Annotated in this window: 47 protein-coding genes and 7 pseudogenes (2 of these 54 cut by a window edge); 21 read left to right on the forward strand and 33 right to left on the reverse strand. The window is 72.1% G+C overall.

The features are described from left to right. Together HDC93_RS29265 and HDC93_RS29270 are read left to right on the forward strand one after the other, a co-directional pair. A protein-coding gene (locus HDC93_RS29265; RefSeq protein WP_185013851.1) for an acyl-CoA synthetase crosses the window boundary here: on the forward strand, positions 1-883 show its 3' portion. It extends 737 nt beyond the left edge of the window; only the last 883 of its 1620 coding nucleotides appear in the window; its start codon lies off the left edge, out of view; its stop codon occupies positions 881-883. A 115-nt stretch (positions 884-998) separates the two neighbouring features. Then, on the forward strand, positions 999-2849 hold the full coding sequence (locus HDC93_RS29270) for a sulfatase (protein ID WP_185013852.1): 1851 nt from the start codon (positions 999-1001) through the stop codon (positions 2847-2849). Here HDC93_RS29270 and HDC93_RS39430 read toward each other — a convergent pair. The 4 genes from HDC93_RS39430 to HDC93_RS29285 form a co-directional block, all read right to left on the reverse strand. Further along, entirely contained in the window at positions 2821-3087 is a 267-nt protein-coding gene (locus HDC93_RS39430) for an alpha/beta hydrolase (protein ID WP_311774645.1), read from the reverse strand. The genes HDC93_RS29270 and HDC93_RS39430 overlap by 29 nt on opposite strands. Continuing rightward, complete coding sequence (locus tag HDC93_RS39435) at positions 3084-3416, reverse strand: alpha/beta fold hydrolase (RefSeq protein WP_311774646.1); 333 nt, start codon at positions 3414-3416, stop codon at positions 3084-3086. The genes HDC93_RS39430 and HDC93_RS39435 overlap by 4 nt, the downstream gene beginning before the upstream one ends. A 193-nt stretch (positions 3417-3609) precedes the next feature. Beyond that, positions 3610-4443, reverse strand: a complete 834-nt coding sequence (locus HDC93_RS29280) for an alpha/beta fold hydrolase (protein WP_185013853.1) — start codon at positions 4441-4443, stop codon at positions 3610-3612. A 60-nt stretch (positions 4444-4503) separates the two neighbouring features. Beyond that, on the reverse strand, positions 4504-6006 hold the full coding sequence (locus tag HDC93_RS29285) for an acyl-CoA synthetase (protein WP_185013854.1): 1503 nt from the start codon (positions 6004-6006) through the stop codon (positions 4504-4506). A 189-nt stretch (positions 6007-6195) separates the two neighbouring features. Here HDC93_RS29285 and HDC93_RS29290 point away from each other — a divergent pair, with 189 nt between their 5' ends. Then, a complete protein-coding gene (locus HDC93_RS29290; RefSeq protein WP_185013898.1) occupies positions 6196-6387 on the forward strand; it encodes a hypothetical protein in 192 nt (63 codons plus the stop codon). Beyond that, a pseudogene (locus tag HDC93_RS29295) lies at positions 6354-7523 on the forward strand (penicillin acylase family protein); the annotation flags it as partial. The gene HDC93_RS29290 and the pseudogene HDC93_RS29295, both read left to right, overlap by 34 nt. Positions 7524-7690: 167 nt before the next feature. On the opposite strand, the gene HDC93_RS29300 reads toward HDC93_RS29295, so the two are convergent. After that, the gene (locus HDC93_RS29300) at positions 7691-9241 is read right to left on the reverse strand and encodes an acyl-CoA synthetase (protein ID WP_185013855.1); all 1551 of its coding nucleotides are present in this window, start codon (positions 9239-9241) and stop codon (positions 7691-7693) included. Next, complete coding sequence (locus tag HDC93_RS29305) at positions 9238-10350, reverse strand: nitronate monooxygenase family protein (protein ID WP_185013856.1); 1113 nt, start codon at positions 10348-10350, stop codon at positions 9238-9240. The genes HDC93_RS29300 and HDC93_RS29305 overlap by 4 nt, the downstream gene beginning before the upstream one ends. 159 nt (positions 10351-10509) lie before the next feature. Here HDC93_RS29305 and HDC93_RS29310 point away from each other — a divergent pair, with 159 nt between their 5' ends. Next, a complete protein-coding gene (locus HDC93_RS29310) occupies positions 10510-12282 on the forward strand; it encodes a serine hydrolase (RefSeq protein WP_311774647.1) in 1773 nt (590 codons plus the stop codon). A gap of 4 nt (positions 12283-12286) precedes the next feature. Here the strand turns inward: HDC93_RS29310 and HDC93_RS29315 are convergent, their stop codons facing one another. The 3 genes and pseudogenes from HDC93_RS29315 to HDC93_RS29325 form a co-directional block, all read right to left on the reverse strand. Beyond that, on the reverse strand, positions 12287-13864 hold the full coding sequence (locus HDC93_RS29315) for an NAD(P)/FAD-dependent oxidoreductase (protein ID WP_185013858.1): 1578 nt from the start codon (positions 13862-13864) through the stop codon (positions 12287-12289). A 62-nt stretch (positions 13865-13926) separates the two neighbouring features. Beyond that, positions 13927-16158, reverse strand: a complete 2232-nt coding sequence (locus HDC93_RS29320) for a serine/threonine-protein kinase (RefSeq protein ID WP_185013859.1) — start codon at positions 16156-16158, stop codon at positions 13927-13929. A 61-nt stretch (positions 16159-16219) separates the two neighbouring features. Then, positions 16220-17126 (reverse strand): annotated as a pseudogene (locus tag HDC93_RS29325) (oxygenase MpaB family protein). A 172-nt stretch (positions 17127-17298) separates the two neighbouring features. Between HDC93_RS29325 and HDC93_RS29330 the strand changes: the two are divergent. Together HDC93_RS29330 and HDC93_RS29335 are read left to right on the forward strand one after the other, a co-directional pair. Beyond that, entirely contained in the window at positions 17299-18810 is a 1512-nt protein-coding gene (locus tag HDC93_RS29330; protein WP_185013861.1) for an ABC transporter substrate-binding protein, read from the forward strand. 5 nt (positions 18811-18815) lie between these two features. After that, a complete protein-coding gene (locus HDC93_RS29335) occupies positions 18816-20591 on the forward strand; it encodes an ABC transporter permease subunit (RefSeq protein ID WP_185013862.1) in 1776 nt (591 codons plus the stop codon). 34 nt (positions 20592-20625) lie between these two features. Here HDC93_RS29335 and HDC93_RS29340 read toward each other — a convergent pair whose 3' ends face one another. From HDC93_RS29340 to solA, 9 genes are all read right to left on the reverse strand, one after another. Continuing rightward, positions 20626-21606 (reverse strand): D-2-hydroxyacid dehydrogenase, encoded by a 981-nt coding sequence (locus HDC93_RS29340; protein ID WP_185013863.1) that lies wholly within the window; start codon positions 21604-21606, stop codon positions 20626-20628. 1 nt (position 21607) lies between these two features. Continuing rightward, positions 21608-23059, reverse strand: coding sequence for an NAD-dependent succinate-semialdehyde dehydrogenase (locus HDC93_RS29345; RefSeq protein WP_185013864.1), 1452 nt, complete (start codon positions 23057-23059; stop codon positions 21608-21610). 41 nt (positions 23060-23100) lie between these two features. Next, positions 23101-24381, reverse strand: coding sequence for an FAD-binding oxidoreductase (locus tag HDC93_RS29350; RefSeq protein ID WP_185013865.1), 1281 nt, complete (start codon positions 24379-24381; stop codon positions 23101-23103). Between the two features lie 109 nt (positions 24382-24490). After that, positions 24491-25330, reverse strand: a complete 840-nt coding sequence (locus HDC93_RS29355) for an ABC transporter permease (protein WP_260419820.1) — start codon at positions 25328-25330, stop codon at positions 24491-24493. Next, positions 25327-26232, reverse strand: coding sequence for an ABC transporter permease (locus HDC93_RS29360; RefSeq protein WP_311774648.1), 906 nt, complete (start codon positions 26230-26232; stop codon positions 25327-25329). The genes HDC93_RS29355 and HDC93_RS29360 overlap by 4 nt, the downstream gene beginning before the upstream one ends. A 4-nt stretch (positions 26233-26236) precedes the next feature. Beyond that, positions 26237-27403, reverse strand: a complete 1167-nt coding sequence (locus tag HDC93_RS29365; RefSeq protein WP_260419821.1) for an ABC transporter ATP-binding protein — start codon at positions 27401-27403, stop codon at positions 26237-26239. After that, positions 27396-28400, reverse strand: coding sequence for an extracellular solute-binding protein (locus HDC93_RS29370; protein ID WP_398986874.1), 1005 nt, complete (start codon positions 28398-28400; stop codon positions 27396-27398). Before HDC93_RS29370 ends, HDC93_RS29365 begins: the two co-directional genes overlap by 8 nt. Positions 28401-28551: 151 nt before the next feature. Further along, positions 28552-29226, reverse strand: coding sequence for a haloacid dehalogenase type II (locus tag HDC93_RS29375; RefSeq protein ID WP_185013867.1), 675 nt, complete (start codon positions 29224-29226; stop codon positions 28552-28554). A 106-nt stretch (positions 29227-29332) separates the two neighbouring features. Next, positions 29333-30466, reverse strand: coding sequence for an N-methyl-L-tryptophan oxidase (gene solA / locus HDC93_RS29380; RefSeq protein WP_185013868.1), 1134 nt, complete (start codon positions 30464-30466; stop codon positions 29333-29335). Between the two features lie 282 nt (positions 30467-30748). Between solA and HDC93_RS29385 the strand changes: the two genes are divergently transcribed. Beyond that, entirely contained in the window at positions 30749-32371 is a 1623-nt protein-coding gene (locus tag HDC93_RS29385) for a PucR family transcriptional regulator ligand-binding domain-containing protein (RefSeq protein ID WP_185013869.1), read from the forward strand. A 60-nt stretch (positions 32372-32431) separates the two neighbouring features. After that, positions 32432-33034 carry a 3'-5' exonuclease gene (locus HDC93_RS29390; protein ID WP_185013870.1) on the forward strand — a complete coding sequence of 201 codons (603 nt, stop codon included), beginning with the start codon at positions 32432-32434 and terminating at the stop codon, positions 33032-33034. A 13-nt stretch (positions 33035-33047) separates the two neighbouring features. On the opposite strand, the gene HDC93_RS29395 is transcribed toward HDC93_RS29390, so the two are convergent. Continuing rightward, positions 33048-35429 (reverse strand): glycoside hydrolase family 65 protein, encoded by a 2382-nt coding sequence (locus HDC93_RS29395; protein ID WP_185013871.1) that lies wholly within the window; start codon positions 35427-35429, stop codon positions 33048-33050. After that, positions 35426-36301: a universal stress protein gene (locus tag HDC93_RS29400; RefSeq protein ID WP_185013897.1), complete on the reverse strand. Its 876-nt coding sequence runs from the start codon at positions 36299-36301 to the stop codon at positions 35426-35428. Before HDC93_RS29400 ends, HDC93_RS29395 begins: the two co-directional genes overlap by 4 nt. A 241-nt stretch (positions 36302-36542) precedes the next feature. On the opposite strand from HDC93_RS29400, the gene HDC93_RS29405 reads away from it, so the two are divergent. After that, positions 36543-37001, forward strand: coding sequence for a cyclic nucleotide-binding domain-containing protein (locus HDC93_RS29405; protein ID WP_185013872.1), 459 nt, complete (start codon positions 36543-36545; stop codon positions 36999-37001). A gap of 105 nt (positions 37002-37106) precedes the next feature. On the opposite strand, the gene HDC93_RS29410 is transcribed toward HDC93_RS29405, so the two are convergent. Next, positions 37107-37784 carry a pyridoxamine 5'-phosphate oxidase family protein gene (locus tag HDC93_RS29410; RefSeq protein WP_185013873.1) on the reverse strand — a complete coding sequence of 226 codons (678 nt, stop codon included), beginning with the start codon at positions 37782-37784 and terminating at the stop codon, positions 37107-37109. 22 nt (positions 37785-37806) lie between these two features. Beyond that, entirely contained in the window at positions 37807-38880 is a 1074-nt protein-coding gene (locus tag HDC93_RS29415) for a zinc-dependent alcohol dehydrogenase family protein (protein WP_185013874.1), read from the reverse strand. Positions 38881-39155: 275 nt separating this feature from the next. On the opposite strand from HDC93_RS29415, the gene HDC93_RS29420 reads away from it, so the two are divergent. Further along, positions 39156-39539, forward strand: a complete 384-nt coding sequence (locus HDC93_RS29420; protein WP_185013875.1) for an STAS domain-containing protein — start codon at positions 39156-39158, stop codon at positions 39537-39539. A 5-nt stretch (positions 39540-39544) separates the two neighbouring features. Here HDC93_RS29420 and HDC93_RS29425 read toward each other — a convergent pair whose 3' ends face one another. Next, positions 39545-40042, reverse strand: a complete 498-nt coding sequence (locus HDC93_RS29425) for a flavodoxin domain-containing protein (protein ID WP_185013876.1) — start codon at positions 40040-40042, stop codon at positions 39545-39547. Positions 40043-40058: 16 nt separating this feature from the next. Next, positions 40059-40187: a hypothetical protein gene (locus HDC93_RS39440; RefSeq protein ID WP_311774649.1), complete on the reverse strand. Its 129-nt coding sequence runs from the start codon at positions 40185-40187 to the stop codon at positions 40059-40061. A gap of 434 nt (positions 40188-40621) precedes the next feature. On the opposite strand from HDC93_RS39440, the gene HDC93_RS29430 reads away from it, so the two are divergent. Continuing rightward, positions 40622-41323, forward strand: coding sequence for a response regulator transcription factor (locus HDC93_RS29430; RefSeq protein WP_185013877.1), 702 nt, complete (start codon positions 40622-40624; stop codon positions 41321-41323). A 22-nt stretch (positions 41324-41345) separates the two neighbouring features. Here the strand turns inward: HDC93_RS29430 and HDC93_RS29435 are convergent, their stop codons facing one another. From HDC93_RS29435 to HDC93_RS29445, 3 genes are all read right to left on the reverse strand, one after another. Then, positions 41346-43076 carry a GAF domain-containing protein gene (locus tag HDC93_RS29435; protein WP_185013878.1) on the reverse strand — a complete coding sequence of 577 codons (1731 nt, stop codon included), beginning with the start codon at positions 43074-43076 and terminating at the stop codon, positions 41346-41348. Positions 43077-43211: 135 nt separating this feature from the next. Continuing rightward, a complete protein-coding gene (locus tag HDC93_RS29440) occupies positions 43212-44390 on the reverse strand; it encodes an acyl-CoA dehydrogenase family protein (protein ID WP_185013879.1) in 1179 nt (392 codons plus the stop codon). 77 nt (positions 44391-44467) lie between these two features. After that, entirely contained in the window at positions 44468-44842 is a 375-nt protein-coding gene (locus tag HDC93_RS29445) for a ferredoxin (protein WP_031103717.1), read from the reverse strand. 208 nt (positions 44843-45050) lie between these two features. Here HDC93_RS29445 and HDC93_RS29450 point away from each other — a divergent pair, with 208 nt between their 5' ends. From HDC93_RS29450 to HDC93_RS29475, 6 genes and pseudogenes are all read left to right on the forward strand, one after another. After that, positions 45051-45416 carry a DUF6479 family protein gene (locus HDC93_RS29450; RefSeq protein WP_185013880.1) on the forward strand — a complete coding sequence of 122 codons (366 nt, stop codon included), beginning with the start codon at positions 45051-45053 and terminating at the stop codon, positions 45414-45416. Positions 45417-45718: 302 nt separating this feature from the next. Next, a pseudogene (locus HDC93_RS29455) lies at positions 45719-46472 on the forward strand (hypothetical protein); the annotation flags it as partial. A 131-nt stretch (positions 46473-46603) separates the two neighbouring features. Further along, on the forward strand, positions 46604-48268 hold the full coding sequence (locus tag HDC93_RS29460; protein ID WP_185013881.1) for a cytosine permease: 1665 nt from the start codon (positions 46604-46606) through the stop codon (positions 48266-48268). Positions 48269-48437: 169 nt separating this feature from the next. After that, entirely contained in the window at positions 48438-48893 is a 456-nt protein-coding gene (locus HDC93_RS29465) for a hypothetical protein (RefSeq protein ID WP_185013882.1), read from the forward strand. Positions 48894-48955: 62 nt separating this feature from the next. Next, entirely contained in the window at positions 48956-49162 is a 207-nt protein-coding gene (locus HDC93_RS29470) for a hypothetical protein (protein ID WP_185013899.1), read from the forward strand. Between the two features lie 164 nt (positions 49163-49326). Next, complete coding sequence (locus HDC93_RS29475) at positions 49327-49986, forward strand: MSMEG_1061 family FMN-dependent PPOX-type flavoprotein (protein ID WP_185013883.1); 660 nt, start codon at positions 49327-49329, stop codon at positions 49984-49986. A gap of 82 nt (positions 49987-50068) precedes the next feature. Here the strand turns inward: HDC93_RS29475 and HDC93_RS29480 are convergent, their stop codons facing one another. The 3 genes and pseudogenes from HDC93_RS29480 to HDC93_RS29490 form a co-directional block, all read right to left on the reverse strand. Continuing rightward, a complete protein-coding gene (locus HDC93_RS29480) occupies positions 50069-50632 on the reverse strand; it encodes a hypothetical protein (protein ID WP_185013884.1) in 564 nt (187 codons plus the stop codon). A 130-nt stretch (positions 50633-50762) separates the two neighbouring features. Continuing rightward, a pseudogene (locus tag HDC93_RS29485) lies at positions 50763-51215 on the reverse strand (DNA glycosylase AlkZ-like family protein); the annotation flags it as partial. Positions 51216-51275: 60 nt separating this feature from the next. Next, positions 51276-51833, reverse strand: a pseudogene (locus HDC93_RS29490) (LLM class flavin-dependent oxidoreductase); the annotation flags it as partial. Between HDC93_RS29490 and HDC93_RS29495 the strand changes: the two are divergent. The 3 genes and pseudogenes from HDC93_RS29495 to HDC93_RS38835 all read left to right on the forward strand — a co-directional run. Further along, positions 51824-52123, forward strand: a pseudogene (locus HDC93_RS29495) (acyl-CoA dehydrogenase); the annotation flags it as partial. The pseudogenes HDC93_RS29490 and HDC93_RS29495 overlap by 10 nt on opposite strands. Next, positions 52123-52335: pseudogene (locus HDC93_RS29500) on the forward strand (DNA alkylation repair protein); the annotation flags it as partial. The pseudogenes HDC93_RS29495 and HDC93_RS29500, both read left to right, overlap by 1 nt. Positions 52336-52513: 178 nt before the next feature. Then, positions 52514-52690 (forward strand): hypothetical protein, encoded by a 177-nt coding sequence (locus HDC93_RS38835; RefSeq protein WP_260419822.1) that lies wholly within the window; start codon positions 52514-52516, stop codon positions 52688-52690. Between the two features lie 17 nt (positions 52691-52707). On the opposite strand, the gene HDC93_RS29510 is transcribed toward HDC93_RS38835, so the two are convergent. The 3 genes from HDC93_RS29510 to HDC93_RS29525 all read right to left on the reverse strand — a co-directional run. Continuing rightward, positions 52708-53802 carry a glutamate--cysteine ligase gene (locus tag HDC93_RS29510; protein WP_185013885.1) on the reverse strand — a complete coding sequence of 365 codons (1095 nt, stop codon included), beginning with the start codon at positions 53800-53802 and terminating at the stop codon, positions 52708-52710. Between the two features lie 225 nt (positions 53803-54027). Then, positions 54028-55107 (reverse strand): hypothetical protein, encoded by a 1080-nt coding sequence (locus HDC93_RS38840; protein ID WP_260419823.1) that lies wholly within the window; start codon positions 55105-55107, stop codon positions 54028-54030. Positions 55108-55203: 96 nt separating this feature from the next. Continuing rightward, positions 55204-56643, reverse strand: partial view of a glycosyl hydrolase family 95 catalytic domain-containing protein gene (locus HDC93_RS29525; protein WP_185013887.1) — the 3' end only. The gene runs 1770 nt beyond the window's last position; the window shows 1440 of its 3210 coding nt (coding positions 1771-3210); its start codon lies off the right edge, out of view; it ends in the stop codon at positions 55204-55206.

The following is a 56643-nucleotide window of genomic DNA, read 5'->3' on the forward strand; positions in this document are numbered from 1 at the left end:
CGGCTTCAACTTCGGGCAGCGAGTGGTGATCCACCGCAAGTTCGTGCCCGAGGAGGTGCTGCGGACCGTGGAGAAGGAGAGGGTCAGCAGCATCTCGCTGGTGGGCGACGCGATGCTGCGGCCGCTGATCGACGCGCTGAGCGGACCGCTGCGGCACATCGACCGCTCGTCGCTGTTCAGCGTGTCCTCGTCCGGCGCGATCATGTCGGACACGGTGCGCAGGCAGTTCCAGGAGCTGGTGCCGAACGCCATGCTGCTGAACAACTTCGGCTCCTCGGAGTCGGGCTTCAACGGGACGGCGACCGAGGACTCCGGCCCGGAGCGGGGCTTCCGGGTGCGGGTCAACGCCCGCACCCAGGTGGTCGACCCGGCCACCCGGGAGCCGGTGGCGGCCGGCGAGGTGGGCCGCGTCGCCCAGTGCGGACACGTGCCGCTCGGCTACTACAACGACCCGGCCAAGACCGCCGCGACGTTCTTCGAGAAGGACGGCCGGCGCTGGGTGCTGCTCGGCGACATGGCCAGCGTCGACGAGGAGGGCGTGGTCACCGTCCTCGGCCGTGGCTCGCAGTGCATCAACACCGGCGGCGAGAAAGTGTACCCGGAGGAGGTCGAACAGGCCCTCAAGTCCCACCCGGATGTGTACGACGCGCTGGTGGCCGGGGTGCCGGACGCCCAGTGGGGCCACCGTGTGGCGGCCGTGGTGCAACTGCGCGCGGGCGCGGCGCCGCCCTCGCTCCAGGACGTGCAGACCCACTGCCGCGACCGGCTCGCCGGATACAAGATCCCTCGCCAGCTGGTGATCACCGAGTCGATCCAGCGGTCGCCGAGCGGCAAGGCCGACTACCGGTGGGCGCGCGAGGTGGCGGCGACGGCGGACGGGTGAATCTCCGGCCGGACCGTTGAACTTGAGGTGACGTGCGGACGTACTGGTGGTGGCGGGCTCGCTCACCCGAGCTCCGTTCGCCATGCCAGCAAGACCGCACGGAAGGAACCACCGGGTGTCGCTCTTCACTCGCTCCCGTCAGCTTTCGGACACGACCGAGAGCGGGGCGGAACCGGATGACGACACCGGTACGGCGGAACCGGAGGGCGGCGGAACCGGAACGGAGGAACCGCAGGACGGCACCGCCACGGATGCCCCGGAGAGCGCCACTCGGGCACAGCGGACCTCGTCCGTGCCGTCGCCGCCGGCGACCAAGCCCGGCTGGTTCGGCCGGCGCCGCCGCCACCCCCGTACGGCGCGCGGCGTCTCCGTCGGAACGACCGTGCTGGCCGGTGCCCTGGTGCTGTTCGCGCTGCTCGTGCCGAACCGGATCGAGCGCATCGAGTTCGCGTCGTTCGTCCGCATCCCCGCCGAGGGCGTGCTGCTCGCCGGGCTGCTGCTCGCGCTGCCGCCGAAGCCCCGGCGCATCACGGCGGTCGTCACGGGCCTGTTCCTGGGCCTGCTCACGGTGCTGAAGTTCGTCGACATGGGCTTCTACCAGATCCTGGCCCGGCCCTTCGACCTGGTCCTCGACTGGATCCTGATCGAGAACGGCACGGACTTCCTGAGGGAGACGTTCGGCCGTACCGGCCAGGTGCTGGCGGTGACCGGCGTGATCGTCCTGTTCGTCGCGCTGCTCGTCCTCACGACGCTCGCGGTGGTACGGCTGACGAACCTGATGGTCCGGCACCGGCCCGTCGCCGGCCGCACGGTCCTGATCCTCGGCACGGCGTGGATCACCTGCATGACCCTGGGCGTGCGGATCGGTACCGTTCCGGTCGCCACCAAGGGCAACGCCGAGTTCCTGGGCAACCGGGTGGACCAGGTGCGTGCGGGGCTCGCGGACGCCCGGGTCTTCGAGAAGCAGGCCTCGGCGGACGCCTTCGCGAAGACCCCGCCCGACCAGCTGCTCACGGGGCTGCGCGGCAAGGACGTCCTGTTCACCTTCATCGAGAGCTACGGCAGGGTCGCGATCGACGACCCGGCGATGGCGCAGCAGACGGACGCCGTGCTCAAGGAGGGCACCGGCAGGCTGAAGGCGGCCGGGTTCGAGTCGCGCAGCGGCTGGCTGCAGTCGCCGGTGACGGGCGCGGGCAGCTGGCTGGCCCACTCGACGTTCCTGTCCGGGCTGTGGATCAAGAACCAGCAGCGGTACCGCAGTCTGACCACGAGCGATCGCATGACGCTGACGAAGTACTTCGGCAAGACGGGGGCCTGGCGGACCGTCGGCGTCGTGCCGGGTGTGCGGCGGGCCTGGCCGGAGGGCACGTACTTCGGCCTCGACCACATCTACGACTCCGAGCACCTCGGCTACCACGGCCCGTACTTCAGCTGGACGCCCGTGCCCGACCAGTTCAGCATGGAGGCCTTCGAGCGGCTGGAGCACGGCAAGAAGGACCGCGAGCCGATCATGGCGGAGATCATCCTGGCCTCCAGCCACAACCCCTGGTCCCCGATCGCCCACATGATCGACTGGAACGACCTCGGCGACGGCTCGGTGTTCCACCGGATCAAGAAGGAGGGCACCAACCCCACGGAGGTCTGGAAGGACCCGGAGAAGGTGCGCGCCGAGTACCGCAAGGCCATCGAGTACTCGATCCGCAGCCTCACCGAGTGGGTCGAGCGCTACGGCGACGACGACACGGTGCTGGTCTTCCTCGGTGACCACCAGCCGGTGCCGACCGTCACCGCCGGGGACACCGGCAAGGACGTGCCGGTGACGATCGTCGCCCACGACAAGGAGGTCCTGGACCGGGTCGCCGACTGGGGCTGGACGGACGGCCTCAAGCCGGCCGAGAACGCCCCCCGGTGGGGCATGGACAAGTTCCGCGACCGCTTCATGACGGCCTACGGGCCGCAGGGCTGAGGAACTCCGCCACGGCCGCGAGGAACTCCTTCGGCCGGGTCTCGTGCACGAGATGCCCCGCGCCGAGGGTGATGTGCCGTGCGTCGGGGAGCAGTTCGGCGAACGCGGCGATCTGCTCCTGCGGGATCGGGCTGCTCGGCCCGCCACCGATCAGCAGCGTGGGCATGGTGATCCGGCTTATGTGGTCCCACCACATGGGATGCGGTGCGTTGCGCTGTCCGTCGGTGTCGAGGATCATCGCCCAGTCGTACGGGGTCTCACGCCGGGCCGTTCGGCGGGTGGGCGCGGCGGGTCCAGCGGGAAGGGCGCGGGCACGTCCTCCAGGACGAGCCGTCGCACGAGCCCGGGACTGCGCTGGGCGAGCAGGTAGGCGACGGCGCCGCCGAGCGAGTGGCCCACGACGTCGGCGCGGTCGATGCCGAGCACGCCGAGGAGGACGTGGATGTCGTCGCGCAGGGTCTCGTACGCGTATCCGCCGGGCCGGTCGCTCCGGCCGTGTCCGCGCAGATCGGGCGCGCACACACGGCGGGGTCCGGCGGGCCCGGCGGCCAGGGCCGGGGCGATCAACGCCCAGTCGGCGCCGTCGGCCCCGCGGGCGGGCAGCAGGACGAGAGGCTCCGCGTCCTGCGGTCCCCAGACGCGGTAGGCCTGCGTGATGCCGTTCGCCTGCGCGGTGCTGTGTCCATGCCGGGTACGGTAGGCGAAGCGTGCCCGGGAGCCGGGTGCGCTCTGCCGACAGCAGAGGCGCGGGTGTCCCTGGTCAGGAGAAGAAGGGGGCCACCCGCCGCGTGAACCCTTGCGGGTCGTCGAGCCACGGGTAGTGTCCCGCTCCCGGCTGCACCGCGAACTCGACCGCAGGGAAGGCGTCTGCGGCCTGCCGGGCGAGAGCTGGACTCGGACCGCCGTCGACCTCACCGGCCAGGACGAGCACGGGAGTTCTCACCCGGGCCAGCGCACTGCGCGTCGCGGCAGGGTCGTAGGCGCCGTTGCCACCGTAGACTTCCGCCGCGTCGTCGTTGGTCTCGGTCTCCTCGCGGTCGGCGTGGGCCCGGGCGGTGTCGTCCCAGCGCCCGTGGAAGAACGGGAGGAACACCGGATCGAAGTCACCGGTGCCGTCCAGCCAGGCCTCGAACGCGCAGAACGCCTCCGGGAACCAGGGTTCCGACGCCCGCAGTCGTGCCGCCGCCAGCCGGTCCGCGGCCGTGGCCGGCAGCCCCAGTGCCCACGGGGTGGCGGTGACCAGAGCCAGCCGTCCCAGTCGCTCCGGATGGCGGGCCGCGTACAGCATGGCCAGACTGCCGCCCGCCGAGTGCGCGAGCACGTCCATCCGCTCCAGGCCCAAATGGCGCCGCAGCGCCTCGACGTCGTCCACGAGCCGGTCGCAGCGGTACGTCTTGGGATCCGCCGGTTTCTCGGACTCCCCCGTGCCGCGCAGGTCGAGGAGTACCAACTGCCGGTGGGCATCCAGTCCGCCCAGGTCTCCCAGGTAGGCGGAGGCCCGCATGGGCCCGCCGGGCAGCACGACGACCGGCTCGCCCTCACCGCGCAGGTGGAAGGCCAGCCGGGTCCCGTCCGGGGCACCGAAGATCGGCATGCCGTCGATCCTGGCGTCCAGGGCCGGTCCGGCACAACCCGGTTCTCCGGCCCGTGCGCGCTACCCGTTGGCGAGGTCGTTCCTCAGTTCCCGCTTGAGGACCTTCCCGCTGGCGTTGCGCGGGAGTTCGTCCACGAACACCACGCGCTTCGGCGCCTTGAAGGGGGCGAGTCGTTCGCGGACGTGGTCGATCAGTTCCGTCTCCGAGACCTCGCCCCGCGGGACGACCACGGCTGTCACCGCCTCGATCCAGCGCTCGTCCGGCAGACCCACCACCGCGGCCTCGGCGACGCCGGGGTGAGTGTACAGGGCGTCCTCGACCTGGCGTGAGGCGATGACGACACCGCCGGAGTTGATGACGTCCTTGACCCGGTCGACGATCGTGAAGTAGCCGTGCGCGTCGCGTACGGCGAGGTCGCCGGAGCGGAACCAGCCGTCGCGGAAGGCCTCGGCGGTCTCCTCGGGGTTGTCCCAGTAGCCCTCGCACAGTTGGGGGGAGCGGTAGACGATCTCGCCGGGAGTGCCGTCGGGGACGTCCTTGCCGTCCTCGTCGACCACACGGGCGTCGACGAACAGGACGGGCCGGCCGCAGGAGTCCAGGCGGCCCTTGTGTTCGCCGGGTGCGAGAACCGTGGCCAGCGGGCCGATCTCGCTCTGCCCGAAGCAGTTGTAGAAGGCCAGGTCGGGCAGGCGTTCCCGCAGTCGTTCGAGTACCGGGACCGGCATGATCGACGCGCCGTAGTAGGCCTTGCGCAGGCCGCTCAGGTCGCGGGTGGCGAAATCGGGGCGGTTGGACAGGGCGATCCAGACGGTGGGCGGTGCGAAGAGGCTGTCCACGCGGCCCGCCTCGATCAGGTCGAAGAGCCGGTCGCCGTCGGGTGCGTCGAGAATGATGTTCGTCGCGCCGACGGCGAGGTAGGGCAGCAGGAAGACGTGCATCTGCGCCGAGTGGTACAGCGGCAGGGAGTGCGCGGGGCGGTCGCCCGCACTGAGGTCGAGGGCGGTGATGGCGCTCAGGTACTCGTGCACCAGGGCCCGGTGCGTCATCATCGCACCCTTGGGCAGGGCGGTCGTCCCGGACGTGTACAGCAGTTGCACCAGGTCCTCGGTACGCGGCTCGGGGCCGTCGTACGCGGGCGCCTGCGGCAGCCGTGCGAGCAGCGAGTCGTCGGCGTCACGCAGCGCCGGCGTCCGCACGTCGTCCGGAAGTCGCGCGGCCAGGTCCGGGTCGGTGAGGACCAGGGCGCAGCCGGACTGGCCGACGATGTAGGCGAGGTCGTCGCCGGTCAGGTTCTGGTTGACGGGTACGTGCACCAGACCCGCGCGGGCGCAGGCGAGGAAGGCGATCAGGTAGGCGTCGGAGTTGTGGCCGAAGGCACCGACCCGGTCCCCGCGCCTCAGCCCCTGGTCGAGGAGGACGCTCGCCGCGCGGGAGACGGCGGTGTCGAGTTCGTCGTACGTCCAGGTCCGTTCGGCGTACTCCACCGCGACGCGCGCCGGTGTGCGCCGGGCGCTGCGCCGCAGGACTCCGTCGACCGTGCTGCCGTGTCCGGGCGTCGTCATGACACATGATCCTCGTTTCACCGCCCGATGAGGTCAAGGACCTCGGGCAGGGCGGGAGCCGGGGCCGGGTGAAGGAGCCCGGAGCAACCCTGCCGCCGTCGACGGCGTCCGTCGTCATGAAACCGACGGACGTTCGAACCAGGTTCGTACACGCGACACTCCTTTCCCTCGACGATGTTGGAGGGCACGATGCGCAGTCGTCTGAGACGACTTGTCCTCGGGGCCACGGCCCTGTTCACCGCCGCGTCCGCGTTACCCGCGGCGGCCGCCACGACCGAGCAGCGAGCAGAGCAGCACCCTTCCCGCAACGGCATGTCCGCCGTCATCCGCTACACCGAGTACGGCACTCCCTCGACCGGCACCAGGGCATCCCCTGGGTGAACACGATCGCCGCCGACCGCGCGGGGCACTCCCTCTACACCCAGTCCCAGGTACTCCCCCGCGTCACCGACGAGTTGGCCGGGCGCTGCTCGACGGAACTCGGCAGGACCACGTACCCGGCGTCCGGGATCGCGATCCTCGACGGCTCACGCGGCGACTGCGCGCTCGGCAGCGACCCCGGCGCCGTCGTACCGGGAATCTTCGGTCCGGCGAGGATGCCGACGCTGAAGGATGCCCCCTACGCGGAGAACTCCAACGGCACCGCGTGGATGACCAACGCCGACCGGCCGCTCACCGGATACGAGCGGATCTACGGCACGGTGGGCACACAGCTCGGCCTGCGCACCCGCGGCGCGATCGAGGACGTGGCGGCGATGGCGGACCGCGGCGGCCTGACCGTACGGGACCTGCAACGGCAGCAGTTCGCCAACCGGGTGCCTGCCGGTGATCTCGCCGCCGGGGACGTGGCACGGGCGTGCGCCGCACTGCCCGGCGGTACGGCGACGGGCAGCGACGGCAAGGCCGTCGATGTGTCCGGCGCCTGCGGCGTGCTGAAGGCGTGGGACCGCACCATGGACACCGGCAGCCGGGGAGCCCTGCTCTTCGACCGGTTCTGGCGCAGGCTCGAACAGGTCGTGCCGGCCGACCGGTTGTGGAAGGTGCCGTTCTCGGCGACGGACCCGGTCCGCACCCCGAACACCCTGAAAACGGACGCTCCCGGCTTCCCCACCGCTCTCGCCGACACGGTCGCCGAGTTGCGGGGCGCGGGCATCGCGCTCGACGCGCCGCTCGGCGCGCGCCAGTTCGTCGTCCGCGACGGGCAGCGCCTGCCGGTGCCGGGCGGCGCGGGCCGGCTCGGTGTGTGGAACGTGATCGAGCCGACGTGGGACGCGGCCGCCGGCGGTTACACGGAGGTGCTTTTCCGCAGCAGCCATCTGCAGGCGGTCGGCTGGGACGGCAGCCGCTGCCCGGTGGCGCGCACGCTGCTGACGTACTCGCAGTCGTCGAACCCGAAGTCGCCGCACTTCGCCGATCAGACGCGGCTGTTCTCCGGTGAGAAGTGGGTGGCGTCGCGCTTCTGTGAGAGGGACATCCTGTGCTCGCCGAAGCTGAAGGTCGTGCGGGTGCGCCGCTGACGCTGGGCGCGGGGTGCCGCCCCGTACGGCGGCACCCCCGGTCGGGCCCGGCGGGAGCCGTACATCAGCCGCCGCAGCCCCCTTCTGCCGGGCCCCGGAGGCCGGCCCGTTCAGCGACCGAGGGATGACGCCCACCCCACTCCTGCGCGACCAGAGCCGACGCCGCCTCACACCGGTCGCGTCCGGCCCTCCCAGTACGGCTCCCGCAGCCGCCGCTTGTACAGCTTGCCGTTGGGGTCACGGGGCATCTCGGCGATGAAGTCGACCGACCTGGGCCGCTTGTATCCGGCGAGCCGGTGGGCGCAGTGGTCGAGGAGGTCGGCCGTGAGGGCGGGTCCGGGCCGGTGTCCGGGGGCCGGTTCCACGACCGCCTTGACCTCCTCGCCCCAGTCGTCGTGCGGGATGCCGAAGACGGCGGCGTCCGCGACGGCCGGGTGGGCGAGCAGGGCCGACTCGATCTCGGCCGGGTAGATGTTGACCCCGCCGGAGATGATCAGGTCGATCTTGCGGTCGCGCAGGAAGAGGTAGCCGTCCTCGTCGAGGTGTCCGAGGTCGCCGACGGTGAAGAAGTCGCCGATGCGGTTCTTGCGGGTCTTGGCCTCGTCCTTGTGGTACGAGAAGCCGCCGGTGTTCATCTTCATGTAGACGGTGCCGAGTTCACCGGGCGGCAGCCGGTTGCCGTCGTCGTCGAAGATCGCGAGCTCGCTGATGGGCCAGGCCTTGCCGACGGTGCCGGGCTTCTTCAGCCAGTCCTCGGCGGTGGCGAAGGCGCCGCCGCCCTCGCTGGCCGCGTAGTACTCCTCCACACAGGGCCCCCACCAGTCGAGCATGGCCCGCTTGACGTGGTCGGGGCAGGGCGCGGCCCCGTGGATGGCGTGCCGCATGGAGGAGACGTCGTAGCGGTCCTTCACCTCGCCGGGCAGGGCCAGCAGGCGGTGGAACTGGGTGGGGACCATATGGGTGTGGGTGCAGCCGTGGGCGTCGATGAGGCGGAGCATCTCCTCGGGCGTCCACTTGTCCATGAGGACCAGCCGGTGGCCGATGTGCAGGGACGCTCCGGCGAACTGCAGGACGGCCGTGTGGTAGAGCGGCGAGCAGACCAGGTGCACGTTGTCGTCGAACGGCCGGATGCCGAAGATGCCGAGGAACCCGCCGAGGTACGCCTCCTCCGGCGGTTTGCCGGGCAGCGGGCGGCGGATGCCACGGGGGCGTCCGGTGGTGCCCGAGGTGTAGTTCATGACCCAGCCGAGGGTGCGGTCCGCGGGCGCCGACTCGGGTCGGCCGTCGAGGAGTTCGGCGTACGGGCGGAATCCCTCGACCGTGCCCACGGCGTACCGGTGGGTGCCCGGGAGGCCGGCCTCGTCGGCGGCGGCGCGGGCCGCGTCGGCGAAGCGCTCGTGGGCGAGGAGCACCTTGGCGCCGGAGTCGGAGACGATCCAGGCGATCTCCGGTCCGACCAGGTGGTGGTTGACGGGGACGAGGTAGAACCCGGCCTGGCTGGCGGCGAGATAGGCGACGAGGAACTCGACGCCGTTGGGCAGGACCACGGCGAAGGTCTCGCCGCGTCGCAGCCCGGCATCGCGCAGGCCGTGCACGAGCCGGTTGGCGGCGGCGTGCAGGCGTCCGGCGGTCCACTCCTGGCCGTCGGGTGCGACGAGCACCTTCCGGTCGGGGTGCTGTGCGGCCTGGGCCCAGAAGCCCACGGGGGGTGTGCTCACGGCTGTCCGCTCCTTCCGGCGATGCGGTTGACGCGGTCCACGGCCCGCTCGAAGCCGCGGGTGAGGTCGTCGAAGACGGCCTGGACGCTTGGTTCGCTGTTCATCCGGCCGACGATCTGGCCGACCGGGGTGCCGAGCAGCGGGTCGACCTCGTGCTTCTGGATGCGCGAGACGGCTTCGGCGACCAGCAGCCCTTGCAGGGGCATGGGCAGGGTGCCGGGCCCGGCCGGGTCGTCCCAGGCGTCGGTCCACTCGGTGCGCAACTGGCGAGCCGGCTTGCCGGTCAGGGCGCGGGAGCGGACGGTGTCGCCGGAGCCGGCCGCGAGGAGTTTGCGGGTCAGGGCGGGCGAGTGGAGGTCCGCTTCCGTGGTGGTCAGCCATATGGAGCCGAGCCACACGCCTTGGGCGCCGAGGGTGAGTGCGGCGGCCACCTGCTGTCCGCTGCCGATGCCGCCGGCGGCCAGGACGGGCATCGGGGCGACGGCGTCGACGACTTCGGGGGTGAGCACCATGGAGGCGATCTCGCCGGTGTGCCCGCCCGCCTCGTAGCCCTGCGCCACGACGATGTCGATCCCGGCGTCCCGGTGCTTGCGGGCGTGCCGGGCGCTGCCCGCGAGTGCGGCGACGAGGACGTCCCGGTCGTGGGCGCGGGCGATGACGTCGGCGGGCGGGGAGCCGAGGGCGTTGGCGAGGAGCCGGATCGGGTAGTCGAAGGCGACGTCGAGCTGGCTGCGGGCGACCTGCTCCATCCAGCCGGTGATGCGCCAGCCGGCCGCCTCGCCCTCCGCGAGTTCGGGCACGCCGTGCTTGGCGAGGGTGTCCCGGACGAACTGCCGGTGCCCTTCGGGGATCATCGCCTCGACGTCGGCTTCCGTCACGCCTTCGACCTTCTTCGCCGGCATCACGACGTCCAGGCCGTACGGCATGCCGTCGACGTGTGCCTCGATCCAGTCCAGGTCGCGTGTGAGCTCGTCGGGGTCGGTGTAGCGGACCGCGCCGAGCACGCCGAAGCCGCCGGCCCGGCTGATGGCCGCGGCGACGGCGGGGAACGGCGTGAAGCCGAAGACGGCGTGCTCGATTCCCAGTGTCTGGCTCAGCTCCGTCTGCATGGGCGCAGGATGCCGGAGTCCCCCGCAGGACGGAAGGGGTTTTCTGATGCTCCGTCAGATTCAGGACTCGATTGGTTCCCGCGTGCGGTCTATGGGCGGAGGCGGACGGCGGACATACTTCATGGGACATGCGAGTCGGCAGAGGCGAAGGGGTACGCGGTGACCGACAGAGCGGCGAGCAGCGAACTGACCCGGCGTCAACTGGGCGCAGCGGGCCTGGCCCTGGGCGGTGCGCTGGCACTCGCCCCGTTGCCCGCCGGGGCGGCCCCGGCGACGAGCGGCCACCGCCCCACCCTGCGGCACGGGTCCGCCGCACGCGCCGGGCTGCTCTCCTCCCACCTGCGCCGGCTCGTCACCGACGCGGAGGCGTTCCTCGCCCCCTCCCCCAAGCACCCCTGGTACGCGGGCGCCGTCCTGCTCGCCGGACGCGGCGGCACGGTCGCCCTGCACCGGCCCCTCGGCATGGCGGTGCGCTACCGGGCCTACGACGAGAAGACCGACACCGGCGTCGAGTTCCCGCCCGGCGAGCAGATCCCGATGGCCGGGGACACCGTGTTCGACCTGGCGTCGGTGTCGAAGCTGTTCACCTCGATCCTCGCCGTGCAGCAGATCGAGCGGGGCGCGCTGGAGCTGGAGGCGGAGGTCGCCTCGTACCTGCCGGGCTTCTCACGCGCGGGCAAGCAGGACATCACGATCCGCCAGCTCCTCACCCACACCTCGGGCTTGCGCGCCTGGATCCCGCTGTACAGCGCGCCCACCCACGAGGAGAAGCTCGAGCTCATCTGGAACGAGCAGCCGGTCAGCGCGCCCGGCACGGCGTACCTGTACTCGGACCTGAACCTCATCTCGCTCCAGCTCGTGCTGGAACGGATCACGGGCCGCGCCCTGGACGTCCTGCTCCGGGACGAGATCACCGCGCCGCTCGGCCTGCGCCGCACCCGCTACAACCCGCCCGCGTCCTGGCGGCCGAAGATCGCGGCCACGGAGGACGCGCGGGCCCCGTGGTCCGGCCTGGACCGGGGCCTGGTGTGGGGCGAGGTGCACGACGAGAACGCCTTCGGCCTGGGCGGCGTCGCGGGCCACGCGGGCGTGTTCTCCGACGCGTGGGACCTGGCGGTCCTCGGCCGGACGCTGCTCAACGGCGGTGTGTACGGGCGGTCCAGGATTCTGACGCCGGAGTCGGTGGAGCTGATGTTCACCGACTTCAACACCGCTTTCCCCGGGGACGAGCACGGCCTCGGCTTCGAGCTCTACCAGCACTGGTACATGGGCGCGATGGCCACGCCGCGCACCGCCGGGCACACCGGTTTCACGGGCACCTCGCTGGTGCTCGACCCGACGACGGACTCGTTCCTGGTCGTCCTCGGCAACTCGGTCCATCCGGTACGGAGTTGGCGGTCCGGGTCGGCGCCCAGGGTGGCCGCGGCGAACACCATGGCACGGGCCGTGCCGGTCCGGCCGGCGCGGGGCCGCACGGCCTGGTTCTCCGGGATGGCGGTCTCCAGCACGGTGACCCTTTCGCTCCCCGCGCTCGACACGTCCGCCGGCCGGGCCCGGCTGCGCTGCGCCCTGTGGTGGGACACCGAGCCCAAGGCCGACGCCCTGGTCCTGGAGGCCACGACCGACGGCGGCACGACCTGGCAGCCGGTGCCCTTCACGACGTCCCGCCGCGGTCAGGACCGCGAGCAGCACCCGTCGGGCTCCGTCACCGGCTGGTCCGGCCGGGTCTGGCACCGGCTCACCGCCGGCCTCCCGGCCGCGCGGGAGCTCGCCCTGCGCTGGCGCTACGCGACGGACCGGCTGTACGTCGGGCGCGGTTGCTACGTGGACGGGCTGCGCGTGGAGGCGGCCGGGGGCGTCCTGTTCGACGAGGCGCGCCCGTCGGACGCGGCGCGTCTGAAGGCGGTGGGGTGGACGCGGGAGGCCGACTGAGGGGTCACCCGGGGGTGTTCTCCAGCACCGCCATGGCCGCGTTGTGTCCCGGGACCCCGCTGACCCCGCCCCCGCGTACCGCGCCCGCCCCGCACAGCAGCACGTTGGCGTGCCCGGTCTCCACGCCCCAGCGTCCGGTGCCCTCGTGCGCGTAGGGCCAGCTCAGCTCGCGGTGGAAGATGTTGCCGCCGGGCAGGCCGAGGTCCCGCTCCAGGTCGAGCGGCGTTCTGGCCTCGATGCAGGGGCGCCCCTCGGCGTCGGTGGCCAGGCAGTCGGCGAGGGGTTCGGCCAGGTGGGCGTCGAGCTGGGCGAGGGTGGCCTTCAGCAGGTCCTCGCGCACGGCGTCGTTGTCCCGCTCGAACAGGCGGGCCGGGGTGTGCAGGCCGAAGAGGGTGAGCGTCTGGTAGCCCTGCTCGGCCAGGTCGGGTCCGAGGATGGTGGGGTCGGTGAGCGAGTGGCAGTAGATCTCGGAGGGCGGCGCGGCCGGCAGGTGCCCGGCGGCGGCCTGGGCGTAGGCGGTGGCCAGTTGCTCGTAGCCCTCGGCGATGTGGAAGGTGCCGGCGAAGGCCTCACGCGGGTCGACGGAGCTGTCGCGCAGCCGGGGCAGCCGCTTCAGCAGCATGTTGACCTTGAGCTGGGCGCCCTCGGCGGGTGCCGGGGCCGGGTCGCCGGTCAGGTCTGCCAGGGCCTGGGGTGAGGCGTTCACCAGGACGTGCCGGGCGGCGACGGTGTCTTCACCCTCGGCCGTGGAGAAGGTGACCTCGGCGGTTCGGCCGTCCGTGACGATGCGCAGCGCCTCGTGTCCGGTGGCGAGGACGGCGCCCGCCGCGCGGGCCGTGTCGGCGAGCGCGTCGGTGAGGGCTCCCATGCCGCCGACGGGCACGTCCCAGTCGCCGGTGCCGCCGCCGATCACGTGGTAGAGGAAGCAGCGGTTCTGTTTCAGGGAGGGGTCGTGTGCGTCGGCGAAGGTGCCGATGAGGGCGTCGGTGAGGACGACGCCGCGCACCAGGTCGTCCTCGAAGCGCTCCTCGACGGCGACGCCGATCGGTTCCTCGAACAGCACCCGCCAGGCTTCCTCGTCGTCGAGGCGTCGGCGCAGCTCCTCGCGGGTGGGCAGCGGCTCGGTGAGGGTCGGGAAGATCCGCTCGCCGGCGCGGCCGGTCATGCCGTAGAGCTCCTGCCAGGCCCGGAACTCGCGGTCGGCGCCGGTGAGCCGGGCGAACGCCTCCCGCGTGCGCCGTTCGCCGCCGCCTACGAGAAGTCCGGTGGGCCGGCCGTCGCGCTCGGCGGGTGTGTAGGAGGAAACGGTCCGGGTGCGCACCCGGAAGTCCAGGTCGAGGTCCCGGACGATCTTCTTGGGCAGCAGGCTGACCAGGTACGAGTAGCGGGACAGCCGGGCGTCGGCTCCGGCGAAGGGCCGCGTGGACACCGCCGCGCCTCCCGTGTGGTCCAGCCGCTCCAGAACGAGCACGGAACGCCCGGCCCGGGCCAGATAGGCCGCGGCGACCAGGCCGTTGTGGCCGCCGCCCACGATGACGGCGTCGTAGGTCCGGTGTGCGCGGGGTCCCTCGGGTGCGGTCATGGTTCTTGGTAACACGGGGTGATCCGGGTCGGCCAGACGGCGCCTTGCCGCTCGCCCTGGGGTCAGCGTCCCGCCGCGGCCCGCTGCTCGCGCAGGGCCGCGACTCTTCGGTACAGGGCCACGGCCTCGGCGCTGCGGCCGAGCTGTTCCAGGCAATGGGCCTCGTCGTTGCGGCTGGCGAGGGTGTCGGGGTGGTCGGCGCCGAGGACGCGTTCGCGGGCGGCGGCCACGCGCCGGTACTCGGTGAGCGCGTCGGCCCAGCGGCCCAGCCAGCCGAGACCGACGGCGACCTCGCGACAGCTGACGAGGGTGTCCGGGTGCTCGGGGCCGAGGACCCGTTCGCGCAGGGCGGCCACGTCACGGGATTCCGCGAGGGCCTCCTCCCAGCGGCCGAGCCGCCCGAGGTTGACGCAGCGGCCGTGACGGGCGCGCAGGGTCTCGGGGTGGGTGGGGCCCTGGCTGCGGGTGCGGTCCGCGGCCAGGACGCGGTAGAGGTCCAGGGCCTCCGCGCTGCGGCCGAGGCGGCCCAGGCTGATGCCGATCTCGTGCCGGGCGGCGAGGGTGTCGGGGTGGTCCGGGCCGAGGGCGCGGGCACGGGCCTCGGCGACCTCGTGGTAGGTCTCCAGGGCTTCGGCCCACCGGCCCAGCTGACCCAGGGCGTAGGCCACTTCGTAACGGGTGACGAGGGTGTCGGGGTGGTCCGGGCCGAGCACGCGGGCGCGGGCCCGGGCCACCTCGCGGGCCATGCGGAACGAGTCCTCCAGGCGGCCGAGGCGGCTGAGGTTGAAGGCGAGGTTGTGGCGGCAGCGCAGGGTGTCGGGGTGGTCGGGGCCCATGAGGTGTTCGCGGGCGGTGAGCACCGACGTGTAGACGCGGTGGGCGTCGAAGGCGCGGCCCAGCTGGCCGAGCACGTAGGCCATCTCCTGGCGGGCGGCCAGGGTGTCGGGGTGATCGGCGCCGAGGGTGCGGATCCTGGCCTCGGTGACGTGCTTGTACTCGCGCAGGGCGTCCGCGGCGCGGCCGGTGCGGCTGAGGGTGAAGGCGACCTCGTAGCGGCTGGCGAGGGTGTCGGGGTGGTCGGGGCCGAGGAGGTGCTCGCGTTCGGCGGCGACCCCCCGGTGCACCTCGCCCGCCTCCGTCCAGCGGCCGAGCCGGCCGAGGCTCAGGCCCGCGTTGTGCCGGCCGGCCAGGGCGGTAAGGACCTCCGTGGGCGGGGCGGGCCGCTCCGCGGGGGCGGGCTCCGCGACGACCGGACCGGTGGCGGGACGTGCGATCCACTCGCCGGACAGCCCGGCCGCCGGGTCCGGGGGTGTGGTGCGCAGCGCGGTGCCGGTCGCCTTGTGGCCGGCGGTCATGCCGCGGGTCCAGGACGGCAGCCGGGCCGCGCCGCCCGGCCCGCCGGAAACCGGGCGGGCCGCCGCGACGGCGGTCACGTACGCCGGCGCGCCCCGGTGGGCGCTGATGCGGCGGGCCAGCTCGCGGGCGTCGTCGGGGCGTTGCCCGGGTTCCTTGGCGAGCAGGTCGAGGACGACGCGCTCCAGGAACTCGGGCAGTTCGGCGCGGTGCTCGCGCGGCGGGCGGGGCGGGGTGTCGCGGTGGCCGACGAGGATCGCCCAGGCGTCGTCGAGGTCGAACGGCGGTACGCCGGTGGCGATCTCGTACAGCACGCACCCGAACGAGTAGAGGTCGCTGCGCTGGTCGACCTCGGTGCCGCTGATCTGCTCCGGGGACATGTAGTGCGGGGTGCCCATGGCGATGCCGGTGCCGGTCAGCCGGGAGGTGAAGCCGATGTCGTGCCCGAGACGGGCTATGCCGAAGTCGCAGATCTTCACGGTGCCGTCGCCGAGCCGCACGATGTTCGCGGGCTTGAGGTCCCGGTGCACGATGCCCTGTTCATGGCAGTAGGCGAGGGCGGCGGCGACCTGCTCGGCGATCTCCACGACGTCCGCGACCGGCAGCGGGTGCTGCTTGTTGTCCTCCAGGAGCTGGCTGAGGTTGCGGCCGTCCAGCAGCTCCATGACGAGGTAGAGCACGCCGTCGGACTCGCCGAAGTCGTGCACGACGGTGATGCCCCGGTGCTGCAGCGCGGCGGCCACCCGGGCCTCGCGGCGGAACCGCTCCCGCAGCACCCGGGTGAAGGCGTGGTCGTGGTTCGGGCCCAGCGGTTTGAGGCACTTGACGGCGACGTGCCGGCCCAGGGACTCGTCCCGGGCCCGCCACACCTCGCCCATGCCGCCGCGCCCGATCAGATCGAGCAGCCGGTACCGGCCCTGGATGAGCCTGCTGTCCCCCATGTCGCGCGACGCTCCCCCCGGTAGCTGTCCGCCCGCCCCCTGGCACACCCAGTATGGCGGCCTATCGTCCGAGTTTGTACGGTGCCGGGCGCGCGTCGGGGCCGAGCCTCGCCATGGCCCGCAGAACGTGTTTGGGCGGGAGTTGCCGGCGCACACGTGCGGGGATGCGGCGCAGCAGGAGGCCCGCGAGGCGCAGTTGGCGGGTGACAGTGGCGGGGGCGGGGGCCGGTCTGCCGTACAACTCGTGGGCGTACGGCGGCAGGGAGGCGTACGCCAGATGTGCCACGCGCCGCCACAGCACCTCGCGCGCCGGTACGAGGAGCGGGTGCGTCGGCGGGCGGAGCAGGAAGTCGTCCACCTCGCGCGCCGGTACGAGGAGCGGGTGCGTCGGCGGGCGGAGCAGGAAGTCGTCCACCTCGCGTGCCTCGGGTCCGGCGGAGAGGTCCGGGCGCACCTTCTCGAAGCACTCGGCCATCTCGGCCCGGTCGCCCGGTGCGGCGTCGGGGTCGAGGCCCACGAGCCGTGCGCTCTGCCGGTGTTCGGCGACGTAGCGGTCGGCCTCGGCGCCGGTGAGCCGGAGCCCGGACCTGCGGGCCACGTGCAGATACGAGTCGATCTCGGCGCAGTGCACCCACATCAGCAGGGCGGGTTCGTCGACACCGTATCGCTCGCCCGTGTCCGGATCGGTCGCGGTCAGCATGCGGTGGATCCTGCGGACCCGGGCCCCGGCGCGCTCGGCGTCCTCGGTGGTGCCGTACGTCGTCGTCCCGACGAAGCTCGCGGTGCGCATCAGCCGGCCCCAGGCGTCGCGCCGGACGTCGGAGTTCTGCATGACGCCGCGGACCGCGCGCGGATGCAGGGCCTGGAGGTACAAGCGCCCAGACGCCCGCGATCCACATCATGGGGTCGCTGTGCACCTGCCAGGTCACCGATTCCGGACCGAACAGTCCCGGGTCCGCGCCGGTCATGCGCCTCACCTCCGCCCGGCGCACACGATGGCACAGGTCGAACGGATGGTCGAGAGGCCCTCACTCGAACTACGACCGTCCAGTCGTTGAGATTTCACCTACCCGGCTGGGAGGTTGGTAAGGCTGCCCTTATATGCTGACGCCGCCGATCTCCCGCACGACAGGAACCGACATGCGCACCACCTCCCGCGGCCTCATAGCGGCGCTGGCTCTCACCCCTCTGCTGGCCGGCTGCTTCGCGCCGGGCGACAGCGACGCCGGCGCGGGATCGGGCGGGCGGCTACGGGTCGCGCTGGCCGTGCCGCCGGTGCAGGCGCTGTCCCCGTACAGCAACGACGCCACCGTGCTGAGCAAACTGTCCGTCGCCGAGGGCCTCACCGCCCTCGACAAGAACGGCACGGCCAAGCCCGCTCTGGCGAAGTCCTGGAAACAGGACGGCGACACCACCTGGACCTTCGAGCTGCGCAAGGCCGAGTTCCAGGACGGCACCGAGCTGACCGCCCAGGCCGTCGTCAACGCGCTCGACCACGCCGGCACCGCCAAGCCCAAGCCCCGCGTCCTGAGCGACGTGTCACTGACCGCCGAGGCCGACGACGCCGACACCGTCACCCTCACCACCACGTCGCCCGACCCGGTGCTGCCGCTGCGGCTGGCCAGTCCCGCGCTGGCGATCCTGTCGGCGAAGGCGTACGGGAAGGACGGCGCCGTGACCCCTGTGGGCACCGGCACCGGTCCGTTCGAGATCACCCGGCTGAACGGCAAGACCAAAGCCACGCTCGACCGCTTCGACGGCTACTGGGGCGGCAAGGCCAAGGCGCCCGGCATCGACGTCGGCTGGATCGCGGACGGGACGGCCCGCGCCAACGCCCTGCGCGGCGGCGAGGCCGACATCGCCGAGTGGATCCCGACCGCCCAGGCGAAGCTGCTCGACGGCAAGACCCGGCACGAGGTCCCCTCGGTGCGCACCGACAGCCTGATCCTGAACACCGGCAGCGGTCTGTTCACCGACGCCGGTCTGCGCGCCGCCGCGCGTGCGGCCGTCGACGGCTCCGCGCTGGTCGACTCCGTCTTCGGCGGCTACGCCGACCCCGCGCAGGGCCTGTTCGGGCCCGCCGTCCCCTGGGCCGCGGACAAACGTGTCGAGGTGTCGGGCCGTGCCGAGGCCGCGACCGACGCCGAGGTGAAGACCGCCGCCAAGGGCAGGACGCTGCGGCTGGCCACGTACACCAACCGGGCCGAGCTGCCCGAGGCGGCGACCGTGCTCCAGCAGCAGCTGGAGAGGGCCGGGTTCACCGTCAAGCAGGACGTGCGCGAGTACACGCAGATGGAGAGCGACCTCCTCGCCGGGAGGTACGACGCCCTCGTCTTCTCGCGGGTGACGCTCCTCGACACCGGCGACGCGGTCGACTACCTCGCCAGTGACTTCACGAGCGAGGGCGTGTACAACATCGCCGGGCTGAAGAACACCGCGGTGGACAAGGCCATCCGGGCCGCCGCCGCGGAGCGGGACACCGACAGCCGCCAGAAGAAGATCATGCGGGCGGAGGCGGAGATCCTGCGCACCGACGCCGTGGTGCCGCTGGTGCACGAGCAGGCCGTGCAGGGCATCGCGGCCGATGTCGAGGGCGTGATCCTCGACCCGCGCGAGCGGTCCCTGATCGACGTCGACACGCGCCTGAAGTAACCCGCATGAGCGCCACGCACGCCCCCGCCGCCGCCCGCCCGTCCCTCTGGCCGGCGGCGGCCGGCCGTGTGCTCGCCGGTACCGCACTGCTCGGCGCCGTGGCCCTGCTCCCCTGGCTGTCCGGCGCCGATCCGGCCCGTTCGGTGCTGCGCGCGCGCTCCGCCGACCAGAACCCCACACCGGCGGAACTGGCCGCCGTGCGTGAGCAGCTGGGCCTGGACGAGGGTCCCTTGGTCCACCTCGCGCACTGGCTGGGCGGCCTGCCGCGCGGGGACGCGGGCGTCTCGTGGGTCTCCGGCGCTCCGGTCATGCCCCAGGTGGGGACGGCCCTGTCGGTCTCCCTGACCCTGATGCTGGGCGCACTCGCGATCACGGTCCTGGTCGCCGGACTCGTGTGTGCCCGCACGGTGTTCCTCGGATCCCGGCGCCGGCTGCGGCAGGACCGGGCGGGCACCACGGCCGCCGTCCTCGCGTCGCTGCCGAAGTTCCTGCTCGCCTCCGTGCTGGCCACCGTGTGCGGGGTGTGGTGGGGGTGGTTCCCGTCCAGCGGGTGGGAGGGGCCGCAGTCGATGGTGCTGCCCTCGCTGGCCCTCGGCATCCCCTCGGGCGCGATGCTCGGCGGGATCCTCGACCAGGCGCTCCCCGCCGCCTTCCACGAACCGTGGGCACGCACGGCGTACGCCGTCGGCCTCCCGCCCGGTCACATCGGCCGGGGCGCGCTGCGCCGCACGCTGCCCGGCGTACTGCCGCAGCTACTGCCGACCGTCGTGGCCCTGGTCGGCGGTGCCGTCGCCGTGGAGAAGATCTTCAACATCCCCGGGCTCGGCCGGCTCGCCCTCGACGCCGCCGTCGCGCAGGACCTCCCGGTGCTGCAGACGGCGACTCTCGCGCTGGTCCTGCTGGGCGTGACGGCGGGCATGGCGATCCGCGCCCTGCGTCACGCGCTCCTCGGCCGGCCTCTGCGCGACAACGCCCTGCCGGCCCTGCACCGGCCCCCGCTCACGGTGCCGCGCTCCCTGCGCCGGGTCGCCCCCGCCTGCGCGCTCGCCCTGCTCGCCCTGGTCACGGCGGGCCTCCTGCGCGACCCGCTCCAGGTCGACACGGCGGCACGGCTGCTGTCCCCGTCCCTCGAACACCCTCTGGGCACGGACGCCCTGGGGCGTGATCTGCTCGCCCGGCTGGGCCATGGTGCGCTGCGCACCGCGGGGGTCGCCCTCGCCGTGACGGCGGTCGGCGCGGTCACCGGCCTGCTGGCGGGCATGGCGCCGCGGGCGAGCGCGGGCCCCACGGAAGTCGTGTCGACCCTGCCCGCCGTCCTCGCGGGCCTGCTGATCGCGGGTGTGACCGGGCCCTCGGTCTGGGGCGCGGCGAGCGCGGTGTGCGCGGTCGGCTGGAGCCCGTACGCCGCCCAGACCGCGGCCCTGCTGGAGCAGGAACGCGCGAGCGGGCACATCGCCGCGTCCGTCGCGCTGGGGGCGGGGCGGCTGCACCTGCTGCGCCGCCATCTGCTCCCCGCGGTGGTCCCGGCTCTCCTGCGCAACGCCCTGCTCCGGCTGCCCACGACCGTCCTGGTGCTCGCCTCCCTCGGCTTCCTGGGCCTGGGCGAACAGCCGCCCACGCCCGAGTGGGGCCGCCTCCTGTCGGAGAACCAGCCGTACGCGGAACTGGCCCCCTGGACCGTCCTCGGCCCGGCCGGCGCGCTGGTGGTGCTGTCCGTGCTGGCGGTGACGGGCAGCGTGCTGGGGCGGCGCGACGGCGGACAGCAGGTGCCCGGCCGGTGACGCCCCCCCCGGCCGGGCACCTGCTGTCCGCATGTCAGGCGGGGTTCCTGCCGCTCACGTATCCGCGCCGCTTGTCCACGACGTTGCGCAGGGGGCGGCCCTCCAGGTGCCGGGTGAGGTTGTCTAGGAACACCTCGACGAGCGCCTCCCGTTCACTGGTGGTCTCGCCCGCCGTGTGCGGGGAGATCATCACGCCCGGCATGTCCCACAGGGGTGACCGGGCCGGCAGCGGCTCCTGGGTGAACACGTCCAGGGCGGCGCCGGCCAGCCGTCCGGCGGCGAGGTGGTCGATGAGCGCCTCCTCGTCGACGAGTCCGCCCCGGCCCACGTTGATCAGCCGCGCCCCCGGCTTCATCGCGGCCAGCACGGGCGCGTCGACCATGCCCCGGGTGTCGTCGGTGAGGGGCGCGGCCAGGACGACGTAGTCCGCCTCCGCGAGAGCGGCGCGCAGGGTGGCGGAGTCGTGGACGGTGCCGAAGTCGGGGTCACTGGGGCGGGCCGTGCGGCCGGCGCCGCAGACCCGCATGCCCACGGCGCGCAGCAGCCGGGCGACGGCCCGGCCGATCGGCCCCGTGCCCCAGACCAGCACGGTGCGTCCGGTGATGCCGTCGCTGGGGCGCGGACGCCACTCGCGGCGCCGCTGGTGCTCCCAGGTGCCGGGGAAGTCCTTGGCGAGGGCGAGGATCAGGCCCAGGACGTACTCGGCGGTCGGCTGGTCGTAGACGCCGCGTGCGTTGGTGAGCGTGACACCGGGATCCTCGACCAGCGCGGGGAAGAGGAAGGAGTCGACGCCCGCGGAGGAGGCGTGGACCCAGCGGGGTGCCTTCTCGGGGTTGTCGGGCCAGGCTTCGCGGACGGCCGGGGTGAGGGTCACCCAGGCCAGGAGGGCGTCGGCGCCGGGGAGGAGGTAGGGAAGCTCCTCCTCGGTGGCGTAGACGGTGTCCGCGAGCCGTTCGATGAGCCCGGTGGCGGGGGGCCGGTTGCCCCGGTACAGCACGACGAGGCGGTCGGGCATGTCAGGCTCCGGTGGGGATGGCGATGTACTTGTATTCGAGGAATTCGTTGATGCCGACGGTGCCGCCTTCGCGGCCGAGGCCGGATTGCTTGATGCCGCCGAAGGGGGCGGCGGGGTTGGAGACGAGGCCGGTGTTGAGGCCGATCATGCCGCTTTCGAGGCGTTCGGCGACGCGTAGGGCGCGGTCGAGGTTCTGGGTGAACAGGTAGGCGGCGAGGCCGAATTCGGTGTCGTTGGCGGCGGTGACGGCTTCGTCCTCGGTGTCGAAGGTGCGGATCGCCGCGACCGGGCCGAAGATCTCCGTGTCGATGATCTGCGACTCGGGAGCGATGCCGGTGAGGACGGTGGGCGGGTAGAAGCAGCCGGGTCCTTCGGGCAGTTCGCCGCCGGTCAGGATCGTGGCGCCGCGCTTGACGGCGTCCTGGACCAGGTCGTGGGCCTTGCTGCGGCCGGCGACGTCGATGAGGGGGCCGACGTCGGTGCCGGGTTCGGTGCCGTCGCCGACGGTGAGGGCGGCCATGCGGGCGGCGAGGCGCCGGGCGAACTCGTCGGCGAGGGAGCTGTGGACGTAGATGCGGTTGGCGGCGCAGCAGGACTCGCCCATGTTGCGCATCTTGGCGACCATGGTGCCTTCGACGGCGGTGTCGAGGTCGGCGTCGTCGAAGACGATGAGGGGGGCGTTGCCGCCGAGTTCCATGCTGGTGCGGATGACGGTGTCGGCGCACTGGGCGAGCAGGAGGCGGCCGACGCCGGTGGAGCCGGTGAAGGAGAGTTTGCGGATCCGGCCGCCGCGCAGGAGGGGTTCGATGACGCCGGCGGCGTCGGTGGTGGTGATGATGTTCAGGACGCCGTCGGGCAGGCCGGCCTCCTTCAGGATCGCGGCGAGGGCGAGGCTGGTCAGGGGGGTCTGGGGGGCGGGTTTGAGGACGATGGTGCAGCCCGCGGCGATGGCCGGGCCGATCTTGCGGGTGCCCATCGCCAGGGGGAAGTTCCACGGCGTGATCAGCAGGCAGGGGCCGACCGGCCGGCGGGTGACCAGCAGGCGGTTCCGGCCGTCCGGGGCGGTCATCAGGCCGCCGTCGACACGGACGGCTTCCTCGGAGAACCAGCGGAAGAACTCGGCGCCGTAGGCGACCTCGGCGCGGGCTTCGGCCAGGGGCTTGCCCATTTCCAGGGTCATCAGCAGCGCGAGGTCCTCGGTGCGCGCGATGATGATGTCGTAGGCGCGGCGCAGGATCTCGCTGCGCACGCGGGGCGCAGTGGCGGCCCAGGCGGCCTGCGCGGCGACCGCGGCGTCGACGGCGCGCTGCCCGTCCGCCGGCGAGGCGTCGGCGACCCGGCACAACTCCTCGCCGGTGGCCGGGTTGTCGACGGACAGAGTCCGTCCGGACTCGGCGCTGTGCCAACCACCGCCGATGAACAACTGCTTGGGAACATCACGGACGACAGTCATCGTGGGTATCTCCTTGTGAGCGTAAGAGGTGTGCCGACCGGTCAGCGGATGCGGTCCAGCGTCTTGTAGTAGGCGCCGGCGAAGGGCAGGAACCAGGCGGTGCCGTTGTAGAGGGGGATGCGGGGCGGGGCGATGTCGCGAACGGGGCTGGCCTCGGGGTGGCCGTCCATCACCTCGGCCATGACCTGCCCCATGTGCGTGGCCATCTGCACGCCGTGGCCCGCGTAGCCCATGGAGTAGTAGACGCCGTCCTCGGTCTGCCCGGCGTGCACGATGCGGTCCATGGCGAAGCCGACGGAGCCGCCCCACACGTACTCGATCCTCGTCCGGGAGAGTTGGGGGAAGATCTCGCACATCTCACGGAACAGGACGGCTCCGCTCTTCTTGTCCGAGGTGGGGTCGGACGGTGCGAAGCGGGCCCGGCCGCCGAACAGCAGCCGATTGTCCGGGGTGAGCCGGAAGTAGTGGCAGAGGTTGTTCGAGTCGACGATGAGTCGGGCCTTCGGGATGACGTCCCGGGCGAGTTCCTCGCCGAGCGGCTCGGTCACGATGATGAAGCTGCCCAGACAGACCTGCTGGCGGCGCAGCCAGGGGAAGTTTCTGTCCGTGTAGGCGTCGGTGGCCATCATGACCTGCCCGGCGCGGATCACACCGCGCTCGGTGCTGACCTCGTAACGGCCGGTGGCGGTACGCCGCACACCGATGGCCGCGTTGCGCTCGTGGATCTGGACACCCGCGCGCTCACACGCCTCCGCCATGCCGCGCACGAAGCGGCCGACGTGCAGTGCGGCGCTGAGCGGGTCGAGGAGGCCGCCGTGGTAGGCGTCGGAGCCGATCTCGGAGCGCAGCTCGGACTTGCCGACCAGGACGGTCTCGTGGCCGAAGTGGCGTGCCAGGTCGCGCTGTTGGGTCTTCTTGCTCTCGAAGTGGGCGGGGCGGGACGCGACACCGAGGCGTCCGACGCGACGGAACTGGCAGTCGATGGACTCCTCTGTCACGAGCCGCTCGACGGTGTCCACGGCCTCGCCGTAGGAGGTGTAGATCTCACGGGCCCGGTCGAGGCCGTACCGGCGGATGGCCTGGTTCACACCGATGGTGAAGCCCAGGTTGGCCATGCCTCCGTTGCGCGCCGAGGCGCCGGAGCCGACCTGGCTCTTCTCGACCAGGGTGACGCGGGCGCCCTTGCGCGCGGAGTGCAGGGCGGTGGACAGGCCGGTGAGACCGGCGCCGATGACCACGAGGTCGGTGTCTTCCGGGAGGGGCTTGCCGGAGCGGTCGGGGAACGGCCCGGCGGTTTCCATCCAGAACGGGATCGTCTTCATGTGGGGTCTCCTGCGGGAGGTGGTTCAGAGGGCATCGCGGCCGGGCGCACTGGGCTGCCCGGCCGACGGTGCTGTCGGCGGGTGGCACGGTCCGTTCCGGGCGGAAAGGTCAGGTGAGGGGTTCGACCGGGAGGGCACTCTGGCCGGTGCGGTGGCCGCCGAGCTTGCGGACGAGGGCGACCAGGGCGAGGGCGAGGACGGCCAGGGCGATGAGGACGGCGCTGACGGCGGTGACGGTCGGGTCGACGTCGAATTGGAGGGCGTTGAAGACCAGGACCGGCAGAGTGCGGGTGTCGGGGGTGGAGAGGAACTGGGCGATGAAGAATTCGTCGAAGCTGGTGATGAAGGAGAACACCGCTGCGGCGATGAGGCCGGGGGTGGCCAGGGGGAACGTGATGCGGCGGGCGATGGTCATGCGGCTGGCGCCCAGGCTGGCGGCGGCGTCTTCGAGGCGTTCGTCGATGCCTTTGAGGGTGGAGATCATGATGAGGATCGCGATGGGCGCGGCCAGCACGGTGTGTCCCAGGGCGATCGCGAGGGGGCTGCCGAGCATGCCGGCGGGTTCGAAGAACAGGAACAGGCCGAGTGCGATGACGACCTGGGGGATGAGCATGGGGGCCAGGACCAGGCCGTAGACGGCGGCGTGCAGGGGCAGCCGTCCGCGGGCCAGGGCGGTGGCCGCGGTCACGCCCAGGATCAGGGAGAACACCGTGGTCAGGGCGGCGACCAGGCTGGACAGGGCGATGGAGGTGGCCCAGTTCCCGCCGGGTGCGGCCATCTGCTGATACCAGCGGGTGCTGTAGTCCTTGGGGGGAAAGGTGCCGATGCCGTCGGCGCCGAAGGAGGTGACCAGGATGATGACGATGGGCATCGCCAGGAACAGCAGGATCGCACTGGCGCTCAGGGCCCGGCCGACATGACCGGCCCGGGTGGGAGGCAGTTCCATCATGAGCCGCTCCTTCGCTCGTGGGTCTTCTTGCGGCGCAGCTTGGCCAGGCCGAGTACGCCCAGGCCGGCGAAGGTGAGCAGCAGGAGGATGACGCCGAAGGCCGCGGCGGAGTTCCACTGGTCCTGCTTCATGACCTGCTGATCGATCAGCGCCGCGACGACGGTCTGCTGGTCACCGCCCATCAGAGCGGGGGTGATGTAGTAGCCGAGGCAGAGGATGAAGCTCAGCAGACCGGCCGTGCCGATCCCGGGAGCGACCAGCGGCAGGTAGATCCTCGTGAAGATGGTCCAGCGGGAGGCGCCGAACCCGGCGGCCGCGGCCAGCAGGCGGCTGTCGACGCCGCGCATGACGCCTTGAAGGATCAGGACGGTGTAGGGGAGCATCACCGAGGTGGTGCCGATGACGACACCGGTTTCGTTGTAGAGCAGCGAGTACGGTGCGCCCGGGGCGTGCGCGGAGGTCAACAGCGTGTTGATCAGGCCGTGTTCGCCGAGCATGATGATCCAGCCGTAGGTGCGTACCAGGGCACTGATGAAGTGCGGCACGACCACGATCAGCATGGCCAGCGCGGCGAACACCGGCCGCATGCGGGCGATGGCGTGCGCCAGCACGAAGCCGACCAGCAGGCTCAGCACGGCTGTCTCCGCCGAGATGCGCAGGGTGGATATGAGGACGGAGAGGTTCGCTCCGCTGAGGGCGTCGGTGTACCAGTGGAGCGTGAAGGCGCCGTTGTCGCCCTTCAGGCTCAGGGAGAGCACCCCGATGATCGGGTAGATGAACAGCACGATCAGGAACACCGTGACGGGGACGGCGTTGATCAGGGCGATGCGGGAGCGATGCCCGCGCATCGCGGACGTTGCTTTCACGCGCACCTTGCCGGGTGCGAGAACGGTGCCGGCCACGGGGTCACCCCCCGTCCGACTCGTCGAAGACACTGACGTCCTCGCGGTGAGCGGTGACACAGACCCGTTCCCCGGGGCGGGGCGGGGTCGCGGCGGTCTCGATCCGCAGGGGCGGTGTGCCGGGGGCGGCGCCGTCCAGGCGGACGGTGATGCGGGTGAGTGAGCCGACGTAGACGGCCGTCTCGACCGTGCCGGAACAACAGCTCTCCTCGGCACTGACCAGGCGCAGCTTGCCCGGGCGGACCGCCGCCCGCACCCGCTGGCCCGGCGCGCACGGGTGGGCGCGGGCTTTCAGCACACCGCCGGTGTCCAGACGGACCGGGGTGGATCCGTCAGCGGTCGTCTCCTCGACCTTGCCGGTGAGGAAGTTCGCCGCGCCGAGGAAGTCGGCCACGAACGGGGTGCGGGGGTGCTCGAAAAGGCCGCGCGGCGTGTCGAACTGCTCGATACGGCCGTCCTTCATGATGGCGATGCGATCCGACAGGACCAGGGCTTCTTCCTGGTCGTGCGTCACATAGATGACGGTCAGGCCCAGTTCACGCTGGATGGACTTGATCTCGGTCTGCATCTGATCGCGCAGCTTCTTGTCCAGCGCGCCCAGAGGTTCGTCCATCAGGACGATCGGGGGGCGGTAGACCAGGACCCGGCACAGGGCGACGCGCTGCTGCTGGCCGCCGGACAGCTCACGGGGCTTGCGGCCGGCGAACTTCGACAGCCCGGCCGCCTCCAGGGTCTCGCCCACCCGGCGGCGGATCTCCGCCTTCGCCACCCCGCGCAGGGTGAGCGGGAAGGCGACGTTCTCCGCGACGGTCATGTGGGGGAAGAGGAGGTACTGCTGGAATACGAAACCGAAGTCGCGCTTGCCCGGGTTGAGAGCCGTGATGTCGCGCCCGTCCACCTCGATGGTGCCGGAGTCGGGCTCGGTGAAACCGGCCAGCATCATCAGCGTGGTGGTCTTGCCGGAGCCGGAGGAGCCCAGGAAGGTGACGAACTCACCCGCCGCGATCTCCATGTCGACCCCGTCGACCACCGTCGTCCCGCTGTAGGACTTCCGCAGGCCCGCCACCGACAGCGACTTGCCCGTCGGAGCGTTGGACCGCGGCGCCAGGACGGCGGCGAGATCGTCAGCCGACAGCTTCCCGGCGGTGAGACTGTTGGTCCGCTCAGGCATCCGCCCACTCCTGCCAGCGCTTGGTGACCGCCTGCAGGTTCTCGTCCCACCAGGCGACATCGGTGTCGAACCCGGTCTTGAGGTTCTGCGGCGAGGTCGGCAGGGTGGCCAGGACGTCCTCCGACAGGAGCTTGGTGGCGGCGGGGACGACGGGGCCCTGAGGGAAGAGCTTGGCGAAGGCGGCCTGCACCTCGGGACGCAGCGAGAAGTCCATCAGCTCATAGGCGGCGTCGGTGTTGTCCGCGCCCTTCGGGATGCCCCAGCCGTTGGTCAGGCGGCGCGCGCCCTTCCACTGGTAGGCGACCGGCTGCCCCTGCTTGATGAGTTCGTCCGCCCGGCCGCTCCACAGGCTGGTCATGACGACTTCCTTGCGGCCCAGCAGGACCGCCGGGAGGGCGCCGGTGTTCCAGAACTTCTTCACGCCGCCGCGGATGCGCGACATCGACGCGAACGCCCGGTCCACGTCCAGCGGGTACAGCTTGTCCAGCGGGACGCCATCGGCGATCAGCGCGAACTCCAGCTCCGGGTAGTCCGCTTCGACGCTCTGCAGCGAGCGCGGGCCGCTGAACCTGTCCGTGTTCCAGAAGTCCGCCCAGCCCTGCGGGGCACGCTTCAGGCTGTCCGTGCGGTAGGCCATCAGGCTCGCCCAGACGTTCTTGCCGACCGCGTGCTCCGGCAGGTGATGCTCCGCGATCCCGGCGCCCTTGACGCTCTTCAGCCGGTCGTGGTCCACCGGCTCCAGACAGTCGAGCCGGGCCATCTTCTGGAAGATCAGCAGTGTGTTGTCCATCAGGTCGACCTGCGGACGGCCCTGCTTGACCTGGGCGATGACCTGTGCCGACTGGTAGTTGACCGTGGTGACCGTGATGCCGGTCTCCTTGGTGAAGGGCTCGTAGATCGCCTTGGTCAGCGCGTCGTTGTAGGCGCCACCGCTGTTGCTGACGACCAGCCGCTTCTTTCCGCCACTCGATGAGGTGCGGCTCTCGCCGCTACCCATGAGGGATCCGCATCCGGTCACTGCCGAGGCAGCGGCCAGAGCTGCTGCGGTACGGAGTACGGTTCTGCGTCCTATCCGGTTGTCTTCCATGGCGGTGCCTCCTGAAGATCGCTGGAGATTCGGGGAATCCGTGCGGGAGTGAGGGGTCGGGTCAGATGCCGAGCATCGTGTTGAGCTCGTCCAGCGACTTCACGGGCACGTAGTCGTAGCCGTGGGTGACGGGGTCGTAGCCGCGGTCCAGGAGGATCAGGTTGCGGAAGCCCATGTCGTGCATCGGCATCAGGTCGTAGCGGGTGTGCGAGGAGACGTGCACGAAGTCCTCGGGGGAGGCGTCGAGCTGGTCGAGCATGTACTCGAAGGCGGCGTAGCGGGGCTTGTAGAAGCCGGCCTGCTCCGCGGTGTAGACCGCGTGGAAGTCCGCGCCGAGCCGGGGGACGCTCTCCGCGAGGAAGGTGTCGTCGGCGTTGGAGAAGATCACCAGCTTGTAGTGCTCCCCCATCTTCTTCAGCGGTTCCGGCACGTCGGCGTGCGGGCCCCAGCTGCGCACGCCGTCGGCGAACCGCTTGCCGGCGTCCGGGGCGGCCTTCAGGCCCCACTTGCGGCAGACCCGCTCGAAGGAGTCCTGCAGCACCTCCTCGTAGGCGTAGTACTCGCCGCGGACCTGGTCGTAGCGGTAGCCGCGGAACTCCCGGACGAACTGGTCCCATTGCTCGGCGGGGATCCGGTCGCCGACCAGCTCACGCGTGATGGGGGTGATCGGGAATTCGATCAGCGTGCCGTAGCAGTCGAACGAGACGTACTTCGGACGGAACGAGGGGTTGCTCATGAGAGTGCTCCACATGTGTTCGGGGAGGTGTGTGCCGGGAGGGGTGTGTTCGGGAGGTGTGTGCGGGGAGGCGTGAGCGGGGAACGGAAGCGGGGTCGGCCGGTGCTCAGACGGTGGCGGCCGGTGCGAGGAAGCCGACGGGATGGTCCGTCGTGCCGTCGAGTGCCAGGTCGGCGGCGATCTCGCCCATGGCGGGCGAGAGTTTGAAGCCGCTGCCGGAGAATCCGGCCATGACGATGATGTCGTCCTCGCCGGGGAGATGGCCGACGAGCGGGTTTCCGGAGTCGGTGTAGCCCTCCATGTAGACCGCCAGCCGGATGGGGTCGGGGTTCAGATCGGGCATCAGCTCGCCGATGAGCTCACGGAAGGTGGCGAGTTCCTCCGGCCGGACCGTGCGGTCGAGCCGCTCGGGGTCGGGGACCGGCAGATACCGGGCGTAGGACAGGCCCAGCTTGACCGAGATGCCGTCGGGCGAGGGGAGTCCGTAGCAGTCGTGGGGTGTGCTGCGGACGAAGGCGGGGCCGCCGCCCGCGAACCAGTCGTGGCGGGTGGGGATGTGCCAGGAGCTGATCAGCCGGCGGATGTCGACGGCGCGCGGCAGGTCGGGGAGCAGGGTGTTGATCCAGGGGCCCGCGGTCACCACCGCGGTGTCCACGTGATCCGTGCCCTGGTCGGTGACGATGTGCACTCCCCCGCCTGCCGCGGGTGCGATCTCCCGCACCGGTGTGTAGCGGCGCAGTCGGGCGCCCAGCTGCTCGGCGCGGGTGGCGGCGGCCTGGATCGACGCCTCGGGCCGGATGATGGCGCCCATCCGGTCGAGGACTGCGGTGTGCCCGTCCGGGAGGCGGTGTTGCGGGTAGCGGCGGGCGAGTTCCTCCCGGTCCAGTACCTCGTGGTCCAGCCCGTGGGTGGAGCTGGCGGCGAGGAGGAGGCGCATGGAGGGCGAGGTGGTCTCGCCCATCACCAGGCATCCGCTGCGGCGTCGCAGCGGGAGACCCGTTTCGCGCTGGAGTCCGGTCCACATCCGCTCCGCGAGCCCCAGCAGGGGAACGTAGCCGGGGTCGCCGAGGTGCACGGCGCGGAAGATGCGGGTCTCGCCCCCGGCCGCGCCCCGGTCGTGTCCCGGCGCGTACCGGTCGTAGCCGATGACCTCGGCTCCGCGGGCGGCCAGTCGCCACATGGCCTGGCTGCCCATGCTGCCGGCGCCGATGACGGCGACGCGCTTCGGGGTGCGGCGCATGAAGTCGCTCCTTTCGCCAGAGGGTGGCAGGGGTGGCGGTTGAGTCCCCAGCACCGGGCGGACACCGTGCGGACTCTTCCCGTCCGTGCCCCGCTGGGGATGGCGTTCACTTTCGACCCGGACGAACATGCAGGTCAACCCACACTCTGTTCCACCTCGCGGCCTTCTCGAGACGGTCTGTCACGGCGGATGTCCACGCTTCGGAAAGTGCGAGCCCCCCTCTTGTCACCGCGAGGGGCCGGTGCGAGGGTGACCCCGATCCCTCGGAAGAAAGCACCCTCTATGCCGCCCAGACCCCCCGTAAGCAGGCACTTCCCCACCATCACGGAGGTTCTTCGTCTGCCTGTGCTCACGGAAGGGATGCCGCGCGTTCTGGCCGGTGCGTCACAGCTGGACCGTGCGGTGCGCTGGGTCCATGTCACCGAACTGCTCAATCCCGCAGACTTCCTCGAGGGCGGTGAGCTGGTGCTGACGACCGGCATGCCGTACCCGGAGGACCCCTCCAAGCTGCGGGACTACGTCGATCAGCTCGCCGACGTCGGCGCGGCCGGCCTGATCGTGGAGCTCGGCCACCGCTACCGGAAGGTGCCCGAGGAACTGGTGGCGGCCTGCCGTGCCCGCGACGTGCCCCTCGTCGAGCTGGCCCGCGGGGTCCGTTTCATCGACGTCACGCAGACGGTGCACGCGCTCATCCTGGACGCCCAGGGTGCGCTGCTGCGCCGCGGGAGGGACATCCAGGACATATTCACCGCCCTGACGCTGCGGGGTGCGAGTCCCGAGGAGCTGGTGCACACCACCGCGGAGCTGACCGGAGCGCCGGTGGTGCTGGAGGATCTCACCCATCGCGTCCTGATGTGCGAACTGCTCGGCCGGCCGTACGAGCCGGTCGTGTCGGCCTGGGCCCGGCGCTCCCGGGCGGCGCCGACCCCGGAGAAGATCGCACCGAGCGGCCCGGAGGGGTGGCTGATCGCCCCCGTGCAGGACCATCACGGGCCGTGGGGGCGGCTGGTCCTGCTGGACAGCCGGCTGCACACCGAGCCCGACCCCGAACACGTCCTGGTCCTGGAGCGTGCGGCGGTCGCGCTGACCATGGCGCGTCTGGCCGGTCCGGCCTGGTGGGAGCGCCGGGCCCACCGCTCCGTGCTGCGGGACCTGTACGAACGGCGGTTCCGCTCCCCCGCCGACGCCCGTGCCCGCGCCGAGGCGCTGGGGTTGCCGGCGTTCGGGCACCGCCTCTTCGCCGTGGTCATCCGTCACACCCGGCACGGCGGCGAGGGCGAACAGCTCGACGAGCGGATCGCGAAGGCCCTGACCCAGACGGGCGTCCGCGCCCTGTGCGGCGAGACGGCTCCGGGCCGGATCGGCGTGCTCCTCGCCCTGGCACAGGCCAGCGCCTGGCAGCCGGTCGCCGAGCGGATCGGCCGTCTCGCCCGTGAGGAACTCGGCGAGGAGGCGGTGGTCGCCGTCGGCCCGGGGGTGACCGACCTCTCCGGGATCGCCCGGTCCTGGCAGGAGGCCGAGCAGACGGCCGAGGCCATCACCCCGGCATCCCCCGAGCGGTGGTTCTACGTCCCCGCCGATGTCGGGCTGCCCGAACTCCTGGGCGTCCTGCGCGAGGACACCCGCCTCCAGCGGTACGCGGAACGGCAGCTGTCCCGTCTCATCGAGCACGACGACCGCAACAGCGGCGACCTGCTGCCCGCGCTGCGCGCCCATCTGACGGCCGCCGGGAACAAGTCGGTCGCGGCGAAGCTGGCCGGCATGTCCCGGCAGGCCTACTACCAACGCCTCCACACCATCGAGCGACTCCTCGGCTGCGACCTGGAATCCGGCCTCCAGCGCACGTCCCTGCACGTCGCGGTGCTGGTCCTGGACGCGCGGGGAACGGCTGCACCCGGCACGTGACGGGCCTGTCGGCCGCCGCTCGGGAGTAGCCTGGCGGCCACCGTGTGCCAGGGAGACCTCTTGCGTACGTTCGTCGTGTTCGACCTCGAGTTCACGTCCTGGCAGGGGGCGCTGGAGCAGGACTGGGGGGCACCGGGGCAGCTTCGCGAGATCGTGCAGATCGGGGCGCTGCGGCTGCGCGAGGACTTCTCCGTAGCGGAGGAGTTCGAGGCACTGGTGCGGCCCGTGGTCAATCCACGGCTGTCCGCGTACTTCACCGGTCTCACCGGCATCGGCCAGGAGCAGGTGGACCGCGAGGGAGTGCCCCCTGCCGAGGCGCTGGGCGACTTCCTGGGCTTCTGCCGGGGGCAGACCGTCCTGTCCTACGGCAACGACATGGTCGTTCTCGGGGCGAACCTGGGCTGGGCGCGCGCCCGTGGGGAGAAGGTCGAGAACGGATTCCTGCCCGCCCATTTCCTGAACATCCGGCCGTGGCTGAACGCCCTGGCACCGGTGACCGCGACGTCCAACGTCGGGCGTCTGTGGCAGATGCTCGGCCTTCCCCGGCCCGCGGACGGGCGGGAACACTCCGCGCTCTTCGACTGCCGTTCCTTCGCCGCGGCCATCGCGCACCTGTGCCACGCGGGAGCGATGCTGCCCGAGGGGTGCCTGCCGCGCCCTTGAGGGGATGCGCTCCTCACGGGCCGTGATCGTCCGTGAGGAGCAGCCGGCACGTCTCCCCCGGCCGCATGCCGGTCGTGCGGTCGGGCAGGGCGATCTCGATCGGCGGGAGGCCGGACTGCGGCACGGTGATCTCCACCTGCCCGCTCGCCAGCCGCAGCCGGATGCCCCAATGGCCCCGGTAGCGGAGGGAGAACCCGTACGAGGACAGCTCCGGCAGCGGCACGGGGTCCAGCCACAGCGCCCCGCCGCGCGTCTCCAGGCCGGGCAGTCCCCGCTGGACCAGGTCGAGGGTGCCCGCCATGGCGCCGAGGTGGATGCCCTCGCCGGTGGTGCCGCCCTGGAGGTCGGCGACGTCGCCGCGCAGGGCCTCCTGGCAGTACTGCCAGGCCTCGGCGCGTCGGCACCGGGCCAGGACCCAGCCGTGGACCAGTCCGCTGAGGGTGGAGCCGTGGCTGGTGCGGGCCAGGTAGTGGTCGACGGTGCGCTGCCAGGTCTCCTCCTCCAGCCGGTGGCCCAACCGGCGGAAGAGCCGCTGGAGTTCGGACGGCGAGAAGAGGTAGCCGAGCATCAGTGCGTCGGCCTGCTTGGACGCCTTGTAGCGGTTGACGCTGTCGCCTTCGGCCTCCAGGAGCCGGTCCAGGCGCCGGATGTCGTCGTGGCGCTCGCGGTAGCCGTCCCAGTCGAGTTCGGCGAGGTCGCCGTAGCCCTCGAACTGGCTGATGATCCCGTCGTGGAAGGGGACGTGCAGCGTGCGGGAGACCTCTTCCCAGCGGTCCGGTTCACCGTCGTCCAGAGCGATGCGTTCGACGAGTTCGCGGCAGCGGGGCTCGGGCAGGGTGCGCAGCAGTTCCAGCGCGCGGGTGAGGACCCAGGCGGCCGTGACGTTGGTGTACGCGTTGTCGTCAAGGCCCGGCCGCTCGGCCCCCGGGTAGGCGTCGTGGTACTCGTCGGGTCCGACGACGCCCCGGATGCGGTGCCGTCCCAGGCTCTCGTCCCAGGTGGCCGAGTCGGCCCAGAAACGCGCGATCTGCAGCACCATCTCGGCACCCTTGGTGTGCAGGAACTCCGCGTCGCCGCTCGCCTCGCAGTACTGCCACACGTTGTACGCGATCGCCGAACCGACGTGGTGCTGGAGGTGGGTGTGGTCCGGCAGCCAGCGGCCGGAGCGGGGATTGAGATGCAGGCGCTGGGTCTCCTCTCGGCCGTCGCTGCCGCTCTGCCACGGGTACTGCGCGCCGCGGCGGCCCGTGTCCCGGGCCGCGGCGCGGGCTCGGTCCAGGCGCCGGTGGCGGTAGTGGAGCAGGCCGCGGGAGACCTCGGGGAAGTGCAGGTTGAGGTAGGGCAGGACGAACAGCTCGTCCCAGAAGACGTGCCCGCGGTAGGCCTCGCCGTGGAGCCCGCGGGCCGGTACGCCGACGTCCAGGTCGGCGGTGTGCGGGGACAGGGTCTGGAGCACGTGGAAGAGGTGCAGGCGCAGGATGACTCCGGCTTCTCCCGGGACGTCGAGTTCGGCGCGACGCCACAGTTGGTTCCACGCGATGCGGTGCGTTGCCAGCAGGCCGTCGAAGTCCGGTGCCGCAGACACCCGGTCCACGGCCGCCTGCAGCGGATCGCTGATCGCCGGGTCGTGTGAGGTGTGCAGCGCGACGGTCTTGTCGACGGTGGCGGTAGAGCCGGGGGCGAGGGACAGCGTGGTGCGCTGAACGGCGCGCGACGGTTCGTGCGCGTCCGTGACCGGAGCCCGGGCCGTCAGCCGGGCGGCCATGCCGATGCGGATGTCCGAGGTGCGGGTGCGGCAGCGCAGCCAGACCGTGCCGGGTACGGCGGTGCCGGTGTGCACGTGGGTCAGGTGGCGGCCGTCCAGGTCGCGGTAGCGCGGCACCCCGGCGTTGCCGACGGCCCCGTCGAGCCAGGCCTCGACCTCCAGCTCGCCGGTGCGGTCCTCGGTGGTGAACTCCGTGCGCAACGCCGCGAGGTGCGGGTCGCGCATGTGCACCAGCCGCTGCTGCCGCAGGGACAGAACCCGCCCTTCGCCGAGGGCGTACCGGGTGCGGCGCTCCAGCAGGCCCGAGTCCAGGTGGAGGGTCTGGCGGTGGTCGAGGACGGCCGTGGCGTCGGGGGTGAGCCAGGGCCCGCCCGGGACGCGGAAGCGCAGCGGGAGCCAGTTGGGGAGGTTGACCAGGTCCTCGTTCTCGACGCGGCGTCCCGCGACCTCGGAGGTGAGCCGGTTGTAGCAGCCCGCCGCGTAGGTGCCCGGGTAGTGCACGTCGTCCGCCGCGCACTCGGGCAGGGCCCCGCGGGTGGCGAAGCAGCCGTTGCCCAGGGTGCACAGCGACTCCCGGAGCCGTTCCTCCGCGGGGCGGTATCCCTCGTACGCCCAGGTCCGGTCCGTCACGGGAGCGTCTCCGCCGGGACGCCCTGGGGCACGACGGCCACGGGGCACTCGGCGTGGTGCAGCAGGGTGTGGGCCACCGTGCCGAGCTGGAGCCCGAAGTGGCCCTGCCGGCGTCGGGCTCCGACCACGATCAGGTCGGCCGCGGCCGAGCGGTGCACCAGCACCTTGCGGGCCGGGCCCTCGACCACGGTGCGGTTCACCCGGACGCCGGGGTGAGCGGCCGAGGCGTCGCGGAGGAGTTCGTCGAGCTCGGCGCGGGCCCGCTCCTCGTGGCCCCGGTCGGACGCTTCGGCGGATGCGTGCGCGGGGCGGCGCCAGGCCCGGGCCGCGTCCAGGACGCACCCGCGGACCTCGGTCTCGCGGAAGGCGAAGCGCGCCGCTTCCCCGCCGGTGTCGGGGCTGCCGGCGCCGAGCAGGATCCGCTGGTGGGTACCGGCCAGGCCGGCCTTGTCGCCGCGCACCACGATGACCGGGCAGTGGGCCCGCGCCGCGACGGCCAGGCCGACGGAGCCGAGGAGCAGTCCCCGCAGCTCGCCGTGGCCCCGCGAGCCGGTGATCAGGGCGGTGGCGTTGTCGCCCTCCCGCAGGAGGGCGTCCGTCGCACCGGCGGGGACGACGTCGGTGGACACCTTCACGCCGGGATTGCGTCGCCCGGCGCGCTCCGCCGCGGAGGCGACGAGGTGGTCGGCCCGTACCTGCCCGGCGGGGCGGTCCGGACCGGTCGACGGGGTGAGGCCCTCGTACCGCTCCCAGAGGGAGCCGTGGACCAGCCGCAGGGGGAGGCCGTGCCGGGCCGCCTCGTCCACCGCCCAGTCGACCGCGGGCAGGCTGCCGTCCGATCCGTCGACCCCTACGACCAGCGGACGTTCCATCGTCATCGTTCCCACCGCCTCGTGCACGGCATGGTGCGGGCCCACTCTCACCGTCGCACCCGATTCAGCCGCTCGCGAGGGGGCGATCGGTCCCTCGTGAGGGCCGTTCGGCCCGTGGTGCGCCGAACGACCCGGATCCAGGCTGAAATCGGCGGCCCGAGGCGCCCCGGCACACCGAGGAGCACGGCGCTGCACGACGGACTCGCCGTCCGACCGGGCGGGAGCTGAAGGGAGCCGGGCGATGACCTCCACCACCAACCTGTCCACGGGCCTCACAGCCGGGCATCGCGAGCGGCTGATGAGCGTGGCCCGCGAGGTGTCTGTCGACACGGGCACCCGCATCTTCGAGGAAGGGCGGCGCGCCGACCGCTTCTGGATCGTGCGGACCGGGACGGTCGCGCTCGACCTCCGTGTCCCCGGCCGGCGGGCGGCTGTCGTCGAGTCCCTCGGCCACGGGGAGCTGATCGGCTGGTCGTGGCACTTCCCGCCGCACGTGTGGCATCTGGGCGCGGAGGCGATGAGCCCGGTGCGGGCCTGGGAGTTCGACGCGGAGGCGGTACGGGCGATGTGCGCGCGGGAGCCCGAGTTCGGCCGTGCGATCGCGGACTGGGTCGGCCGGGTGGTCGCCCACCGGCTGCACGCGTCGCGTGTCCGGTTGCTCGATCTGTACGCCCCCTACGGCAGCGGAAGCCGCATGTGAGGGACGGCCCCGCCGGCCCGGCCCCGCCGGCCCGGCCCCGCTCCGTCCGCCTCACGGCCGGGGGCCGGGTCGGGCGGGCGGCCTGTCGCGGCGGGGCACCCGCGGTCAGGCCACCGTGATCCGGCGCCCGGTGACGGCGACGGGCTCGACACGCAGCCACAGGTCACGCCGGCCTCCCGCCCAGGGTGTGCTGAAGGCCTGCTCTTCGAGACGGGCGACCTCGTCCGGATCGGTCACCGTCGTCGCGGGGCCCCGCACCAGCACGCTCCAGCCCTCGCTGAACGCTTCGTCGATGCGGTCGGCTTCGAAGGCGACCTGGTGGCCGTCCGCCTGTGCCGGGGTCGTGCCGGGCTCGGTGCGGAAGACGATCCCGCCCTCGACGACGCTGTAGTTCACCGGTACGACGACCGGCCCGGAATCCGTGGGCACGGCGAGGCGTCCGACCCCGTGGGTCGACAGCAGGGAGCGGCACTCGGCCTCGGTCAGCTCCGTGAACCGGGGCGTCTGGGCGGCCCGCCCGAGTCCGGGTGGCAGCTCGGTGTCGCCACCGGTCAGGTGCCACACCGTGGTCTTCAGCGCTCCCGCCAGCCGCAGGAGGGAGCCCGCGCCCGGGTCGGCCGTCGGCCGCTCCTCCAGGTACTGGAGGTAGGCGGGCGCCATGCCCGCCCGGGTCGCCGCCTCCTGCCGGCTCAGGCCGAGTTCCGTGCGCCGCTGGGTGATCCGCCGCCCGAGGTCACCCATCGGGCGTCCTTCGACGGCATGCGACGAGGCCCGTTCGGTCATGACCCGTCACCTCTCTCCTTCGTCAGGCCGCCCGGTAGGGGACGACTTCCTCATGCGGCTCCTCGCCCAGGACGACCTTGAGCGCCCCGGTGTCGGCGGCCCGGGCGAAGACGTCGTACGCCTCCTCCATGCGGGTCAGCGGGAAGGTGTGCGTGACCAGCTGCCCGGTGGGCAGGCGCCCCGCGGCCGCCATCCGGAGCAGAGTGGGGGTGGAGTACGTGTCCACCAGTCCTGTGGTGATGGTGACGTTCTTGATCCACAGGTCTTCCAGATGGAGGGTCACGGGCCTGCCGTGCACGCCGACGTTGGCGACATGGCCGCCGGGCCGCACCATGCGCGTGCACAGCTCGAACGTCTCCGGCAGGCCGACCGCTTCGACGACCACGTCCGCGCCCAGTCCGTCGGTGAGGTCCTCGACCAGCTGTTCAGGGACCTCCCGGGCGTCCGCCACCGCGTCCGCGCCGAGGTGCCTGGCCGCTTCCAGCCGCGCGGCGGCGAGGTCGACCGCGACGATGCGTTCCGGAGCGAACAGCCGGGCGGTCGCGACCGCTGCGAGCCCGACGGGGCCGGCGCCCACGACGGCGACGGTGTCGCCCGGCCGCACGTGCCCGTTGAGCACGCCGACCTCGTAGGAGGTCGGGAAGATGTCGGCCAGCAGCACGGCGTCCTCGCTGTCCAGGGCGCTGGGCAGCGGGTGCGCCGAGAGATCCGCGAAGGGCACGCGGACGTACTCGGCCTGGGTGCCGTCGACCAGGTGGCCCAGGATCCAGCCTCCGCCGCCCCGGCACTGGCCGTACATGCCCTGCCGGCAGGAGTGGCAGCGGCCGCAGGCGGTGATGCAGGAGACCAGCACCCGGTCGCCGGGCCGCACGGTGCGCACGTCACCGCCGACGTCGACGACCTCGCCGACCGCCTCGTGCCCCAGCACCGTGCCGGGGCGCACCTCGGGGACGTCGCCCTTGAGGATGTGCAGGTCCGTTCCGCAGATCGTGACGGCGTCGACGCGGACGATGGCGTCGGTCGGCTCCTTGACACCGGGATCCGGGACGTCCTCCCAGGCGGACTGTCCCGGGCCGTGGAACACGTAGGCCTTCATGGAGTTTCCACCTTCCTGGCACGGGCGGTTGTGACCGGTGTGCACCTCAGTTCCAGCTTGGCGCGGATCGGTGCGACGCGCTTGGGCCGGCCGGTCCCGTCCACGGGCCGACCGGGGTGTAGCGGGGCGGTCCGTCCGGGGTCCTGCGGATCCCTCCGTCCGGGGCCCTGCGGATCCCTCCGTCCGGGATTCCTACCGCGCCGGTCCTCGCGGGCCCGGCCGACAAGGGCCGATCGGCCCTACCGCACATCGCGCCGACCCGCTTTGATCGGACCATGTCCGACATCCCCGGCAGGTCCACGCAGCAGCTCCAGGTGGGGACGGCCCACGTCGTGACCCTGAGCGGCGAGCTCGACCTGCTCGCGGCGCCGGCCCTCAGGGCCCGCCTCGACATGCTGACCTCCGGTCCCTGTCCGGACCTGGTCCTGGACCTGCGCCCGGTGTCGTTCATCGACTGCTCGGGGCTCGGGGTCCTGTGCCGGGTGCGCAACCGGGTGCGGGCGCGGCACGGCCGGCTGCGTCTGGTCACGGGCAGCACCGCTCTGCGGCGCGTTCTGCGGCACACCGGTATGGAGGGGGTCTTCGAACTGCTTCCCCGCATGCCGGTGGGAGTTGCCGGCCCACCCGCGACGGACACCGTCGACAGCGCGGTACTCTGAGCGCGTCACACGAGGGTGAGTTCGTGGCCGATCCTCGCCGCCCATGCCTCGATCCGCTCGAAGTCGCGGAAGTCCCCGCCCTTTCCGTTGCGGAGGATCATCCGGGCGACCCAGCCCTTGGCACCTTCCCGGAGGCAGCCGCCGAAGGTGACGTGCTCCTGGGCGTCGAGCCGGTTCATGGCCTTCTTCACTCCGGGAACGGGCGGAATGTCCCGCTCCGAAGCCGAGGGGTCCAGCGGACCGCTGCTGAAGAGCCACAGCGGGCGCTCCCCCAGGGCTTTGCCGTGGCGCCGGACGAAACTGCGCGCGTCCTTGTGCCAGTGGCCGGCGTACAGGCCGCCCCCGACCACGACGGCGTCGTACGCCGCCACGTCCGGCACGGCGCCGGCCGGGAGGGCTTCGGCCGTCAGCCCCTCCTTGCGCAGGACCTCGGCGATGGTCTCGGCGATCTCCGCGGTCGATCCGTTCGTCGTTCCGTAGGCGACGAGCACGTTCATGGGCATGCCGGTCCGCCTCCTCTCACAGTGTGCGCAGCCGGTCGTCGGTCACGCCGTGCAGCACCTGCTCGTCCGATCGCTGACGCGTGTCGTCGAGGCGCCAGGTGAGCTCGCCGACGACCGCGACCACGCCGTCGATCTGCCGGGTCATGGCGACGGCGATCTCCGCTTCGCTGCGGGTTTTCCAGCCGTCCGGCGAGCGTGACCACCCCGTCCGCGGTGACGACGTCGATGCTGCGGGGCATCAGCCACAGCACACGCACCAGCACCTCCTCGATCACCTCTTCGCGGATCTCCGCGTCGGGCCGCAGGGTGATGGTTCCAGCGTCGCTTCGACCGGCCCCGCCGTGGAGATGCCACACGTCCCGTACCGGGGCCGACCGGCCCTACCGCGGCCCCCCGTCGCGGTGGCCCCACGGGGACGGCCGGTTCCGGCGGAGGCGCGGGAGAGGTGCGGCCCCGGTATGCCATCGGTATGACTTGGGCCGATCGGCCCTGGTGCATCCGGCCCCCGCCCGTGATGATCGTGAGCACGGGCGGTTCCGCAGTCCGTGCTTCCGGCGCTCCGGGGAACGAGGGGTCCTGATGACCGAGCCGCGCAGCTTCACCGAGGAGCACCCGATCCGGGTCTTCCTGCTCGACGACCACGAGGTCGTGCGCCGTGGTCTGGCCGATCTGCTGGACGCCGAACCCGACATCGCGGTGGTCGGGGACGCCGAGAACGTCGAGCACGCGCTGGCCCGGGGCCCGGCACTGCGCCCCGATGTGGCGGTGCTCGACGTGCGCCTGCCCGACGGCGACGGCATCACCGTCTGCCGCGAACTGCGCAGCCGCATGCCCGAGCTGGCCTGTCTGATGCTGACCTCGTTCGACGACGAGGAGGCCCTCCTCGACGCGATCATGGCCGGGGCCTCCGGTTATGTCCTCAAGCAGATCAAGGGCTCCGACCTGGTCTCGGCGGTGCGCACGGTGGCCTCCGGGAGGTCCATGCTCGACCCGCAGACCACGGCCCGGCTGATGCGCTCGCTGCGCGCCGAACCGTCCGAGGAACCCGCTGTCGCGCCCGAGCTGGCGAGTCTGTCGCCGCGCGAGCGGGAGATCCTCGTCCTGATCGGGGACGGTCTGACCAACCGCGAGATCGGCAAGAGGCTCTACCTCTCCGAGAAGACCGTCAAGAACCACATCTCCCGGCTGCTCGCCAAGCTCGGCGTCCAGCGCCGCGTCCAGGCAGCGGTCCTCGCGTCCCAGCTGGAGCACCCGGAGCCGAGCGAGCGCCCGGGGCGCTGATCCGGGACCGGGGTGCCGGTCGTCAGTCCTGCGCCGGCCGCACCGGTACCCGCCATTCCACCCGGGTGCCGCCGCCTTCCGGCCCCTCACCGAGCAGGAGATCGCCGCCGAGCGCGGCGGCCCGCTCCTCCATGTTCTTGAGTCCGCTGCGGACGGCGTCCTGGGGGATCCCGCGTCCGTCGTCGATCACCGTGAGCGTCAGCCGGCCCTGGGCGTACCGCAGGTACACGTCCGCGGAACGCGCCCCGGCGTGCCGGGCCGTGTTGCTCAGGGCCTCGCCCAGCACCGCGATCGTGTGATCGGCGACCTCGCCCGGCACGTCCGTGTCGACCAGCCCTTCGATCCGTACGGCGGGGGCGAAGCCGAGGGCCGACGTCGCCGCCGTGACCGCGTCCGACACCCGGGCGCGCAGGCCGCTGCCCTCCCGGGTGCCGCCCTGTGCCCGCAGTCCGAAGATCGTGGAGCGGATGATCTTGATGGTCTCGTCCAGGTCGTCGACGGTCCGCGACAGCCTCTCCTCGGCCTCCGGGTGGTCGATGAAGCGCTGGGCGCTCTGCAAGGTCATCCCGGCCGCGAACAGCCGCTGGATGGCCAGGTCGTGCAGGTCCCGGGCGATCCGGTCACGGTCCCGGAGCAGCGCGATCTGCTCGGCGTCCCGCCGCCGCTCGGCCAGCTCCAGGGCCAGGGCCGCCTGCCCGGCGAATCCCAGCAGGGGCCGTGTGTCGGTGTCCGTGAACGGTGTACGGCCCACCGCGCGCCCCAGCAACAGCACCCCTCCCGCCTTGCCGCCGGCTTCCAGCGGCACCCCGACCACGGGCCCGACTCCGGCCCACTGCGCGGAGTCCCGGCTGGTCCGCGGGTCCTCCTGGACGTCCGCGCTCACCACCGGTTCAGCCGTGGTCAGGACGGCCGCCACGAACCCGTCCTGGCCCGACATCACCAGACCGCTGCGTTGGTCCGCGCCCAGCCCCACGGCGAGCAGCGGCCGCAGCGCGTTCTCCTCCGGCACCCGCTCGGCGATCATCCCGACATCGGCGTCGGTGATCTGCCGGGCCTGCTCCACGATCAGTTCCAGGACGTCCCTGCTCGGCGCACCCGACAACAGCGCCCGCGTGACCTCCGAGCTGGCTCCCAGCCACCGCTCGCGCAGCCGCGTCTCCTCGTACAGCCGGGCGTTCTCGATCGCCACGCCCGCCGCCACCGCGAGCGTGGAGAGCACCGACTCGTCCTCGGCGTCGAACTCCGCCGCGCCGCGCTTCTCGGTGAGGTAGAGGTTGCCGAACACCTGGTCGCGCACCCGGATGGGCACTCCCAGGAACGAGTGCATCGGCGGGTGGTGGGGCGGAAAGCCGTACGAGGAGGAGTGCTCGGAGATCTCCGCCAGCCGCAGCGGCTCCGGGTGCCGGATCAGCTCGCCCAGGATGCCGTGCCCGCTGGGCAGGTCGCCGATCCGGGCCCGCTGTTCGCCGCTGATGCCGACGGTGTGGAACTCGGAGAGCATGCGGTCGTCGCCGATGACGCCCAGAGCCCCGTACTCGGCGTCCACCAGCACCACCGCCGCTTCGACGATGCGCCGGAGCACCTGCGGCAGATCCAGCTCCCGGCCGACCGACAGCACCGCTTCGAGCAGGCTGTGCACCCGGTCCTGGGTGCCGCGCGCCGCGTCGATCCGCGCCTGGAGCTCGTCCAGCAGCTCGTCCAGCCGCAGCTTGGGCAGCCGCTGCTCGGAACGACCGGGCCGTTCCCCGCTCATCGTCTCCTCCGACCGGTCCCCGCGGACGCACCCGGAAGGGCGCCTTCTTCGCCTCACGATAGTGGGGTCACGCCCTCGGCGCCGACGTGCCGCGGGAGCCCGGGGCCGGCTCTGCCGTCGCTCGCGCGGGACCCGTCAGCGCCGCACCCGCGGCATCCCCAGCCCGATCCACGAGATGATCTCCCGCTGGATCTCGTTGTTGCCGCCGCCGAAGGTGAAGATGACCGCCGAGCGGTAGCCGCGTTCGAGTTCTCCGTGCAGGACCGCTCCCGCCGAGCCCTCCTTCAGGGCCCCGGGGGCCGCGACGATCTCCATGAGCCAGGCGTAGGCGTCGCGCCGGGCCTCCGAGCCGTAGACCTTGACGGCGGAGGCGTCCTGGGGGGTGAGGGTGCCGTCCTGGACGGCGCCGACCATCTGCCAGTTGAGCAGCTTGAGCGCGTCCAGCCGGGCGTGGGTGCGGGCCAGCAGGCGGCGCACCCAGGGCAGGTCGACGACGCGCCGGCCGTCGGCGAGCTTGGTCTCCATCGCCCAGCGCTGCACGTCGTGCAGGGCGCGGATCGCCATGGTGCCGTGGGCGGCCAGGGTCACGCGCTCGTGGTTGAGCTGGTTGGTGATCAGCCGCCAGCCCTGGTTCTCGGCACCGACCCGGCGGGAGACGGGGACGCGGACGTTCTCGTAGTAGCTGGCGGTGGTGTCGTGCGAGGCGAGGGTGTTGATCAGGGTGCAGGAGTAGCCCGGGTCGGTCGTCGGCACCAGGAGCATGGTGATGCCCTTGTGCGGTGGGGCGTCCGGGTCGGTGCGGACCGCAAGCCACACCCAGTCGGCCGTGTCCCCGTTGGTCGTCCAGATCTTCTGGCCGTCGACGACGTACGCGTCGCCCTCCCGTACCGCCCTGGTGCGCAAGGACGCGAGGTCGGTGCCGGCGCCGGGCTCGCTGTAGCCGATGGCGAAGTCGATCTCGCCGGAGAGGATCCTCGGCAGGAAGTACGCCTTCTGCTCGTCGGTGCCGTACTGCATGATCGTCGGGCCGACGGTGTTCAGCGCCATCAGCGGCAGCGGGACACCGGCCTGGGCGGCCTCGTCGAAGAAGATGAACTGCTCCATGGCCGTCAGGCCGCGCCCGCCGTACTCCTTCGGCCAGCCCACGCCGAGCCAGCCGTCCGCGCCGAGCCTGCGGATGGTCTCGCGGTAGAACCGCTTCTGGGCGGCCGGGTCGCCGTGCCGGGCGTAGGCGTGGTCCGGGACGAGCTCGGCGAAGTAGGACCGCAGTTCGGTGCGCAGCCGCTGCTGCTCGGGCGTGTATTCGAGGTGCACGGCGCCTCCAGGCTCCCAAGGCCGGTCCTGTCGGCGCACACCGTAGAACGTGTTTCAGAAATTGTGAATGGCGTCGGTCAGTTCAGCGTGGCGAGGAAGTCCGTGCACGCCCGTGCACAGGCGCGGCACGCCGCCGCCGAGTCCTCCGCCCCAGGTTGCCGGTCGAAGACGTGGGCGGCCTCCAGGCACACGGTCCGGCACCACTCCACCTGGACTCGGATGGTGCTCTCGTCCACCTGGTTCTGCTCGGACAGCACACGGCAGGTCGCGTCGCAGACCTCCGCGCACATGATGCCCTTGCGTCGTACGAGTTCCTGGTTCTCGGTGCCGTCGGGATCCACGAGGCTTGCGCGCAGCGCGCACGCCCGCGCGCACTCCGTGCACGCCTGCGCACAGGCGAAACGGTCCTCCAGGAACCGGAACAGCTCCTGCTGGGATGTCGTCGAAGTCACACCGCGCGGGTAGCCCCGGTCGACCCCGGTCAAACCCTGGGCTGCCCGGTGCGCCGGGGTTCCGTGCGGCGCACCGGGGTTCCCAGGTGTTCCTGCGGCGCACCGGGGTTCCCAGGTGTTCCTGCGGTGCACCGGGGTTCCGTGCGGCGCGGCGGGCGTCGCGCGTGTCCGGCAGGTTCACGGAGGGGACCCGGGGTACCCGCGTGCCATGAAGAGCGCATGGATGGAGATGGCCGCGGGCAGCGGCGCCGTCGGCATCGGGCTGGTCGTGGCGGGTGTGGTGGTCGTGGCCCTGCTGCTGGGAGCCTTCGCCCTCGGCGTGCGCGGCAAGCGCAGGGAGCTGCCCACACCGCGCCCGGACGAGCAGCCGCGGCTGCCCGAGGGGGGCCCGGTCCGCGAGACGAGTGAGCGCCGGGAGCCCGAGGAGGTCCCCCGGAGCGACGAGCGCCTGACCCCGCACCAGCTGAAGGGGCACGGCACCATGAGCGACCGGACGAGCGCGTCGCAGGAGCGCCCTCGCTGGAACGAGGGCAGCAGTGGTTCGTTCGGCAGCGGCGGCCCGGGCGGTGGCTGACCTCCGAGAGCCGGTGGCCGGCGTGGCCGCGTAAACCTGGAAGGGCCCGTGCGTGTGCACGGGCCCTCTTTCCGTGTCCGGGACCGGCAGCAGAGGGGTGAGCCGGCAGCCGGACCGGCGGACGGACACAGACGTGAGGTGCATCACAGGTTTCACGCGCATCGTGGAGCGGGGGGCGGCGTCTTGTGAGTGGTGCAGGGGGCCACTGAGACGCAGGACGGTGAGGATGGAGCAGGTTCGGGCGGACGGCTTCGACGAGTTCGCGGCCGCCCGTTGGCCGACGCTGCTCCATGTCGCGCGTCGGCTCACGTCTGGTCGCGGCCGGGCTGCGGGCGGTCTGGCCCGGCTCGGGCACGGAGTGGTCTCGGTACTCGGAATCCCTCTACACGGCCCTCGCCGCGTGGGCCTGTCACGCCGTCATGACCCGTCGCTGGCTGACCGCGGGAGTGCTGACCTTCGCGGCCGGGCTCTGCCGGCCCACCGCGGTCGCGCTGGTGGCCGCCCTGGCCTTTCGCCGCTGTCATGGCCCTGCGCCGGCGTGAGGACGGCTTTCGCCGCCCCCTGGCCGTCGTGGCGATCGCGCCCCTGGGCCTGTTCGGCTACCTCGCCTGGGTCAACTACCGCATGGGCGCCCTCAACGGCTGCTCCAAGCTCCAGGACGGCGCCTGGGGCCACAGGTTCGACTGGGGAGTCCACTCGTTCAACGTGCTGACGTCCACCCCCGTCGGGCACTTCGACTACCTCTTCGCGATGCCCTTCGAGGACGTCATCGGCGTCTGCGTGGTGCTGATGGTGCCGGTGCTGACCGTGCTGCTGATGCGCCTGCGACCGCCTGCCGTACTCGTCGTCCACACCGTCCTGTCGTACCTCATGGTGATGACGACCCCGCAGTACGTCGGCAACGTCTCACGTTATCTGCTCCCGCTCTTCCCGCTGTTCGTCCCGCTCGCCCGCGCGATGCGGCGGCTCAGGTGGCCGTCCCTGACGACGGTCCTCGGGATGGCCGCGCTGGCTTCCGGGTCCTACGCGGGATACGTGCTGTTCGTGCTGGGGGTGCGTAGACCGACACCGGCGACCCGTGAGATGGCACCGAAACATTCCCTTCACGCAGGAAGTATTTAGGGGTAATGACCGCTGCCTACCGTGCCTGCCTTGTCAGTCCCCAACCCGCAGCAAGGAGGCGTGGCATGAGTGCCGAGCCACGACTGGCCGAGGTCGCCGAGCCGGAACCCGCACAGCAGGCAGCGCCGGGCACGGACCAGGCCGTCAAGGAGACCCTCGAGGACTACACGCTCCGTTTCGCGCCGCGCAGTTACCGGCGCTGGACCCCGATGGTGGTGGCGACGACCGCGCTCGGCGGCATCGCCTACATGGCCGACTTCTCCATCGGGGCCGGCATCGGCCTGGCCCACGGCACCGGGAACGCGCTGCTCGCGATCGCCGTCGCCGCCGTCGTCATCTTCGTGACCGGATTTCCGCTGGCCTACTACGGGGCCCGCTACAACATCGACCTGGACCTGATCACCCGCGGTTCCGGGTTCGGCTACTTCGGCTCGGTCCTCACCAGCGTCATCTTTGCCAGTTTCACCTTCATCTTCTTCGCCCTCGAAGGCTCGATCATGGCGCAGGGCCTGAAGCTGGGCCTTGGACTGCCGCTCTGGCTCGGGTACTTGGTCTCCACGCTGATGGTGATCCCCTTGGTGATCTACGGCATGACGGCGCTGAGCAAGCTGCAGGTGTGGACCACCCCGATCTGGCTGCTGCTGATGGTCGGCCCGCTGGTCTACCTGGTCGCCACCGACCCGGGCACCGTCGACCGCTTCCTCGCCTACGCGGGAACCGACGGGGACGGCGGCATCAACACGGCCTCCGTGCTGCTCGGCGCGGGCGTGTGCCTGTCGCTGATCGCGCAGATCGGCGAGCAGATCGACTACTTGCGCTTCATGCCGCCCAAGACCGAGGCGAACAAGCTCAGTTGGTGGACGGCCGTGGTGATGGCCGGCCCGGGCTGGGTCGTGCTGGGCGCGCTGAAGCAGGCCATCGGCGTGTTCCTCGCGGTGTACATCATCGCCGAGGTCGGTGCCTCCGCCGCGCCCGAGCCGATCCAGCAGTTCAAGGGCGCCTTCGACGCGATGATGCCGTCGTGGCTCGTCGTTCCCCTCGCCGTGGTGCTGGTCGTGATCAGCCAGATCAAGATCAACGTGACGAACGCGTACTCGGGCTCGCTCGCCTGGACCAACTCCTTCACCCGGGTCACCCGGCGCTACCCGGGCCGGATGGTCTTCGTGCTGGTCAACCTGGGCTTCGCGCTGGCCCTGATGGAGGCCGACATGTTCAGTTTCCTCAACAGCATCCTGGGCTTCTACTCGAACTGCGCGATCGCCTGGGTGGTCACGGTGGCCACCGACATCGGCATCAACAAGTACGTGCTGAAGCTGTCCCCGCACGCCCCCGAGTTCCGCCGCGGCATGCTCTACGCCGTCAACCCCGTCGGGGTCGTCTCCTTCGTCGCCGCCTCGGGGCTGTCCATCGCCATGTACTTCCACGCCCTCGGCGACGCGCTCCAGCCGTACTCCCCCGTCGCCGCGGCCGTCATCGCCTTCGTCCTCACGCCGCTGATGGCCGTGATCACCAAAGGCCGGTACTACCTGCGCCGCACCGACGACGGCGTCGCCGAGCCCCTGCTGGACGAGGACGGCAACCCCAGCGCGGTCGCCTACGAGTGCCATGTGTGCCGGCAGCAGTTCGAGCGGCCGGACGTGGCGGCCTGCCGCACGCACGACGCGGTCGTCTGCTCCCTGTGCCTGAGCACCGACAAGGTCGGCGACCACGTCCTGCCCGCCGGGGTCTGACCCGTGCGGCGGGAGCGCGGTCGGGCGCTCCCGCCGTACGGCACGTTCCAAACCGGTCTCGGACGCGCGGTGCGGGCCCGGACGAGGGGGCGGCTCCGGCAGCCGGGCGGCATACTGATCTTGCGCTGCGCAAGGATCAGGCCGACGGCCGGAAAGGGGATGACGGGACGTGACCACCGAAGAGCCGGACGGGCGGGGAGCTCCCCGCGAGCCGTACGGCGTTCCCCCGGTCCCCGACGAGGTGTGGCTGAGGTTCCTCACGGACAGCGAGTCCGCCATACGGCTCTCCGCCCCCAGGGAACCCTCCGCGAAGGAGCGGGCGGCGGGCCGGCAGCTCCAGCCCCCGCACGCCGTCGGTGACCTGTGGCTGCCGGAGGACCTGTGGGTCCGTGTGGCGTGGCGGGACCTGGACCGCCGGTCCAAGGTCCGGCGCGCCGGTCGGGTCGTCGCCACCGCGGCTGCCGTCGCCCTGGCTCTGGGGGCCTGGTCCCAGCTGTCCACCGGCGCGGGCACGGGCCACCGGCCCGGTGAGAACTCGGTGCGGCAGGTCGAGGGGGCCACGGCACGGCTGCCCACTGCCACGCCCCTCCCCTCTGCGTCCCCGGTCGCGCTGCCCTCCCGGTAGCGCACGGCTGCCCTCCCTCGTGGCGCGGCAACCGGAGCCGCTGCACGACTGACCGGCACGGCGTGAACACCGGTGCGCCTGCGCCCAGTTGTCCTGTTACCTACGGCTCGCAGAACCACACGGCGCAGTCCTTCGCCATCGCGCTGCGCGGAGACGACGGTCACAACGGCCCCCTCTACTCCGTCCGCCCCGAGGGCGAGAAGCCGCAGTTCAGCTGGAAGGAGGCCGACGTGCTGAATCGGAGCACGGAGAAGCCGTACGACCTCTGACGGACCGCCGACCGCGACGCGTCACCGCCTTCCGAGCGGTCAGGAATCGCGGGACAGCCTTTGAGTGACCCGGCCCCCGATGACCCGGCCCCCGATGGACCGGCCCGCGATCGGTCACTCACCGCTCAAGACCGGTCATGAGTCGGCCAGTTAGCTTCAGGGGCATGACGACATCCCTTGCCGGCAGTGCCTTCGGCTCGCTCCGCCTCGACGCCGTGGCCGACCAGGACGCGTTGCGCCGGGTCTACGAACTGCCCGCGGACACGGCCATGCGCAAGCAGATGACCGAACTCACCGAGCGGACCCGGCGATTGATCGGCTGCGCCTCGCTGGTCCTGGTCGCCGGCGCGGACGCCGAAGGCAACTGTGAAGTTTCCCCGCGCGGCGGCCCCGCCGGGTTCGTCGCCGTCCTGGGCGCGCCGACGGTGGCGATACCGGACGCGACCGGAAACGAGCGTCTGGACACCTGGCAGAACGTCATCGCCACCGGGCGGGCCGGGCTGCTGTTCATCATCCCGGGGCGCACCACGACGCTCCGGATGAACGGCCGGGCCTGCGTCTCCACCCGTCCGGAGTTGCTGTCGCAGTTGACCGCCGTGGGCAAACCGCCGGCCAGTGCGCTGGTGCTGGGGATCGAGGAGGTCTACCCGCACTGCCCCAAGTCGCTTCCGCGCGGCGGGGCCCGGAAGCCGGAGCAGTGGCTTCCGGCGGACGCCCGGCCGACCTCGGCCGAGGTGACGCCGGCCCAGCTGCGGATGCCGGAGCTGACGACCGAGGCCATCGAGCAGGCAGAGGCGGATGCGCTGAAGTGCCGGTACGCGTGAGGGGACGCCCTGCGGACGTTGGATCACCAGCCTGTCGAACCGCGAGGGCGGCCCGCCCCGAGATCGGTCTCGGGGTGACCCGTCAGCCCGTCTTCCAGCCCCTTCTCGTGTCGATCCGCTCCCACTCGGCGTCCCACTGAGCCATGCGCCGCCGGTCGAGGACCAGGCGGGTCAGCCAGGTGGCTCCCAGTACCGCACTGCCGGCGAAGACCCCGGCGAGCGCACCGCCCATGGCGGTGTGCAGCCAGGCCTCGCCACTGGACACCGGAGGCGTCGTAAGGTCACCGCTCCGGTCCACCCACACGGAGAGGGTGCTCCCGGCAGGGGCCCTGGGTGGTACCCGGGCCTCGTCCCGGTGGGTCGAGCCGTCCGGCGCGGTCCACCGCACCTTGCCCCACACCCGGTGGTCGCTCGCCGCACCGGCCGACGGCGGGCCGGGTGCGTCCTTGACGACCACCGCCGGGACCTGGCGGCTCTCGGCCCGCTGCCGTTCGACGGCCTGCTCGACCGTGCCCGCCGCCACCAGCCCGGCGACCACTCCGCCCACCAGGGCGAGCACCCACCCGGCCAGCACGACCCAGGCTTCGACGACGTCGACGCGCCGTTTGAGCACGTTGCGACGCCACCGCCACCACCGTACGGTCATACGCTCTGACGTTTTCACGGGCCGACACCCCCTCGTGAGCACCGGCAGCACCCTTCCAGTGTGCGCCTGCCAGCCGTGAACGCTCGCCGATCAACGCCGGCAGATCGTTCCGACCACGTGAGGGCGTGGCTCAGACGGGAGAGGCCTCGATCCGTACCCGGTCGCTCCCGTCGCCGGAGAGGAAGGACGCCATCGCCCGTCCCTCCTCGGCGACACTCGTGCGGTCGGTCCGGGAGAAGCGGCGCAGCGGGGTGACGAGCACCGTGTCCGTCTCGACGGTCCAGGTAGCGGCCACCCTGCCGTCGACCAGGACGACACGTTCGCCGGCCACGGACAGAGGGCGGTGGTCGTCGTCGATGATCCGGCCGCGGTCGTGGTAGCCGAGGATCGCGTTGTCGAACGCCGGCAGGAACCGTACAGGTGCCGGGGTGTCGGGGTCGGGGCGAGGAGCGTCGGGGAGGTCGGGCAGTTCGCGGCCGCGCTCGTCGCGGAAGGCGACGAGTTCCCCGCGCACGGCGGAGACCGCGCCGGGCAGCCCGGCCAGGCCGCACCAGGCTCGCAGGTCGGCCGAGGCGGCCGGGCCAACGAAGAGCGGCACCGTCGTCGGCGTCTACCGTCCGACGGGCAAGCCCGTCTACGACAGCTACTGAGTGCTGTTCACGAGTCTCCGGCGTTGCCACTCCTCCGCCAGGAGCCGGTAGGAGCGCACCCGGTCGGCGTGGCCGTGTGTGATGGTCGTGATGATCAGCTCGTCGGCGCCGGTGGCCTCCCGCAGTTGTTCGAGCCGGTCGGCGACGCGGCCGGGCGAGCCCACGAACCGGGTGTCGACGCGGTCGGCGACCAGGGCACGGTCCCGCTCGGTCCAGGGGTGGGCACGGGCCTGCTGCGGGGTGGGGAAGGGGATCGCGCCCTCGGCGGTGCGGATGCTGCGGACCCACGGGCCGTAGCCGGTGGCCAGTTCGCGGGCGGTCTCGTCGTCCTCAGCGACGACGACGTCGGCGGAGACGCTGACGTAGGGCTTGTCGAGGTGGTCGGACGGCTGGAACGCGGCCCGGTAGCCCTCGGCCGCTTCGAGGACGGTGGCCGGGCTGACGTGGTAGTTGGCGGTGAAGCGCAGCCCGTTGCGGCCGGCGACCTCGGCGCTCTCCCCTCCGCTGCTGCCGGGGATCCACACCTGGACGTCGGCACCCTCGCCAGGAACCGGCGCTGATGCTCACCAAGGACACGCGGGGGTATGTGCTGAACGGCCGGCAGAGCTACGCCGCCGGTGTCCTGGCCGCAGACCGGCTCGCCGTACGGGCGGTGCGGGCCGGTACCGGCGAACCCCTCGTGCTCGTGGTCGATCCGGCCCTCCCGGGGGTGGTCGTCGACGGTGACGCCGACCCCTTCGGCCAGCGGCTGGCGGCGGGCGGCAGCGCGGAGTTCGACGCGGTACCGATCGCCGCCGCCGACGTACTGGGTTCCCTGTCGGCGGACGAGGAGGTCCTGTCGAGGCGGACATGAAGGACGCCCCGGACCGACTGCGGTGGGCGATGAACCACTGCCTGGCCTGCATCGGCATCGAGCATCCCGAGTTCCGGGCCAGGGCGCTCGACATCGGTGAGCGCCTGGAGGTGCTCAAGGACTACCCCACGTCCCCGGGCTGCACCTCGCCGTACGCGCCCGTCTGGATCAACGAGATGGTGCGCAGGCAGCAGTCGTAGGCCGGTTCCCCGGGGGGCCTTGCGCTCACCCCGGCGATGAGCAGCGGTCCACGAGGTCCCCGGCGTCGGCGGGCGCGCCACGCTCGTCGCGAAGATCAGCGACCTCGTCCAGGCCTACCGGCCGGCACCCGTCGTCATCGTCCTCGACGAGCCGGCCGCCCGGGGCGTGGTGGTCAGCGTGGTGCCCCGGGTCCACCGCCTGTGCGGCGGGCCGGGCACGCTGATGTCAGTGGCCCCGCACAGCGCGCCCATCCAACGCGCGCTCGATGCGGACGCCGACGCCGGCGGCACGCGACTGGTCGTCCACACGCGCGTGGACACCGCCGTCTGCGCCGCGTGCGCCGCGACGGCCTGAGGAGCGGATCCGCGGCGTCAGGGCATCGTGCTCTGGCCGCTGACCAGTTCGGTGACCGCGCGCAGACCGCCCTGGGCGAGGGCGGCGCGCTGCCGGTCCGCGCCGGTCCCGTCCTGCAGCAGCCGGTGGATCAGGGAGGTGACCTGCCGGGAGTCGCCGGATGCGTCGAGGGCGGGAGCGAGGTACCGCAGGAACTCGTAGAGCACGTCGCCGGCCCGGTGCGGTGTGCCGCCCGGGTCGACGAGGGTGTCGCCGAGTCCATGCCGGGCGGCGTGCCACATGGCGGCCTGGAGCAGTTCCGGCGCGCAGTCCGGCAGGGGTGTGTCGGCGGCGGCTTCCGCCAGGGCGGTCTCCACCAGGGCCCGGACGAGAGCGGCGAGCATGACCGCCTCGTCCGCGCGCAGCTGGACGTCCAGGCACCGTACCTCGATGGTCGGGTAGGTGGCCGAGAGGCGTGCCTGCCAGTAGAGCTGGCCGACGTCGGAGACCAGGCCGGACTCCAGCAGCCGCGCCACGCGCCGGTCGTAGTCCTCGGCGTCGTGGAAGGTGGGGGGCATGCCGCTGACCGGCCACCGGCTGAAGATCACCGTGCGCCAGCTCGCGAAGCCCGTGTCGTGGCCGTCCCAGAGGGGCGAGTTCGCCGACATGGCGGTCAGCGTCGGGAGCCGGGAGCGGATCCGGTTCAGGACCTGCACGCCCGCTTCCCGGTCGGGTACGGCCACATGCACGTGCGTGCCGTTGACGAGCTGCTCCGCCACGAGTTGCGGCGCCTGGGTCACCATGGCCCGGTAGCGGGCCTGGTCGGTGACGGCGATGGGCCGGCCGTGCCGCACCGGCGGCGTCCCGCACACTCCGATCCGGCAGTCGTGCTGATCGGCGGCGACGCCGATGGCGTGGCGCAGCCGCAGCAGATGGCCGCCGACCTCCTCCAGGGTTTCGCAGACCGGCGTGGCCACCTCGACCTGCGCCTGGAGCAGCTCGTACTGCACTTCCTGGTCGGTCACCAGGTGCCCCAGGCCCGCCGTGGCGCGCACTTTGTCCGCCTGAGGTACCGGCAGGCCCGTGACCGGGTCGAGCAGCAGGTACTCCTCTTCCACGCCGATCGTCGTCATCGACCACCCTCTGTTCCGCCCGGCGGAACCGGGCCGGATCCTGGCGCGCACCCTCTGTTCCGCCCGGCGGAACCGGGCCGGATCCTGGCGCGTGTCAGGCACGCCGCATCCAGCGACGGTCACCTCAGGGGCACGCTCGCGGATTACCGAGTGCCGCGCTCACGTCGGAACGAAACATGACACGGACAGAGAAATCGCTTGCGGCGAAGAGGCGCCCCGGCCCTCTCAGTGGCCGTACGGCGGCTCGAAGCAGCCCGTCTCCGGGTACGGGCCGTTCGTCCGCACCTCGACGTTCGACTTCTGCACGAACGCCGACACACAGGCGTCGTCGTGCACGCGCAGGGCGACCCGCGTCCCCTCGGGCGTGACGTAGCCGTCGTCCTTCCAGCGCGCGAGCATCCCCGTGACGGTGAGCGTGCCGCCGAGGCGCCTGCCGCCCTTCGTGACGCGCTCCTCCTCGTAGCCGAGCCGGAGCAGGGCGGCCCGGACGGTAGCGGGGTCCCACTCGCGTTCCTCCCACAGCCGCTTCAGCACCGGGCGGATGCGGTCGGCCTGCCGCCGGGCGTCCTTCTCGTGGGCCGGTGCCATGCCGCCCTCGCGGCGGTAGGCGTTGTTCTCGTTGTGGTGCGGGGCGCCGTCGCCGACGCCGGGTTCCCCGTAGGGCGGGGCACCGGGGGCACTGGGCGAGGATGCGCCGGACGCGGAGGGCGCCGCGCCGGTCCGCGAGTCCGGGGACCGGTCGGCACCCGCACGAAGCCCCTGGGCGCCCCCTTGAACTCGGCGCGCACCGCCTCCGCGTCCCCGTGTTCCGCGTGCTCGGCGACCGTACGGCCGTCGGGGCCGACGATGCGCCAGGCCGGAGGCGGCCGGCCCCTCGTCGTCCTCGACGTTGCCGGCGTCGAAGGTCAGGAGCAGTGAGCCGTCGTCCGCGCGGGCCACTCCCGTGGGGGCCCCGGCCGCCTCGATGACGTCGGCGGGGCGCGGATGCGGGTCTTCGACGACGCGCCTGTACCTGGCGTCGCGGTCCCCGGCACCCCGGTCGTCGGAGCCGCTCGGGCCGCAGGCGGCCAACGCCAGCACCAGCGCCGCACTCACGGCGGCAACGAGCCGGACGGTGGGCCTGCGCGGCTTCCCCGATACCGCCGTGGCCGGGGTCGGTGGCGTGATGACGGGCCGGCCCGGTTCCGCCGTGGCCGGGCCCGGTCCCGTCGTGCTGTGCCGGCCGCCCGTGGCGCGGGCGCGGGCCGGGGCGGTGAAGGGGTGGATCGCCGTCCCTCCGGAACTCGTGCAGGTGGGCGAAGACACCCGTTCACCGCGATCCTCGCAGACCTCGGCGCGGGGGACGGCTGTGAACGGCCGTGGAACAGCGGTGGGAAAGCTGTTCCCCTCCGGCTCCTGCGGTCAGGGCTTGGCCGGCGTCACCTTCCTGTCGGTGCCGTTCACCCGCACGGTGACCTTGCTCCGGTTCCGGGCCCGGTCGGCCGTGACGGTGTACGACGTGACCTTGCCGTTGCGCCACGTGCAGTCGACCTCGTAGCCGCCCCGGGCGCGGAGTCCGGTGAAGGAGCCCCTGGCCTTCCAGTCGTCCGGCAGGGCGGGCAGCAGGTGGATGACGCCGTCGTGGCTCCGCAGCAGCATCTCCGCCACGGCGCCGGAGATGCCGAGGTTGCCGTCCATCTGGAAGGGCGGGTGGTTGCAGAACAGGTTGGGCAGCGTGTTGTAGGTCAGGAGCCCGCGCAGCATGATCCGGGCGCGCTGCCCGTCGCCCAGGCGGGCGAAGAGGGCCGCCCGCCAGGGCCAGGTCCAGGAGCGGCGGCTGTCGCCCGACACCGTCCCGGCCGTGAACGGGACGCCTTCCTTCTCGCCGCACCGCGCCTTGAGGGAGACGAGGGCGGCGGCCGCGAAGTCCGGCGTGCCGGGGGTGATCTGGCGTCCCGGGTAGACGGCGAAGAGGTGCGACGTGTGGCGGTGGATGTCGGTGGGGCTGTCGATGTCCTCCTGCCACTCCTGCAGTTGGCCCCACTTGCCGATCTTGTTCGGTGCGAGGCGGGCCTGCAGGTCCGCGATCCTGGCCCGGTAGGCGGGGTCCGCCTCGAGTACCGCTTCGCAGTCGAGGTAGTTCTGGAACAGGTCCCAGATGATCTGCTGGTCGTACATGACGCCGTCCTCGCGCGGCCCGTGCTCGGGGGACCAGCCGTTGGGGGCGACGAGGAGTCCGTCCTCGCGTTCCCTGAGGTGGTCCTCCCAGAACTGGCAGATCTCCTTGATCATCGGATGGGCGACGGTCCGGAGGTAGTCCAGGTCCTGGGTGAACGCCCAGTGCTCGTACAGGTGTTGCGCGTACCAGGCACTCGCGACAGTGTTCCACTCCCAGGCGTTGCCGCCGAAGACGCTCTGGCTGGTGCGGGCGGTCCAGCCCCGGGTGTCCTTGCCGAAGGCGTTACGGGTCGCCACGCGGCTGGGCACCGCCACCTGCTCCACGAACCGGACGAGTGCCTCGTGGCACTCCGGCAGGTTCGTCGTCTCGGCACCCCAGTAGTTCATCTGCACATTGATGTTGGTGTGGTAGTCCGAAGCCCAGGCGGGCTGGTTGCTGTCGTTCCACAGGCCCTGGAGGTTGGCGGGCAGGCCGTTCGGGCGGGAGGAGCTGATCAGCAGGTAGCGGCCGTAGTCGAACATCGTCTGCTCGAGTGTCGGGTCCGCCGCGCCGGCCGCGTAGCGGGCCAGCCGGGCGTCGGTCGGCATTGCCGTGACGGCGGCGCCGGAGGTGCCCCAGTCGACGGCGACGCGTTTCATCAGGGCACCGACTTCGGCGGTGTGCTCGTCGCGCAGTCCTTTGTA

It is taken from the genome of Streptomyces sp. AK010, from assembly GCF_014207295.1.
GTDB classification, from domain to species: Bacteria; Actinomycetota; Actinomycetes; order Streptomycetales; family Streptomycetaceae; genus Streptomyces; species Streptomyces massasporeus.

Bases quoted from the DNA above. Each gene is read 5' to 3' on its own strand.
- HDC93_RS39430 (WP_311774645.1), bottom strand. From the start codon at position 3,087: ATGATCCTCGACACCGACGGACAGCGCAACGCACCGCATCCCATGTGG.
- HDC93_RS29280 (WP_185013853.1), bottom strand. From the start codon at position 4,443: ATGCCGATCTTCGGTGCCCCGGACGGGACCCGGCTGGCCTTCCACCTG.
- HDC93_RS29285 (WP_185013854.1), bottom strand. From the start codon at position 6,006: ATGACGACGCCCGGACACGGCAGCACGGTCGACGGAGTCCTGCGGCGC.
- HDC93_RS29290 (WP_185013898.1), top strand. From the start codon at position 6,196: ATGCGCAGTCGTCTGAGACGACTTGTCCTCGGGGCCACGGCCCTGTTC.
- HDC93_RS29305 (WP_185013856.1), bottom strand. From the start codon at position 10,350: ATGCAGACGGAGCTGAGCCAGACACTGGGAATCGAGCACGCCGTCTTC.
- HDC93_RS29315 (WP_185013858.1), bottom strand. From the start codon at position 13,864: ATGACCGCACCCGAGGGACCCCGCGCACACCGGACCTACGACGCCGTC.
- HDC93_RS29320 (WP_185013859.1), bottom strand. From the start codon at position 16,158: ATGGGGGACAGCAGGCTCATCCAGGGCCGGTACCGGCTGCTCGATCTG.
- HDC93_RS29330 (WP_185013861.1), top strand. From the start codon at position 17,299: ATGCGCACCACCTCCCGCGGCCTCATAGCGGCGCTGGCTCTCACCCCT.
- HDC93_RS29335 (WP_185013862.1), top strand. From the start codon at position 18,816: ATGAGCGCCACGCACGCCCCCGCCGCCGCCCGCCCGTCCCTCTGGCCG.
- HDC93_RS29340 (WP_185013863.1), bottom strand. From the start codon at position 21,606: ATGCCCGACCGCCTCGTCGTGCTGTACCGGGGCAACCGGCCCCCCGCC.
- HDC93_RS29345 (WP_185013864.1), bottom strand. From the start codon at position 23,059: ATGACTGTCGTCCGTGATGTTCCCAAGCAGTTGTTCATCGGCGGTGGT.
- HDC93_RS29350 (WP_185013865.1), bottom strand. From the start codon at position 24,381: ATGAAGACGATCCCGTTCTGGATGGAAACCGCCGGGCCGTTCCCCGAC.
- HDC93_RS29355 (WP_260419820.1), bottom strand. From the start codon at position 25,330: ATGATGGAACTGCCTCCCACCCGGGCCGGTCATGTCGGCCGGGCCCTG.
- HDC93_RS29365 (WP_260419821.1), bottom strand. From the start codon at position 27,403: ATGCCTGAGCGGACCAACAGTCTCACCGCCGGGAAGCTGTCGGCTGAC.
- HDC93_RS29370 (WP_398986874.1), bottom strand. From the start codon at position 28,400: ATGGGTAGCGGCGAGAGCCGCACCTCATCGAGTGGCGGAAAGAAGCGG.
- HDC93_RS29375 (WP_185013867.1), bottom strand. From the start codon at position 29,226: ATGAGCAACCCCTCGTTCCGTCCGAAGTACGTCTCGTTCGACTGCTAC.
- solA (WP_185013868.1), bottom strand. From the start codon at position 30,466: ATGCGCCGCACCCCGAAGCGCGTCGCCGTCATCGGCGCCGGCAGCATG.
- HDC93_RS29385 (WP_185013869.1), top strand. From the start codon at position 30,749: ATGCCGCCCAGACCCCCCGTAAGCAGGCACTTCCCCACCATCACGGAG.
- HDC93_RS29400 (WP_185013897.1), bottom strand. From the start codon at position 36,301: ATGGAACGTCCGCTGGTCGTAGGGGTCGACGGATCGGACGGCAGCCTG.
- HDC93_RS29405 (WP_185013872.1), top strand. From the start codon at position 36,543: ATGACCTCCACCACCAACCTGTCCACGGGCCTCACAGCCGGGCATCGC.
- HDC93_RS29410 (WP_185013873.1), bottom strand. From the start codon at position 37,784: ATGACCGAACGGGCCTCGTCGCATGCCGTCGAAGGACGCCCGATGGGT.
- HDC93_RS29415 (WP_185013874.1), bottom strand. From the start codon at position 38,880: ATGAAGGCCTACGTGTTCCACGGCCCGGGACAGTCCGCCTGGGAGGAC.
- HDC93_RS29420 (WP_185013875.1), top strand. From the start codon at position 39,156: ATGTCCGACATCCCCGGCAGGTCCACGCAGCAGCTCCAGGTGGGGACG.
- HDC93_RS29425 (WP_185013876.1), bottom strand. From the start codon at position 40,042: ATGCCCATGAACGTGCTCGTCGCCTACGGAACGACGAACGGATCGACC.
- HDC93_RS39440 (WP_311774649.1), bottom strand. From the start codon at position 40,187: ATGACCCGGCAGATCGACGGCGTGGTCGCGGTCGTCGGCGAGCTCACC.
- HDC93_RS29430 (WP_185013877.1), top strand. From the start codon at position 40,622: ATGACCGAGCCGCGCAGCTTCACCGAGGAGCACCCGATCCGGGTCTTC.
- HDC93_RS29435 (WP_185013878.1), bottom strand. From the start codon at position 43,076: ATGAGCGGGGAACGGCCCGGTCGTTCCGAGCAGCGGCTGCCCAAGCTG.
- HDC93_RS29450 (WP_185013880.1), top strand. From the start codon at position 45,051: ATGAAGAGCGCATGGATGGAGATGGCCGCGGGCAGCGGCGCCGTCGGC.
- HDC93_RS29460 (WP_185013881.1), top strand. From the start codon at position 46,604: ATGAGTGCCGAGCCACGACTGGCCGAGGTCGCCGAGCCGGAACCCGCA.
- HDC93_RS29475 (WP_185013883.1), top strand. From the start codon at position 49,327: ATGACGACATCCCTTGCCGGCAGTGCCTTCGGCTCGCTCCGCCTCGAC.
- HDC93_RS29480 (WP_185013884.1), bottom strand. From the start codon at position 50,632: ATGACCGTACGGTGGTGGCGGTGGCGTCGCAACGTGCTCAAACGGCGC.
- HDC93_RS29510 (WP_185013885.1), bottom strand. From the start codon at position 53,802: ATGACGACGATCGGCGTGGAAGAGGAGTACCTGCTGCTCGACCCGGTC.